Consider the following 53972-nt stretch of genomic DNA (forward strand, 5'->3'; position numbering starts at 1 on the left):
CTCCTCGCCTCCGCGAAGGAGCACTACGAGCGCTCGGGCGACCCCCACGAAGCGATGGTGGGCTCGCTGGCCCACTCCGGCCGGGTGATCTTCGCCGCCGGCGCCGTGATGGTCGCGGTGTTCCTCACCTTCGCGCTGTCGGGCCCGCTCCCACCCAAGGAGATGGGCATCGTGCTCGGCGTCGCGGTGCTGCTCGACGCGTTCCTCGTCCGCCTCGTGCTGCTGCCGGTGACGCTCCGGCTGACCGGCCGGGCAGCATGGTGGACTCCACGCTGGCTCACCCGCGTCCTGCCCACCATCACGTTCTCGCACGGCTGATCCCCGCCGGCGCGACCCACCCCACACCCCACCTGAAGGAGAACCACCATGTGTCGACCAGTGCGATGCAAGACCTGCGGCAAGACCACCTGGGCCGGCTGCGGCCAGCACGTCGGGCAGGTCAAGGCCGGCGTCCCGGCGAAGGACTGGTGCAACGGCCAGCACACCGCAGCCGAGAAGGCCGCCAGCGGGTCCGGCGGCGGCTTCCTCTCGCGGCTGTTCGGCCGCTGACCCCTCAGGGGTGGTAGACGGCGCGGTGCGGTCGCGGGCTCGCGAGCAGCACCGGGCACGTCGCCTCCCGGAGCACGGCGCGGGCGACCGGGCCGATGTGCGAGCCGATCGGCACGAGCGGGTCGTGGCGACCGATCACCAGCAGCTCGGCGTCGGCCGAGTACTTGACGAGGCACTCCGAGGCGCGCCCCTGCTCGACCTGCACGTCGGCGTCGATCGCCGCGGACAGGTCGCCGACCTGGTCGAGCGCGGCGTTGACCTCGGCCCTCGCGCTGTCGGACGAGCGCCGGACGTCGTCGGCGCTCAGCGCACCCTCGTAGGGCCGCGGCATGGACCACGAGTGCACGAGCCGCAGCTGCGCTCCCCGGGCGTGCGCCTCGGCCAGCGCCGCGCGCAGCACCTCCTCCGAACGGTCGGGGACGTCGACGCCGGCGACGACCACCCGCTCCGCACCGTCGGAGCGCCAGCCGCTCGGCACGGCGACCACGGGCACCCGCAGGTGCGCGGCGACGCCACCCGCCACGGTGCGGTTCACGACCCGCGACAGCCGGGTCAGCCGACGGTGCTCCAGCACCACCATCCGCGCGGTGCGGCCGAGCTCGACGAGCGCGCCCACCGGTGTGCCCCGCACCAGCTCGTGGGTGACGGGCACGGCGTCGCCGACGATGTCGTCGGCCGCCTTGACGGCCTCGGCGAGGCGCTCGGCGCCCCAGGCCTCGATGTCGGCCGCGGGGATCAGCACGTGGTCGGACGGGATCGGCGTGATGTCGACGGCGTGCACCAGGTGGAGCCCGCAGCCGGCGCGCACGGCCTCGTCGGCGGCGAACGCGAGCGCCGACCCGAACTCCTCCGGCCCGATCCCGACCACGATCCGGGGTCCGTGTGTGGTGCGTCGCTGCTCGGTCATGACGTCCTCCTGGCCTGGTCTTGTGCCTCCACTCTTCGCCTGCCGGGACGTCGTACGAAGGGTCCTTGGACCCCGCGGGGACGGCAAAGGGCCCGGCTCCTGCGCCGCCGGACGAGCGAGGTCGTGTCCGACGACACGTCGGCGCGACGACGGCCGGTGTCGCGCCGGGCCGGGCCGCGCCGAGGGTCTACGTTGGATCGGTGAACCCGGGCAAGAGCAGCTATGACGTCGTGGTCGTCGGCGGCGGCCACAACGGCCTCGTGAGCGCCGCGTACCTCGCCCGAGCCGGGCTCTCCGTGCTCGTGCTCGAGCGCCTGGGCCACACCGGCGGGGCGGCCGTGTCGGTCGAGCCGTTCGCCGGGCTGCCGGTGCGGCTGTCGCGCTACTCCTACCTGGTCAGCCTGATGCCGGAGCAGCTGATGGCCGACCTGGACCTCGACGTCCGCCTGGCCTCGCGCACCACGGCGTCGTACACGCCCTGGACGCGCGGCGAGCGCTCCGGCGGCCTGCTGGTCGAGCGCCCTGAGGGCGAGGCGACGCGCGCGTCGTTCCGCGACCTCACCGGTGGCGACGAGGAGTACGCCGCGTGGCAGGCGTTCTACGGCGAGGTCGGCCGGCTCGCGGAGGCCGTCGCGCCGACGCTGATGCGTCCCCTCCCGCTCGAGCGTGACGTCCGCGCCCTGGTCGACGAGCGCATCTGGGCCGACGTCGTCGAGGAGCCGCTCGGGCGGGCCATCACCCGGCGCTTCGCCGACGACACCGTGCGCGGGGTGGTCGCCACCGACGCGCTCATCGGGACCTTCGCCTCGATGGACGATCCCTCCCTCGCGCAGAACCGCTGCTTCCTCTACCACCTGATCGGCAACGGCACGGGCGAGTGGCGCGTGCCGATCGGCGGCATGGGGGCCGTCACCGACGCGCTGGCGAGGGCCGCGGTCGACGCGGGCGCGGAGCTCGTCACCGGCGCGGGGGTCAGCGCGATCACGCCGGGCCCCGACGGCGCCGAGGTCGTCTGGCACGACGGCCAGCAGCAGCGCGCCGTGACCGGGCGGCGCGTGCTGTCCGGGGTGGCCCCCTGGGTGCTGCGCATCCTGCTCGGCGAGGGTGAGGACCCCGACACCAAGCCGGTCGGCTCGCAGCTGAAGATCAACGTCCTGCTCGACCGGCTGCCGGCACTGAGGTCGGGTGCCGACCCGGCCGTCGCCTTCGCCGGCACCCTCCACCTCGCCGAGGACTACTCGACCATCGAGCAGGCCCACGCCGCCGCGGCGGGCGGGGCGGTCCCCGACCCGCTGCCCGGCGAGGTCTACTGCCACAGCCTGACCGACCCCTCGATCCTCGGCGACCGGGCGGGGTCCGCGCACACGCTGACCTACTTCGGCCTCCACACCCCGGCCGGGCTCTTCGACGCCGACCCCGGCGCCAAGGACGTCGCCGTCGGGCGGGCGCTGGCCTCGCTCGACGCCGTGCTGGCCGAGCCGCTCGCCGACTGCCTCGCCACCGACGCCGAGGGGCGGCCCTGCATCGAGGCCAAGGTGCCGCAGGACGTCGAGCAAGACCTCGCCATGCCGGGCGGCCACATCTTCCACGGAGACCTCGACTGGCCGTGGGCGCCCAACCGGTCGCGCCTCGAGACGCCGGCCCAGCAGTGGGGCGTGCAGACCGACCACGACGCGGTGCTGCTCTGCGGGTCCGGCGCCCGCCGCGGCGGGGCGGTCTCGGGGCTCGGCGGCCACAACGCCGCCCAGGCCGTGCTCGCCGACCTCTGAGCCGGCACCTCGATTTCGCCTGCCGATCACGAGGCGGTAGAGTTCTACTCGCTTCACCGCATGCGCCATTAGCTCAATTGGCAGAGCAGCTGACTCTTAATCAGCGGGTTCGGGGTTCGAGTCCCTGATGGCGTACCACTCGAGAAGGCCAGGCCCCACCGGGGACCTGGCCTTCTTCGTCGCAACGACGTACGAGCCGAGCGAGCGGGGGCGGGATGGACGAGGCGCAGTGGCGGCTGCTGTCGTCGATCGCGCGTCGCTTCTACCTCGAGGACGCCTCGAAGACCGAGCTCGCCGACGAGTTCTCGATCAGCCGGTTCCGCGTCGCGCGGCTCCTCCAGCAGGCCCGCGAGCAGGGCGTCGTGACGATCGAGATCCACGACCGCGACGAGCCGCGCGACGACCTGGCGGTCGAGCTCGCCCGACATCTCGGCCTGGCCGAGTGCGTGGTGGTCACGGCGGGTGACACCGGCGACGACAACCGGCGCCGGCTGGCCCGGGCCGCGGCGCCGAGGATCGCCCGGACCATCCGCGACGGCGACGTGCTCGGCCTCACGTGGGGCCGGACGCTGGTCGCCATCGGCGAGGAGCTCCCGCCCCTCCCGCCCTGCACGGTCATCCAGCTGACCGGCACCGTGGGCAACGACCTGCGCCAGTCCCCGGTGGAGGTCATCCGCCGCATCAGTGGTCGCTCGAGCGTCGAGGCAGTGGCCGTCTTCGCCCCGCTCTTCGCCGCCTCCGAAGGCGCCGCCGACACGTTCCGCAGCGACCCGTCCATCGAGGCCGCCCTGCGCCGCTACGAGCAGCTCGCGCTCGCGGTGGTGGCCGTGGGGTCATGGGACCCCCCGATCACCCAGCTCGGGCCGCTGCTGACGGACGAGGAGCGCGCCGACCTCGAGCGCGAGGGCGTCGTCGCCGAGATCGCCGGGATCTTCTTCCGCGCGGACGGGTCGGTCATCGAGACCGCCGCGAGCCGTCGTCGTATCTCGGTGACCCCCGACCAGCTGCGGCGCTCGCCCCGCGTGATGGCCGTCGCCGGGTCGGCGGAGAAGGCCGACGCGATCGCAGCGGTGAGCCGTTCGGGGATCCTGAGCTGCCTGGTCACCGACGACCGCGCGGCGGCCGCACTGCTGCGGCTCCCGCCGACCGCGCAGCCCGCCTCGCTCGAGCGCTGACCTCGGGCCTCTCGGCCGCCCCCTCCTCACCCCCCGCCCCACCCCCTGACCCGCGTGCCGGAGCCGCGGGCTATTGACGCGCCCGCACCACGGTGCTGTAATCCATGTCACTCAAACGTGCAGTTTCGCTCATATGAGCACATGGAGGTGCCGGACGTGTCGACTCCCACCCCGTCCAGGGGTCTGACCACGGAGACCGCGCGGGTGCTGGTGAACGGCCTCGAGGTCGAGGTCGCCGTCGACCAGCGGCTCGTCGGGTCCACGCTCGCGCCCGCCCTGGCCGAGGTCGCCGCACGACCGCGTGCGCACCGGCGGGCCGTCGTCTTCCTCGTGGGGCCGCCCGGCGTGGGGAAGTCGACCCTGGCCGCCGTCCTGGCCGAGGCCGGCGCACGGCTCCGGCCGGAGCCCCTCGCCGTCGACGTCGTCGGCATCGACGGCTTCCACCTCCCGCACGACCACCTCGTGTCCCACCGGGTCACCACGCCGGAGGGGACGATCCCGCTGAGCGCCATCAAGGGTGCGCCGGAGACCTTCGACGTCGACGGCCTCGCCCGTCACCTCGCCGCCTCCGCGGACGACGACGTGGTCTGGCCGACCTACGACCGCCGGGTGCACGACGTCGTCCCGGGCACGACCCCGCTCCGCGGGGAGCTGGTGATCGTCGAGGGCAACTGGCTGCTGCTCGACGAGCCCGGCTGGCGCGGCCTCTCGAGCCACGCCCAGTACGTCGTCCTCCTCACCGCCGACCCGCAGCTGCTGCGCGACCGGCTGGTGGAGCGCAAGGTCCGTGGCGGACTGACCCCTGCCGAGGCCCGGGACTTCTACGAGCGCAGCGACCGGCTCAACGTCGAGCGGGTCATGGCCTCCTCCGACTTCAGCAAGGTCGACCTGACGCTGGTGGTCCAGGCCGACGGAACCATCCAGCAAGGAGAGAAGTGATGAGTCAACCGATCGAAGGTGCCCTCCCGGCCGAGACCGGGACCAGCCTGCGCGCGCGCATCCAGGCGTTCGGCGGGTTCCTGACCGCGATGGTGATCCCCAACGTCGGGGCGTTCATCGCCTGGGGCCTGCTCACCGCGCTGTTCATCCCGACGGGCTGGCTGCCCAACGAGGACCTGGCCGCTCCCGTGACCCCGATGATCACCTACGTGCTGCCGCTGCTCCTCGCCTTCACGGGCGGCAAGCTGGTGCACGGCCATCGCGGCGGCGTCGCCGGCGCCGTGGGAACGATCGGCCTGATCGTCGGCGCCGACATCCCCATGTTCCTGGGCGCCATGATCATGGGGCCGCTCAGCGCCTGGCTCATCAAGCAGGTCGACCGGGTCCTCGAGCCGAAGATCCGCTCCGGCTTCGAGATGGTCGTCAACAACTTCACGCTCGGCTTCCTGGGTCTGGGGCTGATCGTCGCCTCCTATCGGGTCATCGGCCCGGTCATCAGCGCGCTCAACGACCAGCTCCTCCGCGCGATCAACGCGCTCGTCGAGACCGGTGCCCTTCCCCTGCTCTCGATCCTCAACGAGCCGGCCAAGGTGCTCTTCCTCAACAACGTCATCGACCAGGGCATCTACTACCCACTGGGCCTCCAGGTCGCCGCCGAGGAGGGCAAGTCGATCTTCTTCATGGTCGCGTCCAACCCCGGCCCGGGCCTCGGCCTCCTGCTGGCCTTCTGGCTGTTCGGCCACAACCGGGTGGTCCGCGACAGCGCACCCGGAGCCGTGATCATCCACTTCCTCGGCGGCATCCACGAGATCTACTTCCCCTACGTGCTGATGAAGCCGGTGACCATCCTCGCGATGATCGCGGGCGGCGCCTCCGGCATCGCGACGTTCATGCTCTTCGACGTGGGCCTCACCGCGGGACCGAGCCCGGGCTCGATCTTCGCCTACCTGGCGCTCACCCCGCCCGGCGACCACGTCGGCGTCATCGCGGGCGTCCTCGTCGCAGCCGCCGTGAGCTTCGTGATCACCGCCGCGCTCCTCAAGTTCGGCCGCGGCGCGGACGAGGACGAGTCGGACCTGGCCGAGCACGCCGCACGCTCGCGCGCCATGAAGGCCGAGGGCAGCGCGGTGCTGACCGGGGTCATGGGCGGTGTGGACGGCGCCGGCCGCACCGGGGCGGACGTACGCCGGATCGTCTTCGCCTGCGACGCCGGGATGGGCAGCAGCGCGATGGGTGCGAGCGCCTTCGGCAAGCGGCTGCGCAGCGCCGGTCGCGACGACGTACGCGTGACCCACGCCGCGATCGAGTCCGTCCCGGTCGACGCCGACCTCGTCGTCGTGCACCAGGACCTCGCCCACCGGGCGCGGGCCGCGCGACCGGACGTGGAGATCGTGACCATCCAGAGCTATCTGGGCGACCCCGCCCTCGACACCCTCAGCGAGCGCCTGACCGAGAGGACCACCACCGATGCCGAGCAGTGACACCAGCCGTCCGACACCGGGGCGCCTGATCCGCGCGGCCCGCATCCACGGGGCCCACAAGGTGGCCGTCAGCGAGATCGAGCTCCCCGAGATCGGACCTGACGAGCTCCTGCTCCGGGTCGTGAGCAGCAGCATGTGCCTGTCGACCTACAAGGCCATGTCCCTGGGCAGCGACCACAAGCGCGTCCCCGACACGATCTCCTCCGAACCCGTCATCACCGGCCACGAGTTCGCCGGTGTCCTCGAGGACGTCGGGGCCGATCTCGCCGACCGGTTCACCGTCGGCCAGAGCGTGGCGATCCTGCCGACCATGGGCCTGCCCAGCGGGTACTCCCCCGGCTACAGCTATCCCTTCTTCGGCGGCGACGCGACCTACTGCATCGTCCCGGCCGTCGCGGTCGAGAAAGGCTGCGTGCTGCCGTACGACGACGGCTACTACGCCAACGGCTCCCTGGCCGAGCCGATGTCGTGCATCATCGGCGCCTTCCGATCCAACTACCACACCGAGCCGCTGGTGTGGGAGCACCACATGGGCCTGAAGCCGGGAGGGCGCCTCGCCCTCCTCGGGAGCGGCGGGGCCATGGGCATCGGAGCACTCGACTACGCCCTCCACGGGCCGTTCACGCCCAGCCTGGTCGTGGCCGTCGACGTCGACGCGGAGCGGCTCGAGCGGCTGCGCACGCTCTTCCCCGCAGAGGAGGCCGCCCGGCGCGGCTGTCGTCTCGAGGTGGTGGACGCGAGCGGCACGGACCCGGTGGACGCGCTGCGAGCGATCTCCTCGGACGGCTTCGACGACGTCGTCGTGTTCGCTGCGATCAAGGAGCTGGTCGAGGCCGGCGACGCCGTCCTCGCCCACGACGGCTGCCTCAACTTCTTCGCCGGGCCCACCGACCGCGCCTTCTCCGCCTCGCTTAACCTCTACAACGTCCACTACGAGAGCACCCACCTCGTGGGGACGTCCGGCGGGTCCCGCACCGACATGGAGGAGAGCCTCGAACTGTCCGCGTCGGGCGCGATCAACCCGTCGCGCATGGTGACCCACGTGGGCGGGCTGGACGCCGTACCCGACGCGCTCTCGGACCTGCCCTCCTTCACCGGCGGGAAGATCCTCGTCTACCCGCACATCGACATGGACCTCACGGCCATCGCCGACTTCGAGGACCACGCGCAGCACGACCAGCGGTTCGTCCGGCTCGCCGAGATCTGCGCCGAGCAGGGCAACATCTGGAACCACGCCGCCGAGGAGTACGTGCTGGACGCGTTCGCGACGGAGGAGAGCGCATGACCGCACTCAGCGACCTGCTCACGCACGAGACCATCGCCCTCGACGAGACCGCCGAGGACTGGCAGGACGCCATCCGCGTGGCCGGACGCCTGCTCGAGTCGGCGGGCGTCACCGAGCCGGAGTACACCCAGTCGATGGTCGACAGCGTGCACGAGAACGGGCCCTACATCGTGCTGGCGCCCGGCTTCGCGTTCCCCCACGCACGTCCCTCGGAGGCCGTCCACCGCACCGGCATGTCGTGGGTGCGGCTCGCGTCGCCGGTCGAGTTCGGGAGCCGGGCCAACGACCCCGTCACCCTGGTGGTGGCGCTGGCCGCCACCGACACCTCGACCCACCAGCAGGCGATGGCCTCGCTCGCCACCGTCCTGACCGACACCTCGCTCCGCGCGTCGCTCGACGAGGCCACGTCGGCGGCCGAGGTGCACGCCATCCTCCGCGGTGACGCCCCCACCGACACCGTCACGCCGTCGGCCGAGGCGGAGCTGTCCCGGTCCGAGGGAGGCGGCCGTACGCGCGACCACATCCTGACCGTGTGCGGCAACGGCCTCGGCACCAGCCTGTTCCTCAAGAACACCCTCGAGCAGGTCCTCGACCGGTGGGGCTGGGGCGGCCTGATCACCGTCGAGGCGACCGACACCGTCTCGGCCCGGGGCAAGGCCAAGGACGCCGACCTGATCCTCACCTCGGGAGAGATCGCCCACGCGCTCGGGGACGTCGGCGTCCCCCTCGTCGTGATCGAGAACTTCACGAGCCAGCAGGAGATCGACGCCGCCCTCCGCGCGTCGTACGACATCTAGGCACCATCCCCGGCAGCAAGGAGAGATCGACATGGACTGGCTTCTGAGCGCGGCGCAATTCGTCGTCAACGAGGTCCTCAGCGTCCCGGCCTTCCTCATCGGCATCATCACCGCCGTGGGGCTCGCGGCGCTCCGTCGCCCGGTCGGGCAGGTCGTCGGCAGCGCCCTGAAGGCCACCCTCGGGTTCCTCCTGATCGGCGCCGGCGCCACCCTGGTCGTGGCCTCGCTCGCCCCACTGGGGGTGATGATCCAGGGTGCGACCGGAGCGCAGGGCGTCGTGCCGACCAACGAGGCGATCGCCGGCATCGCCCAGGCTGAGTACGGCGCGCAGGTGTCGTGGCTGATGATCCTCGGGTTCGCGGTGAGCCTCGTGCTCGCCCGGTTCACGCCGTTGCGCTACGTCTTCCTCACCGGTCACCACATGCTCTTCATGGCGACCCTGCTCACCATCGTCCTCGCCTCCGCCGACTACGCCCCCGCCGTCGTCGTCGGGCTCGGCGGGCTGGTGCTCGGGATCCTCATGGTCGCGCTGCCCGCCTTCGCCCACCCGTGGACGCGCCGGATCACCGGTGACGACAGCATCGCCATCGGCCACTTCGGCACCGCGGCCTACGTCGCCGCCGGCGCGGTCGGCAGCAAGGTCGGCCGCAACAGCCGCTCGACGGAGGACCTCCGCCTGCCCGAGTCCCTGCGGTTCCTGCGCGACTCGATGGTCGCGACCGCCCTGTCGATGGTGATCATGTACGTCGTGCTGGCGGTGGCCTTCCTGGCCCGCCGCGGCGAGGAGACCGCCTTCCAGGCCTTCGAGGGAGGGGCCACCGGCGTGGGCGACTACGTGATGCAGTCGGTGACCCAGGGCCTGCAGTTCGGTGTGGCGGTCGCGGTCATCCTCTTCGGCGTCCGGACCATCCTGGCCGAGCTCGTCCCGGCCTTCCAGGGCATCGCGGCCAAGGCCGTGCCGGGGGCCATCCCGGCCCTCGACGCGCCGATCGTGTTCCCCTACGCCCAGAACGCCGTGCTCCTGGGCTTCCTGTCGAGCTTCGCCGGCGGCCTGATCGGGCTGGCGGTGCTCTCGGTGTGGCTCAACCCCTGGCTGGGTCTGGCGCTGATCCTGCCCGGGTTGGTGCCGCACTTCTTCACCGGCGGCGCCGCCGGCGTCTACGGCAACGCATCGGGCGGACGGGTCGGCGCCGTGCTGGGCGGCTTCATCAACGGGCTGCTGATCACCTTCCTGCCGGCCCTCCTGCTGCAGGTGCTCGGCGACTTCGGGGACGCGAACACCACCTTCGGCGACACCGACTTCGGGTGGGTCGGCATCGCGACCGGCTACCCGGCGCTCCTCGGCTCACCGGGCATCGCCCTCATCGTCCTCGTCGGCGCGGGCATCCTCGGCGCCGCCGTCCTGTGGCAGAAGCGGGTGGTCGACGCCGGCTGGGACCCCGCTCCGCATCGCGAGCCCGTGGGCGGGTCCGCCGAGCCCGGGGAGACACGCCTGCCCGAGCACGCGCTGGCCACGAAGATCGCCCCGCCTCGGGGCGCGCCGGCGCCACCCCCGCCTCTCTGAGGTCCCGGGCGACGGACGAAGGGCCGGTCCTGGCGGACCGGCCCTTCGTCGTACTTCCTCCCGCAGGGTGCTGCTACGTGAACAGGCTGACTCCGCCGGGGCCGACGAGCAGCCCGACGATGATGAGCACGATGCCCCAGAGCATCTGACCCCTGATCAACGAGACAATGCCGGACACCACGAGGATGACGGCGAGGATCCACAGCAGAAATGCCATTGCATGCTCCCTTCGGTTGAACCCTCAACGTAGCCTTCACGGTTGCCGAGCGACACCGAGCCACACCCGGATGGGCGTGTCGTCGGCTCAGGCCGGGCCCTCCTCGCGCAGCCGCGGAGGCGTGAAGTTCTCCGGCTTGATGCCGGTCTTGTCCGCGTAGAACCCCCGCACGAGGTCCATGTCGGCCTGCACGTCACCCGTGGGTCGGAACGTGGGTCCCCAGCCGACCGTGCGCGACGGGGCGTCGATGAAGGCGAGGGTGATCGGCAGGCCGGTCTGCTGGGCGATCCGGTAGAAGCCCGACTTCCAGTGCGTCCCCCGCGAGCGGGTCCCCTCCGCAGCGAGGCCGATGAGCCACGGGGCGTCGCCCTCGGACTCGGCCAGCAGCTCCTTGATCGTGCCGCCGGGGTTCCTGCGGTCCAGCTCCACCGCTCCCGTGCGACGCAGCAGCCACCCCAGAGGGCCGACGAAGAGCTCCTTCTTGACCAGCAGCCGGATGGTGATGCCGTAGGTCCAGGCCAGCAGGATCGTCAGGACCCAGTCCCAGTTGGAGGTGTGCGGCGCACCGACCAGGACGCCGCGCTGCGGCACGTCGCCGACGGTCCGCCACCGGGCCGCACCGAGCAGGACGCGCGCGATCGTGGGCCGCACTCCCCTGCTGCGCGGCGCCGGCACGGGCGCGGCGGGGTCGGCCGCGGCGCTGCGGGTCTCCGCGCGCGCTCGACCGGCCCTGCGCTCGCGATCGAGGTCCCACAGGTAGTGGTCGAAGTCGACCTCCATGGTGTGGCGCGGCGAGGCGTAGAACTGCTTCTTGTCCCGGCGGTGCTCGGCCGCCATCTGGCGTCGTACGACGTCGTCCGCGGGCGGCACGTAGCGACCGGCGAGCGTGTCGGCCACCCACGCCGACTGCGCCTCGGCGATCGGCATCACCGCACCGATGGCCTGCACGAGGCCGATGAAGTAGAGGCCGGGGAGGTCGGGGTGGACGGTGCGCTTCCACAGGGGCAGCTCGTTGTCCTCCGCGGAGACGAGGCCGGGAGCGAGGAACGGGAACGTCACCCGGTAGCCGGTGGCCCACACGATCAGGTCCGCCGGTGCGGTCGTGCCGTCGACGAAGACGACCCGGTCGCCGTCGAGGCGCTCGATGCCGGGCCGCGCGGTCACGGCGCCCGCGGCGAGGCGCTCGCGTATCTGGTCGGACTGGACGGGGTGCGACTGCCCCGGCTTGTGGGTCGGCGCCGGCAGCCCGTACTTCGTCATGCTGCCGGCGTAGGTCGCGCCGATCCGCAGCCGAGCGGCGGTCACCCACCAGGGCATCCACCCCGGCAGGGCGACCTGGTCGCTCGGCTTGCCGAGGAGGAACTTGCGCAGCACCCACTCGCTGCGGCGCACGGACCACGTCGTCGTGCGCGCGCGGAACGAGGACTCGACCGCGATGTCCATCGCCGAGTTGCCGGCACCCACCACCACGACGTCGCGACCGTCGAGCTGCTCGCCCGAGCGGTAGTCGTGGGAGTGCATCTGCTCGCCGTCGAAGGTGCCGGGGTACGCCGGCTCGGGCCAGCGCGGGTCCCAGTGGTGGCCGTTGGCCACGAGGACCGCGTCGTAGGTGCGGGTCTCGGTGCCGTGCGGCCCGGTCATCCGCACGTCCCAGCGGCCATCGGCCGACCGCGACACGTCCTCGACCGTCGTGTCGAAGGTGATGGCGTCGCGGAACCCGAAGTGGTCGACGTACTGCTCGAAGTAGGCGTGCACCTGGTCGTGCCGCGCGTAGGGCGGGTAGTCGGCGGGCATCGGGAAGTCGGAGAACGCCATCCGCGGGCACGAGGTGTTGATCTCGAGCGTGTCGTAGCAGGCCGACTGCCCGTTGGAGTTGTCGAGGACCCAGGTCCCGCCGATGTCGCTGCCCATCTCGAAGCAGTCGAACCCGATCCCGGCCATGTGGAGCTGCTTGGCCGCGGCGATGCCCGAGGAGCCGGCGCCGATCACGCAGGCGCGTGGCAACGACTCGTCGACGGGCACCGGGGAGGTCACCGCCGGAGCACGGTGGGACTGCTTGACGAGGTAGGCCATGGGCGAAGCCTAGGACCGGCCTCCGCGGCAGGATCAGAGGTAGAGACCGGTGGAGCCGCCCTCGAGCCGCTCGGCGGCGACGGCGTGCACGTCACGCTCGCGCATGACGACGTAGACCTCGCCGTGGACCTCGACCTCGGCCTTGTCCTCGGGATCGAAGAGCACCCGGTCGCCGACCTCCACCGCGCGGGCGTGGGGGCCGACCGCGATGACCCGCGACCAGGCCAGGCGGCGCGCGCCCATGGCCGCGGTCGCGGGGATGACGATGCCGCCGGTGGAGCGCCGCTCCCCGGCCTCCTTGTCGACCTCGACGAGCAGGCGGTCGTGCAGCATCTTGATGGGAGCGGCCTTCGGGTCACCGCCCCCGCTCGCCATGCTGCCGGCGGACGCGCTCAGCTCGCGACCCTGCGGACGATGGCGAAGAGCACGACCACCCCGACGACGGCGCCGGCCGCCTTGAGGATGTTGTCGGTGCGCGGGGCACCCGTGTCGAGCTCGACGAAGTGGGACTTCACGGTCGTCACCTGCCGACCGATGATCGTCTTGGGGTGGGCGCGGTAGGCGAGCTGGTCGATCGTCGAGGCGAGCCGCTGGCGGGTCTCCTCGATGTCGCGCTCGAGCGCGCTCATGTCCTGGGTCACCCGGGAAGGCTATCAATGCGCCGTGGGTCGAACCCCCAGGGCAGCTCGAGCCTGTGGGCGGCCATCAGCTCGTCGTCGGTGAGGACGTCGAAGGTGGGCCGGTCGGCGACCACGACCCCCTCGCTCAGCACGACGCTGCGTGGGCAGAGCTCGAGCGCGTAGGGCAGGTCGTGGGTGACCATCAGCACGGTCACGTCGAGGCTGCGCAGGATGTCGGCGAGCTCGCGGCGCGACGCCGGGTCGAGGTTGGACGACGGCTCGTCGAGCACCAGGATCTCGGGCTCCATCGCCAGCACGGTGGCGACCGCCACCCGGCGCCGCTGGCCGTAGGAGAGGTGGTGCGGCGGCCGGTCGACGAAGTCGGCCATCCCGACCCGGTCGAGCGCGTCCATCACGCGCCGCTCCAGGACCGCACCCTTGAGGCCGAGGTTGGCAGGGCCGAAGGCGACGTCCTGGCGGACCGTGCCGAGGAAGAGCTGGTCGTCGGGGTCCTGGAAGACGATCCCGACGCGGCGGCGGATCTCCTTGAGGTGCTCCTTGACGACGGGGAGCCCGCTCACCGAGACCGACCCACGGCCCGCGGCCAGGATGCCGTTGAGGTGGAGCACGAGGGTCGTCTTGCCGGCGCCGTTGGGGCCGAGCAGCGCGACCCGCTCGCCGCGGTGCACGTGGAGGTCGACCCCGAAGAGGGCCTGGTGGCCGTCGGGGTAGGCGAACGCGAGTCCCTGGACGTCCAGGACGGGGGTCGTCACGATCCGTCCGCCTGCGGGAGCCTGCCGTCGTAGCCCCGCGCGAGCATCGCGAGGTGCACGCGCTCGCCGCGCTCGTAGGACCGGATGAAGAGGGCACCGAGGGAGCGTGCGAGCACCGGCCAGTGCCGCGGGGAGCGGGGGTCGCACCCGCGCGAGCGCAGCGCCGTCATCATCCGGCCGAGCTCGGCGGTGACCACGTCGAGGTAGCGGACCATGAAGCCCATGATCTGCACGACCAGGTCGGGCGCCCGCAGCCGCTGGAGCCCGCGGAGCAGGTCCTGCGGCTCGGTGGTGGCGGCCAGGGTGAGCGAGGCGAGGACGCCGATGGTGCCCTTGACCAGCAGCGCGACGCCGGCGACGAGACCGGGCTCGGAGACGCTGACGCCCAGCACCTCGGTCCGCGGCCCATGGGCGATGAAGGGCATCAGCACCGCGAAGACGACGAACGGCAGCTCGACGACCATGCGCGGCAGCAGGTAGCGCAGCGGCACCCGCGAGAGCGCGACGACGCCCAGCAGGACGGCCGCCTCGAGGGCGAACACGGCGTAGGCCTGGCGGGGGGTCGCGACGACCACGAGCATGAAGCCGAGCAGGGCGAGGACCTTGAGGTGCGCAGGCGCGCGGTGCACCGGGCTGTGCCCGTGGAAATGCAGCCGGTGCCCGTGCCCGGCGCCCATCAGGCCTCCGACTGGTGGGCGTGGCGGTCGGCGTCGTGCCCGTCGCCATGGTCGACGTCGTGCGGCTCGCGGCGTCGTACGAGCCAGAACAGGCCGGTGCTGAGCAGCAGCATCACGACCACGCCGATCACGCCGGCCAGGCCGCCGCTGATCCGGGCGTCGTCGACGCCCGAGGTCTGGTAGTCGGCCAGCGGGCTGTCGGCCGTGGCCGAGTCCTCGGCGGAGTCGATGAAGCCGGTCTGCTCGGCGACGTACTCGAGGCCGTCGGGGTGAGAGCTGGCGTAGTAGCTGGCGACACCGGCGACGAGCAGGGTCACGACGAGCGCGACGGCGAAGAACCGGCGGGTGCTCATCGGACGAGTCCCGGCCGGAGCTCGAGATCGCGCTCCTCGAGGAGCGGACGGGCGCCGTGGACGAGGTCGGGGCGCGTCGCGACGACGCTCCCGACGACCAGGCCGGTGACGACCGCCTCGCCGACGCCGATCACGACGTGCCAGCCCAGCATCGCGGTCAAGACGGCACCGAGGTCGACCGAGACGTTGCCGCCGACCGAGAACAGCGCGGTGAAGACCAGGGCGGCCACTGGGACGCTGACGAAGCCGCCGACCGCGGCAGCGGGCGCGACCATGGAGACCCGCTTGGGCAGCACCCGGCGCAGGAGGACGAAGACCGCCCAGCCCACGACGACGGTCACGATGCCGATGAGGGTGATGTTGGTGCCGAGCGCCGTGATGCCCCCATCGGCCATCAGCAGGGCCTGCACGACGAGCACCACCGACAGGCAGAGCACGGCGGTCCACGGCCCCACCAGGACGGCGGCCAGCGCGCCGCCCATCAGGTGTCCGCTGGTGCCCGCGCCCACGGGGAAGTTCATCATCTGGGCGGCGAACACGAAGGTCGCGACCAGCCCGGCCCTCGGCGCCGTACGGTCGTCGAGCTCGCGACGTGCCCCGCGCAGGGACAGGGCGACCGCGGCCACGGCCACCGCCCCGGTCGCCAGCGACGTGGGGGCGTCGAGGAAGCCGTCGGGCACGTGCACGTGGTCGCTCCTGCTCGCGGGGTGGGTGGGACTGGTTGGATGTCTGGTGGCCGGCACGGATCCCCCGATGCCGGGCCGGCACACCTCGACCTTATTGCACATCTGTTGCAACAACCAGCCGGACCGCCGTGTCCGGACCGACCGCGCACAGGAGACCGCATGTCCGACCGCCTCGCCGCCGGCGACACCGCCCCCGACTTCACCCTGACCACCGACACCGGGGAGCAGGTCTCGCTGGCCGACCTCCGCGGCAGGAAGGTGATCCTCTACTTCTACCCCGCGGCGATGACCCCCGGCTGCACCAAGCAGGCCTGCGACTTCTCCGAGTCGCTCGACTCGCTGCGCGGCGCGGGCTACGAGGTGCTCGGCGTCTCGAAGGACAAGCCGGCCAAGCTCGCGAAGTTCCGCGAGCGCGACGCCCTCACCCTCACGCTGCTGTCCGACGAGGACCTGGCCGTGCACCGGGCCTACGGCGCCTACGGCACCAAGAAGCTCTACGGCAAGGAGGTCGAGGGCGTGATCCGCTCGACCTTCGTGATCGACGAGGAGGGCGCCGTCGAGCTCGCCCAGTACAACGTCAAGGCCACCGGCCACGTCGCCAAGCTGCGCAAGGACCTGGGCCTCGCCTGAGCCGTACGCCGCGCTGTCGGTGGCCGCTCATAGTGTCCCGGCATGGGGACGCCGCGTAAGTACACCGAAGAGGTCCTGACACTGGCCGTGCGGGAGTCAACGTCCGTCGCGGGAGTACTGCGTCATCTGGGTCTACGACCGACGGGTGGCGCCCACGCGCACATCAGCCGGACCATCAAGGCGTTCGGTATCGACACCTCGCACTTCCGTCTGTACAACCCGAACTCGCACTCGAGTCGACGCCTGCGTCCCGAGGAGGTCCTGGTCGTACTACCCACCGGATCTCCGCGGGCCAGACCGCCGCTGCTCACCCGGGCCCTGATCGAGTCGGGCGTGCGCTACGCGTGCGCGACGTGCGGTTGCGACGGCAACTGGCAGGGGTTGCCTCTGACGTTGGAGGTCGATCACGTGGACGGCGACTACCGCAACAACCGGATCGACAACCTGCGGTTCCTCTGCCCCAACTGTCATCGCCAGACCGACAACTTCGCAGGTCGCAGCAGGGGCAAGTTCTCGGGCCATGCCACCGCCATCCGATCGGTCAACGCCACTTCGTAGACTTCCGGAACTCACTTGCCGAAGTGGTGGAACGGCAGACACGCGGCGCTTAGGACGCCGTGCCTCAGGGCGTGCGGGTTCGAATCCCGCCTTCGGCACCGAGCTTGAAGTCCGCTCGCTGCACCTACGCGTGCACGTCGACCCAGGCACCGTCGCGAGTCCCGCCCCATGTGACCCCCGTCACCACTAGGGTCCGCGCATGGACTCCGCGCTGACCACCGTCGGACTGCCGCTCGCGCTGGCCATCATCATGTTCGGCCTCGGCCTGGACCTGACGGTCGGCGACTTCAGGCGGGTCGCCCGGGCACCGAGGGCCGTGACCGTCGCGCTCGCGTGCCAGATCCTGCTGCTGCCGGCGATCTGCTTCGGCCTGGTGGTGCTCTTCGACCTCCCGGCCCTGCTCGGCATCGGCATGCTGCTGCTCGCGGCCTCGCCGGGCGGCACGACCGCCAACCTGTTCAGCCACCTCTTCCGCGGCGACGTCGCCCTCAACATCACCCTCACGGCGATCAACACCGTCATCGCCGTGGTGACGCTGCCGCTCATCACCGGCCTCGCGATCGCCTACTACGACCGCCAGGACGACGTGTCGATGCCGCTGGTCGAGATCGTCAAGGTGTTCGCGCTGATCCTGCTGCCCGTCGGCATCGGGATGCTCGTCAACAGGCGCTCGCCGGGGTTCGCCCGTCGGATGGACAAGCCCGTGCGGATCGGGTCGGCGGTCATCCTCGCGATCCTCGTGCTCGGCATCCTCCTCGACCAGCGCGAGAACGTCGGCGACTACCTCGCCGACGTCGGCCTGATCGCCGCGCTCTTCTGCGCCATCAGCCTGGTCGTCGGCTACTACGTGCCCAAGGCGATGGGGGTCACCGGGCCGCAGGCCATCGCGTCGTCGATGGAGGTCGGGGTGCACAACGCGACGCTCGCGATCTTCGTCGCGGTCGAGGTGCTCGACGAGGTCGAGATCTCGGTGCCGGCGGCGGTCTACTCGCTGATCATGTTCCTCTTCGCCGCCCTGTGGGGCATGTGGGTCAGCAGGCAGGTCGGGGCCCGCGAGGAGGCGTCAGTCGCCTGACCCCTCACCGAGGAGGTCCGCGGCGACGTAGGGCGCGAGCTCGCGCAGCGCCCGGCCCCGGTGCGAGATGAGGTCCTTCTCCCCCGGGCCGAGCTCGGCCGAGGTGAGGTCCTCGGCGTCGTGCTCGACCGCCACGAAGACGACGTCGTAGCCGAACCCGCCGCTGCCGCGGACCTCGCGGATGATGCGGCCGTCCATGCGGCCCTCGACGACCCGCTCCCGGCCGTCGGGCATCACCCACGCCACGGCGCACGTGAAGTGCGCGCCGCGACGCTCGTCCGGTACGTCGTGGAGCTGGTCGAGCAGCAGCTCGTTGTTGCGGGCGTCGCGTCCGCCCTCGACGGCCTTGGAGCTGCCCGACCACCGGGCGGACAGCACGCCGGGCATCCCGTTGAGCGCGTCGACGCAGAGGCCGCTGTCGTCCGCGACGGAGGGCAGCCCGGTGGCCGCGACCCCGGCCCGCGCCTTGAGCAGCGCGTTGCCCTCGAACGTCGGCTGGTCCTCGACCGGCTCCACGTAGCCGTCGACGTCGTCGATGCCGAGCACCTCGATGCCGGGCACGTGCTCGGCGAGGATGCGCTGCATCTCGACGATCTTCTTGGCGTTGCCGGAGGCGAGGAAGATCTTCATCCGGCGAGCGCCTCCTGCTGCAGGCGCGTCAGGTCGGCGCACCCCTTCTCCGCCAGGGCCAGCAGGGCGTCGAGCTCGGCGCGGTCGAAGGCGGCGCCCTCGGCCGTGCCCTGCACCTCGACGAACTTGCCCTCCCCCGTCATCACGACGTTCATGTCGGTCTCGGCGCGCACGTCCTCGACGTAGGGCAGGTCCAGGCGCGGCAGGCCGTCGACGATGCCGACGCTGACCGCGGCGACCGAGCCGGTCAGAGGCTCGCCGGCCAGGGCGCCGCTGGACCGCAGGTGCGCGACCGCGTCGGCGAGGGCGACGTAGGCCCCGGTGATCGCAGCGGTGCGCGTGCCGCCGTCGGCCTGGAGCACGTCGCAGTCGAGGACGATGGTGTTCTCCCCGAGCGCCTGGTAGTCGATGACGGCTCGCAACGAGCGGCCGATCAGGCGCGAGATCTCGTGGGTGCGGCCGCCGATGCGGCCCTTGACCGACTCGCGGTCGGAGCGGGTGTTGGTCGCCGCGGGGAGCATGGCGTACTCGGCGGTGACCCAGCCGAGGCCGGAGCCCTTGCGCCAGCGCGGCACGCCCTCGGAGGCGGAGGCGGCGCACAGCACGCGGGTGCCGCCGAACTCGACCAGGACCGAGCCCGCGGCGTGGTCGAGCCAGTTGCGGGTGATGGTGATGGGGCGCAGCTCGTCGTCGGCGCGGCCGTCGGCGCGGGGGGCAGAAGTCATGGGCACGACCCTAGACGTGGCAGAGCCGGGTCCGGTCACCCCCGTGTGTCACCGGACCCGGCTGCGAGCCCCTACCCCTGCGGGGCCGTCCAGTCGTGCGCGGCCCCACGCCGCGCAGCTCCCTCCACGCGGTTGGTACATCCCACCTTCGGGCCGGCCACCGGCCGTTGGCATCGGCCCTGAGGACATCTCGGTGCGACCAAAGTAGGAAATGTGCTCGCTAGCCTGAGCGCCGTGGACCCTCGACCCGACACCCAGCCCGAGCTGACGTGGGTGTCGCACGCCTGGCGCTACGCGCTCTGCATCGTGTTCTCCGCCGCGGTCTGGCAGACCGTCGCCGCGGCCGAGTGGCGCGACCACCGGGTGCTCCTCACCGCCGAGGTGCTGCTGGGCCTCGCCGCCTTCGTCCTGGTGTACTTCCGCCGGCGCGCGCCGGTGCGCGTGGCCCTGGTCATCGCGGCGATGAGCGCCTTCTCCGGCATCGCCGCCGGCCCCGCGACCCTCGCGGCGGTCTCCGTGGCCACCCGGCGCCGCTGGCGCGAGGTGGTGCTGGTCGGCAGCGCCAACTTCGCCGCGGCCGAGACGTGGACGACGCTCGCGCCGATCGAGGACGACGACTTCCTCGTCACCACGCTGGTCAACCTCGTCGTCAACGCCGGGATGATGGGCTGGGGCCTCTACATCGGCTCGCGGCGCGAGCTGCTCTGGAACCTCCGCAACCGCGCCGAGCGGGCCGAGCTCGAGCAGGAGCTGCGACTCACCCAGGCTCGCTCGACCGAGCGGGCGCGCATCGCCGGCGAGATGCACGACGTGGTGGCGCACCGCATCACCCAGGTCTCGATGCAGGCGGGCGCGCTGGCGTTCCGCGACGACCTCGACGCCGATCGCCTCCGCGAGGGGCTCGGACAGATCCAGCAGCAGGCCAACGACGCGCTCCACGAGCTCCGTGACGTGCTCGGCGTGCTGCGCGAGGACGACGCGGGCCCGCCCACCGCGCGGCCGCAGCCGACCTACGACGACATCACCGCCCTCGTCGACGAGGCGAGGTCGCTCGGCCTCGACATCGACTGGGCCGACCACGTCGACGGCGAAGTCCCGGTGCCCCCGGCGACGGGGCGCACGGTCTACCGGATCGTCCAGGAGGGCATCACCAACGTCCGCAAGCACGCCCCCGGCGTCGGTGTCGCGATCCGCTCGTCCGGTGACGAGCGAGGCGGCATCACCGTGGTCATCAGCAACCCGCTGGGCGACCGGCCGAGCGCCGCACCCGGCGCGGGGCTGGGCCTGGTCGGGCTGCGCGAGCGCACCGAGCTGCGTGGCGGGCGGCTGCACCAGCGCACGGAGGGGTCGCGGTTCGTGCTGGAGGCTTGGCTACCGTGGACCGCGTGATCCGCGTGCTGCTCGTCGACGACGACCCGCTGGTCCGCTCGGCGCTGACGCTGATGCTCGGCGGGCAGTCCGACATCGAGGTGGTCGGCGAGGCACCCGACGGCGCGGCCGGACTGGCGCAGGTCACCGAGCACGAGCCCGACGTCGTGCTGATGGACATCCGGATGCCCGTGATGGACGGCCTGGAGGCCACCCGTCTCCTGTGCTCGCGGCCGTCGCCCCCGGCGGTCGTCGTGCTCACCACGTTCGACGCCGACGACCACGTGCTGCGGGCGGTCGAGGCGGGCGCCGACGGGTTCCTCCTGAAGGACACCCCGCCCGGTGACATCGTCGAGGCGATCCGGACGGTCGCGGCCGGCGACGCGATGCTGTCGCCGTCGGCGACGCGCAGCCTGGTGTCGCGGCTGCGCAGCACGGCTCCGAGCGACCGCACCTCGACCGCCGCCGAGCGGCTGTCCGTGCTGACCGAGCGCGAGCTCGAGGTCGCCGTGTGCGTGGGGCGCGGGCTCAGCAACTCCGAGGTCGCCTCCGAGCTCTACCTGTCGATCCCCACCGTGAAGTCACACGTGTCGCGCCTGCTGACCAAGCTCGACGCCACCAACCGCGTGCAGGTGGCGATGGTCGTGCACGACGCCGGCCTCGTGTGAGGCGCTTCCCGCGCCCCGCCTAGACGTCGTACGTCGCCCCGGCGCGGGCCAGCTCGACCGGACCCGACCACTCGGCGCGGGCCTCGGCCTCGGCGTCGCCCGGGTCGTGCCACGGCGGGACGTGCGTCAGCACCAGCCGCCCGACGCCGGCACGCCCCGCCGTGCGCCCGCAGTCGGCGCCGGTCATGTGCAGGTCGGGCGGGTTGTCGTCGCCGGTGCGGAAGGACGCCTCCGCGAGCAGCAGGTGCGCGCCCGCGGCGACCTCGTCGAGCTGCGGGCACGGCCCCGTGTCACCGGAGTAGACGAGCGTGCGACCGCCGGCGGTGACCCTCAGGGCGTAGGCGGTGACGGGGTGGACCACCTGCCGTGCCTCCACGCGGAAGGGACCGACCTCCACCCCCGGCCCGCCGGCGCCGGGGTGGTCGTGGAAGGCGAACTCCTCCGTCATGCCCGGGTCGAGAGGCAGGTCGTAGGCCCGCGCCATCCGCTCGGCCGTGCCGGCCGGGCCCCAGACGGGGATCTGCGGCTGCGGGCCGGTGGGGTGGTACTTGCGCATCACGTAGTAGCCGCAGAGGTCGAGGCAGTGGTCGGCGTGGAGGTGGCTGATGAACACCGCGTCGATGCCGAGGGGGTCGGCGTGGCGGTGCAGCTGCCCGAGCGCCCCGTTGCCGAGGTCGAGCAGGACGCGCCAGGTGCGGCCGTCGTGCTCCTCCTCGAGGAGGTAGCAGCTCGCCGCGGACTCCGGGCCGGGGTAGGACCCCGAGCAGCCCACGATGGTGAGCCTCATCGGCGCCCCCCGGCGAACTGCGTCGCGCCGAGCAGCTCCGAGCCGAGGAAGCGGCGGCCGGTCGTGGCGAAGTCGTCGGGACTGCCGGTGGTGGAGAAGGTGTAGCGCGCCTCGCCGTCGGGACGCATCAGGCCGGTGCGGGCGAGCATCTTGTAGACGTCCTTGGCGCACTCCTCCGCCGAGCTGACCAGGGTGACCTGGTCGCCCATGACGTAGGAGATCACGCCGGTCAGCAGCGGGTAGTGGGTGCAGCCGAGGATCAGGGTGTCGACGCCGGCCTCGGCCAGCGGGTCGAGGTAGTCGTGAGCGGCGGCCAGCAGCTCGTCGCCCCCGGTGACGCCCTGCTCGACGAAGTCGACGAAGCGCGGGCACGCCCGGATGTGCAGGTCGAGGTGGGGTGCGGCGGCGAAGGCGTCGTCGTAGGCCATCGAGCTGGCGGTGGCGCGGGTGCAGATCACGCCGACCCGCTGGTTGCGCGTGGCGGCCGCCGCCCGTCGCGCCGCGGGCAGGATCACCTCGACGACGGGGACGTCGTAGCGCTCGCGGGCGTCGCGCAGCATGGCGGCGCTCGCGGAGTTGCAGGCGATGACCAGCGCCTTGACGCCCTGCTCGTAGAGGTGGTCGAGGCACTCCAGTGCGTACTCGCGGACCTCGCCGATGGGCTTCTGGCCGTAGGGCTGGCGGGCCGTGTCGCCGAGGTAGACGACCGACTCGTGCGGGAGCTGGTCGATGACGGACCGCGCCACGGTCAGCCCGCCGAAGCCTGAGTCGAAGATGCCGATGGGGGCGTCGGCGGTCTCTCGCGGCGTGGGCGTCGGCACAGGAGGAAGGCTAGGCGGTCGGGCCGTCACCGGTCACGCGGTCGCGTGCGTCGGCCCCGTCACACGGCGCTCGCCGGGTTAGGGTCGCCGGGTGACCATGCGTTCCGTCATCGCCTCCCTGCTCGCCTGCTCGGCCATCGGGCTGTGCCCCGCGTCCGCCCCGGCCCAGGTGCCGTCCGGCGACCCGTCGCCCCGCACCCAGCGCGTCTCCGCCGACAACGCCATCGACTCGGTCGTCGCGATCTCCGTCGACGGGCTCAACACCGACGCCCTCGGCAAGCTCGGCCGCGAGCGCACGCCCCGCATCCACGACCTGATGGAGTCGGGCGCCTCGACGCTCAACGCCCGCACCGAGCACGAGCTCACCATCACCCTGCCCAACCACACGGGCATGGTCACCGGTCGACGCGTGGCGGCCGCCACGGGTGGCCACGGCGTGACCTGGAACGACGACCGCCGCCGGCCGGCCACCGTGCAGGCCGCGGCCGGCGAGCGCGTCGAGTCGGTCTTCACCCAGGTCAGCGCGGCCGGCGGGTCGACCGCTCTCTTCGCGAGCAAGACGAAGTTCTCCCTCTGGAAGCGCAGCTGGCCGCTGAGCATCGACACCACCCGCATCCAGCTCGACAACACGCGGCTGACCCGGTCGGTGCGGCGCGACCTGCGCGACCACGAGCGCGCCTTCCGGTTCGTCCACCTCTCGCTGCCCGACGCCGTGGGCCACGACCACGGCTTCATGTCACCGCGCTACCTGAAGGCCGTGGAGCAGGTCGACCGGCTGGTCGGGGTCATCGTCGACGCGGTGCGGTCCGACTCCGAGCTCGTCGGACGGACCGCGATCATCCTGACCAGCGACCACGGCGGGCTCGGCGACGGCCACTCCGACCCCCGGCGCCTGGCCAACTACCGCGTCGCCTTCATGGTGGCCGGTCCGGGCGTGGTGCCCGGCACGGACCTCTACGAGCTCAACCCCGACGACCTCCGCGACCCCGGCAAGCAGCGCACGACCTACGGACAGTCTCCCCAGCCGGTCCGCAACGGCGACCTGGCCAACCTGACGCTCGACCTGCTCGACCTCGGAGCCGTCCCGGGAAGTGAGCACAACTTCGGGCTCGATCTCGACGTCTCACCCCCGCCTGCCTGACCCAGTCGCCCGGACACCGGGCTGAGGAGACCCATGTCCGTGTTGAAGAAGCTGTCCGCAGCGACGGCACTCGCCGTCGCCGCCTCGACCGTCGTGCTCGCCCCGGCATCGGGCCGGGAGCCCGCAGCCACCGACCCCGCAGCCACCGAGCGCGCCGCCGCCGTCATCGGCTGGCCGCCGGCCCCGCCGACCCAGCTGGTCATCGACACGGCGGGTGCTGCGATCGGGCGCGAGGACTACGTGCCCGGCACGGTCACCCTCGACGGCGTCACCCACGTCACCGAGGTGCGCGGACGCGGCAACTCGACCTGGGGCTGGGCCAAGAAGCCCTACAAGCTCAAGCTGGAGGAGGACGCCGCGCTCGTCGGGTCGCGCGACTACGACGAGTGGGTGCTCCTCGCGGGCTTCGCCGACCGCAGCTCGCTGCGCACGGCCGCCGCCTTCGCGATCGCCGCGCAGACCCGCCTCAAGTGGACCCCGCGCTTCCGCTTCGTCGAGGTGGTGCTCAACGGCCAGTCCCAGGGCCTCTACATGCTCACCGAGCAGGTCGAGGAGGGCAAGGGACGCGTCGACCTCCCCGACGACGGCTACCTCCTCGAGATCAACCAGCGCTACCTGCGCGACGACGAGCCCGGCTTCCGCACTCGCCGCAGGACGCCCGTGGCGTTCAAGGACCCCGACGAGGTCACGAAGCAGCAGCGGCGCGAGGTCCGCCGCGCGGTGTCGCGGTTCGAGAGGGCCCTCTACGGACCCGACTTCGCCGACCCGGAGACCGGCTACGCCGCCTACATCAACGTCCGCAAGCTCATCGACTGGTACCTCGTCGAGGAGCTCTTCGCCAACCAGGACTCCAACTTCCAGTCCAGCGTCAACTTCAGCTGGGTGCCCGGCAAGCGCTTCGTCTTCGGCCCCGTGTGGGACTTCGACCTCAGCGCCGGCACGCGGTGGAAGGGCTCCTCGCGGACCGACACCTGGCACACGCGCGTCGGCCGGCACTGGATCGCCCGGATGCTGGAGGACCCGGCCTTCTCCGCCCGGGTCAAGAGCCGGTGGGCCCGCCTGCGGCCGGTCGTGCGTGAGGTCATCTCCCAGATCCCCGGTGCCGCGGCCACGACCGCGCCGGCAGCGGAGTCCGACTGGACGCAGTGGCACGCGGCCGGCGACCTGGAGTGGACCCACCACGGCGGCAGCCGCCAGGCCGAGGTGGACTTCCTCGTCGAGTGGCTGACCAAGCGGGTCGCGTGGCTGAGCAGCAACGAGGTGCGCCTCGGCGGCATCCGCCAGCGCACCGCGGAGCGCGCGCGCACGGTGTGGGTGCCGGTGCAGCTGCAGTCGGCGCCGGGCTCCGGCGTGGACGTCTCCTGGAGCGTGCAGGCCGGCACCGCCACGGCCGGCGAGGACTTCGTCGCCGCGCAGGGACAGGTGACCTTCGCGCCCGGGCAGAAGGAACGCTACATCCCGGTTCAGGTCCTCGACGACAGCGTCACCGAGGGCCGCGAGACGGTGCTGGTGACCGTCACCGGAGCCACGGGCGACGTCGTGGTCGGGTCGCCGTCGGCCGCTGTCGTGGCGATCGACGCCAACACCCGCTGATCCTCCCCGGCGGCCCGGCGGTCAGCGTCGTCTGACCGCCGCGGCCTCCCATGGCAGGGGCCACGGGTTGAAGCGGCACCTGCCGGTGCCCTTGGACTGCTGCATCATCACCGGCGCCCGGCCGCGTCCGCGGCACGACGTGTGAGCGCGGCCCAGCCAGTGGCCGGTCTCGTGGTTGACGACCAGGTGGCGGTAGCCGCGCAACGACCGACCGGCCGCGTTCCAGGCAGGAGAGGCGTGGCGCCAGCGCAGCTGGTTGATCACGACGTGTCGCCCGACCCGGCACGACCACCGCACCGAGCAGCCGGGCGAGAAGGACGGCAGCGTCCCGGGAGCCGCGAGCACCAGCGTGAAGTCGCCGCCCCGCCGCACCCGGCGGAGCTGCACGCCACCGGCCCGCCAGCCACGCGGGTGGTCGAAGGTCTCCTGCGCCTGCCGCCGGAACACCTTCATCGGCGCGCTCACCCGGCCGCGGGTGGTGACGGAGTAGGTGACGCGGCGGCTCACCGGGACGGCGTACGTCGCCACGGCGGGCGTCGTCGGGGCTGCGGCGGCCCGCCGGTGCTCACGGGCGTCCTCGACCGTCGCGTGGACCGGCGTGGTGACGATCGCCAGCAGCGCCAGGACGAGCGGCGCCACCGCGGCGAGGACGCGCACGGGGCGGGGCGCTCGGTCCATCGCCCCAGCCTAGGCCCGGATCAGGCCCAGAGCTGACCGTCGAGCCGGTCCTCCGCCTCGTCGACGGTGCCCTCGTAGGCGCCGGTCGAGAGGTACTTCCAGCCGCCGTCGCACACGACGAAGGCGATGTCGGCGCGCTCCCCCGCCTTGACGGCCTTGGCGGCCTGCCCCAGCGCGGCGTGCAGGATCGCGCCGGTGGAGATGCCGGCGAAGATTCCCTCGAGCTCGAGCAGCTCGCGCACGCGGCGTACGGCGTCGCGCGGTCCGACGCTGAAGCGGGAGTCGATCAGCGAGGCGTCGTAGAGCTCGGGGACGAAGCCCTCGTCGAGGTTGCGCAGGCCGTAGACGAGCTCGCCGTAGCGCGGCTCGGCGGCCACGATCCGTACGTCGGGCTTGGCGCCGCGGAAGTAGCGGGAGACGCCCATGAGCGTGCCGGTCGTGCCGAGACCGGCGACGAAGTGGGTGATCCCGGGGAGGTCGGCGAGGAGCTCGGGGCCGGTGCCCTCCTCGTGCGCGAGGGCGTTGGCCTCGTTGCCGTACTGGTAGAGCATCACCCAGTCGGGGTGCTCCCCCGCGACCTGCTTGGCGACCCGGACGGCCTCGTTGGACCCGCCGGCCGCGGGTGAGGAGACGATCTCCGCTCCCCACATCCGCAGCAGCTGGCGCCGCTCCTCGGAGGTGTTCTCCGGCATGACGCAGACGATGCGGTAGCCCTTGAGCTTGGCCGCCATGGCGAGCGAGATGCCGGTGTTGCCGCTGGTGGGCTCGAGGATCGTGCAGCCGGGACGGAGGGTGCCGTCCTTCTCCGCCTGCTCGATCATCTTCAGGGCCGGGCGGTCCTTGATGGAGCCGGTCGGGTTGCGGTCCTCCAGCTTGGCCCAGAGGCGTACGTCGGGGCTGGGCGAGAGCCGCGGCAGGCCCACGACCGGGGTGTTGCCGACCGACTCCAGCAGGCTGTCGAAACGCATCGCGGGCGGATCAGCCTCCGGCGACGGCGGGCAGCACCACGACCTGGTCGCCGTCGGACAGCTCGGCGTCGAGGCCGCCGATGAAGCGGACGTCCTCGTCGTTGATGTAGACGTTGACGAAGCGCCGCAGGTCGATCGAGCCGGACTTGTCCTCGACGAGGCGGTCCTTGATCCCGGGGTGGTTGCCCTCGAGGTCGTCGATCAGGGCGGACAGCGTGCCGCCCGCTCCCTCGACGGCCTTGGCGCCGTCGGTGTAGGTGCGCAGGATGGTGGGGATCCGGACCTCGATGGCCATCAGGGGGTGCTCGCTTCCTCGGTCTGCTGGGGGTTCGTCAGGGGGACGATGGTGACCTGTTCCTCGGTCACGACACCGTCGATGATTCTGTAGGACCTGAACTCCACCGGGCCCCCACTATTCCCGTGCGCGCGTGTGCTCACGAGCACGTAGTGGGCGTTGGGCTCGCTCGCGAGCCCGATGTCGGTGCGGCTCGGGTAGGCCTCCGTGGCGGTGTGGGAGTGGTAGACGACCACCGGCTCCTCGTCGCGGGCGTCCATGTCCTTGTAGAGCTGCAGCAGCTCGGTGGAGTCGAACTCGTAGAACGTGGGGCTGCCGGCGGCGTTGACCATCGGGATGAAGCGCACGGGACGGTCGCTGCCCTCGGGTCCCGCGACGACGCCACACGCCTCGTCGGGATGGTCGCGCTTGGCGTGCGCCACGATGGCGTCGAAGATCTCCTGGGCGATGGTCAGCACGCCGTCAAGGGTAGGCAGACCCTCGATGCGACCCCGACGCGTCTCACGACATAGTCTTGACGTCGAGAGAGTTCACGAGGGGGAGCTTCATGTCGTTGCCGCAGGCGCAGGCGCCACTGACCCGCCGCGGCATCCCCCTCGAGCGTGACCTGCGCGTCCTCGCGCTCGGCTCGTTCGCCAACCGCTTCGGCGCCGGGGCGGTCATGACGACCAGCGCCCTCTACTTCACCCGGCAGGTGGGCTTCACCGCGGCCGAGGTCGCGCTCGCGCTGGCGGTCGCCGCCGTCGTCGGCATCCTCGTCCAGGTGCCGGCCGGGCAGCTCGGCGACAGCCACGGGCCACGCCGCGTCCTGACGGTCTTCATGGCGGGCGCCGCCCTGGTGAGCGCGCTGCCGGTCCTGGCGCGTACGCCGTGGCAGCTCGCGCTGCTGCTGGCCCTGCTCACCCTCTTCGAGCGCTCGGCCGGCTCCGTTCAGCAGGGTGTCATCGCCCAGCTCGCCACCGGTGGGCGCGGCGTGCAGTTCAAGGCCTACCTGCGAGCCGTGACCAACACCGCGATCGGCCTGGGCTCGGTCTTCGGCGGTGCCGCGCTCGTGGTGGACGAGTCATGGGCCTACGTCTCGGTGTTCGTGCTCAACGCGGTCTTCACCGGCTTCGCCGCCTGGAACACCACCCGGCTGCCGGACCTCCCGGCCTACGTCCGGCTGGAGGGCGAGCCGCGGCTCGCCGTGCTGCGCGACTGGCCCTACGTCGTCGTGGTCGCGCTGACGGGACTCTTCTCCCTCCACTTCTTCGTCATGGAGCTCGGCCTGGCGCTCTACATCTCCGAGCGCACGGCGGCTCCGCCGGTGATGGTCGCCATCCTGCTGATCCTCAACACCGCCTGCGTCGCGCTCTTCCAGGTGCGGCTCTCACGCCGGGCGGAGTCGGTCGAGGCCGGCGCGAGGGCGCTCGTCCGCGGCGCCGTGTGGATCGCCGCCGGCTTCACCATCGTGGCCCTCGCCGACCGCGGTGACGCCACGTTCGCGATCGTCGTGCTCGTCGTCGGGTCGCTGGTGCACGTCGTCGGCGAGATGATCGGCTCCGGAGGCCAGTGGGGCCTGCAGATGGGCCTGGCGCCCCACGAGCGGCAGGGCCAGTACCAGGGCTTCGCCGGGCTCGGCTTCAGCGTGATCGCCGTCATCGGCCCGCCGGTCGTGACGCTGCTCTGCGTCGAGATGGGCGAGACCGGCTGGCTGGTGCTGGCCGGGCTGATGCTGGGCCTGGCCCTCGTCTCGGTCCCCGCCTCCCGCTGGGCGCTCGCCTCGCGCGAGCGCTACGGCGTGCTCACGCACTCCGGCTGACGAGGGCCGGCCGGCTCAGACCCAGATCGCCGCGGGGATCCCGTCGGAGAAGACCTCCGGCACCTCGGGGTAGGACTCGGAGACCCCGAGCGCGTGGCGTACGGCGGTCCAGGCGACGGCGCACGCGTCGAGCAGGTCGTCCTCGCCGAAGCCGGCCCCGCGGAACCACGCCGGGGCCACGATCCCGTGGGCGGCGAGCGCCTCGCGGCGGGCGCGGACGCCGTCGGCGTCCTTCTTGCGCGCGAGCAGGGGCGCGCCGGCCATCCGGGCGAAGCTCACCTCGGGGTGCACCTCGATCACCCGTGCCCCGGGCCGTCCCCGGACCCACGCGTCGACCTGCAGCACCTTCTCGCGCAACGCGTAGGCCTGGGCGCTGACGCTGGTGCGTCCCTCGGTCGCCGCGAGGTTGGCCGCCCGGGCCTCCTCGTAGGTCGCGGCCTCGACCGCGGCCCGCACGGGGGTGGAGAAGACCGACGACGACTTGCCGACGAGCGCCCGCCGGGCCTCGGCGTCGGCCAGCCGCCCGCCCGTGTCGGGCAGCCCGATCGGGATGTCGACGGCGACGACGGGGACGTCGTGGTGCTCGCGGACGAGCTCAACGAGGCCGGTGATGTCGGGCGCGACGAAGACCGAGGTCCGGCGCTGCGGGTCGATGACCACCCCGACCCACCCGGCCGGACAGGCGTCGACGCCGAGCACGGGCGCCGGCGGTGCGAGGACGGGCGGTGGCTCGTCGTCGAGCGAACCGGCCGGGGCGACGAACCGGGCCGCGGTCTCGCCGCTCGTCGCGGCGTCGATCCGCGCGGTCATGATCTCGCTCATCGGCGGCAGGGCCGACAGCGGCCACCACCGCACGTCGCTCGACTCGTCGTCGGCCACGTGGGCCTCGCCGTCGAGCCACGTGCAGGCGAAGGTCAGGTCGAGGTAGGTCGCCCGGTCGCCGTTGTCGTGCACGATCTCGCCGTGGACGCCGGTCGCAGCCAGCCGGTCCACCCGGACCCGGACACCGGTCTCCTCCAGCGCCTCGCGGGCCGCGGCGATCGCGGGCTCCTCCCCCGGGTCGGGGATCCCGGTGACCGGCGTCCAGTGACCGTTGTCGGCGCGCCGCACGAGCAGCACCTGGTCCCCGCGACGTACGACGGCGGTGACGCCGGGCAGCCACAGCGGGTCGTGGCCGATCTTGTCCCGGATCGCCACGACGAAGTCGGGGACCGGGGTCATCCGGCGGTCAGCGCCTCGACCACGGTCTCCTGCAGGTAGCCGACCCACTCGTAGATGTCGTGCGCCTGGGCGCGCGGGTCGTCGTCGGGGAGCGAGTGCCAGTAGTGCTCGTCGCCGGCCTCGACGCCGAGCCGGGTGGCGAGCGCGAGCCGGATGTCGGTGAAGGCGCGCATCCAGGTCTCGGCCTCGGCGTGGGTCAGCTCGACGTCGATGACGAGGCCGTCCTCGGTCAGCTCGGGCGGGAGGCCGGCCTCCTCCAGGGTGTCGATGATCGCGCCGGCGGCCGCGGCCTTGCCGTCGCGCAGCCCGCCCTCGGTGAAGCGGCGGAAGTCGGCGGCCGACTCCTCGTCGTCGGGGTAGGCGGTCGGGAAGAGCCGCGCGAGCACCGGGTCGTCGGGGATCGTCGTCGCGCCCGAGAACTCGGTCATCATCGCCTCGAACGCGTCGGCGGTCGGTGCCGCGGGCTCGGCGCGCTCGTTGCGCAGGAGCTCGACCATCTGCGAGGCGAGGGAGCGCAGGAGGTCCGCCTCGAAGCCGGTGAAGGTGGCGATGACGTGGCCGGACCTGCGGTGTCGCTCGAAGCCGCTCACCTCAGGACGCCTTCTCCATCGTCGCCCAGAGCCCGTACTCGTGCATGGCCTGCACGTCGCGCTCCATCTCCTCGCGCGTGCCCGTCGAGACCACCGACCTGCCCTCGGTGTGCACCTCCAGCATGAGCTTCTCGGCCTTGGCCTTGTCGTAGCCGAAGTACTTCTGGAACACGTAGGAGACGTAGGACATCAGGTTGACCGGGTCGTCCCACACGAGCGTCACCCACGGCTTGGCCAGGAAGGTGATCTCGTCGGGGGTCAGGGTCGGCTCGACCTCTACGGGACTGGCGGCTGACACGAGGTCCATCGTGGCACAGTGTCGGTCGTGACGAGCCCACCCCGTACGTCCACGGCGCTCCTGACCGACCACTACGAGCTGACCATGGTCCAGGCGGCGCGACAGTCCGGCACGGCGGACCGGAGAGCGGTCTTCGAGCTCTTCCCGCGGCGGCTCCCGCCGGGACGGCGGTACGGCGTCGTGGCCGGGGTCGGGAGGGCGCTGGACGCGATCGAGGACTTCTGCTTCGACGCCGCCGCCGTGGCCGCGCTCGAGGGCGTCGTCGACCCCGACATGCTCGACTGGCTGGCCTCCTACCGCTTCTCCGGCGACGTCTGGGGCTACGCCGAGGGCGAGGCGTACTTCCCCTACTCGCCGCTCCTGGTGGTCGAGGGGACGTTCGCCGAGGCGGTCCTCCTCGAGACCGTCCTGCTCTCGATCTACAACCACGACTCCGCGATCGCGTCGGCCGCGTCGCGGATGACGCTGGCGGCCGGCGACCGGCCGTGCATCGAGATGGGGTCGCGCCGCACCCACGAGCAGGCGGCGGTCGCGGCCGCCAGGGCGGCGTACGTCGCCGGCTTCGACGCCTCCAGCAACCTGGCCGCGCGCGCCCTCTACGGAGTGCCGTCCACCGGCACCGCCGCCCACTCCTTCACCCTGCTCCACGACGCCGAGGCCGACGCGTTCCGCGCCCAGGTGCAGACCCTCGGGGTCGGCACGACACTGCTGGTCGACACCTACGACGTCGCCGAGGCCGTCCGCCTCGCCGTCGAGGTGGCCGGCACGGGCCTCGGGGCGGTCCGCCTGGACTCCGGCGACCTCGGCGAGGTCGCGCGTGACGTGCGCGCCCAGCTCGACGAGCTCGGCGCGAGCGCGACCAGGATCGTCGTCACCAGCGACCTCGACGAGCACGCCATCGCCGCCCTCGCGGCCGCGCCGGTCGACGCCTACGGGGTGGGGACCCAGCTGGTCACCGGCTCGGGCCACCCGACGTGCGGCTTCGTCTACAAGCTCGTGGCACGTGAGGACGCGGACGGCGAGCTGGTGTCGGTGGCGAAGAAGTCGACGGACAAGATCTCGATCGGCGGACGGAAGTACGCCCTGCGCCGGCGGGGTCCCAGCGGCGTGGCCGAGGCGGAGGTCGTCGGGATCGGCGCGGTGCCCGAGGACGACGGCGACGACCGCCCCCTCCTCGTGCCGCTCGTGCGCGACGGGGAGGTCGTCGGCCGCGCCACCCTCGAGGAGGCCCGCGCTCGCCACCGCGCCTCGGTGGCCGAGCTGCCCCGCTCGGTGACCATGATGTCGGCCGGTGAGCCGGTGATCCCGACGGTCCACCTCGGCCCGTGACCGGCTGAGGGACCTTTTCCCGGTGCGACCGGGGCCCGTCGGCTGCCATCATGCCGAGATGGGTCTCGTCGCGCGCGACGCCGAGCTCGCGATGATCGCCGAGGTGCTCGACCGCGAGCCGACCTCGGTGCGGGCCCTGGTGCTCGAGGGTGAACCGGGCGTCGGCAAGACCAGCCTGTGGGAGCACGGACTGGCCCGGTGCCGCGACCGCGGGGTGCGCGTCCTGGCCGCCCGGGCCAGTGCGTCCGAGACCGGGCTGCCGTTCGCCGGGCTGATCGACCTGCTCGACGAGGTCGCCGTCGACGAGCTGGCGTCGGTCCCCCCGCCCCAGCTGCACGCGCTGGAGGTGGCGCTCTACCGGGCCGAGCCCGGTGAGCACCCGCCCACCGACCAGGTGGTCTCGCTCGCGCTGCTCTCGGCCCTGCGCTCCCTCGCCCGCGAGCAGCACCTCCTGGTCGCGGTCGACGACGTGCAGTGGCTGGACCGCTCCTCGCAGGCCGCGCTGGCCTACGCCGGACGCCGGCTCCAGGACGGCGTGACCCTCCTCCTCGCCCGCCGCCCCGGCCCCCTCAGCCCCGTGGAGCGGGCCTTCGGCGACGAGCGCGTCGACCGGCTCGTCGTGCGCGCGACGACGCTCGGCGGCACGCGGCAGATCCTCGCGTCCCGCCTCGGCCTCCGGCTCCCCCACCACCTGCTCCGTCGCGTCTACGACACCACCCTGGGCAACCCGCTCTTCGCGCTGGAGGTCGGCCGGCTGCTCGCCGGCCGCGACCCGGCGACGATCGGCGACGAGCTGCCCGTGCCCGACGCCGTCGAGGACCTCCTCGGCCTCCGGGTCGCCGACCTCGACCCGACCACGCGGCGGCTGCTCCTCGCACTGGCCCTCGCTGCCGACCTGCGCGCCCCGCAGGCGCGGGAGCTGGCCGGGTCCGACACGCTGGAGCACGCGTCCGCCACCGGCGTCGTCGACCTCGACGGGGACCGCGTCCGGCCGGCGCACCCGTTGCTCGCCGAGGCGGCGCGGCGGGCGGCGTCGGCGGAGGACGTACGACGTCTCCACACCGACCTGGCCGCCGTGGTCTCCGACGACCAGCGCCGGGTGCTGCACCTGGCCCTGGCGGCGACGGAACCCGACCGGGCACTCGCCGGACGCCTCGACGGCGCCGTCGCGCGAGCCACCGCCCGGGGCGCCATCCGGCTCGCCGCCGACCTCGCCGGCCACGCCCTCCGCCTCACACCGCCCGGCGACGAGGACGCGGGACGCGTGATGCTCCTGGCCAAGCTGCTGCAGATGGCCGGCGAGAAGCAGCGCCTCACCGAGCTCTTGGCACCGAGGGCGGCGAGCCTGCCCGACCGCGCCGACCGGGTGCGCGCCCACGTGCTCCTCACCGGCGGTGTGGTGCACGGCAACGACGACATCCTCGCCCTCCTGCAGCGCGCGCTCGACGAGGCCGGCGACGACCACGCCCTGCGGCTGCGGGTGCTGTGCCACCTGGCGGAGAACGAGGCGGTCATCGAGGTCCGCAACGTCGCCGTCGCCGACGCCCGGGCGGCTGAGGCCGTCGCGGCCTCGGCGAGCGGCTCCGGCGGTGACCAGCGGCTGGCGCTCTACACGCGGGTGTGGACCTCGGCACTGCGTGGGCGGCCCGTCGACGACCTGCTCGAGCGCTACGAGGCGCTCGCGTGCGGCTCGACCTACCTCGCCCGGACCCCGGCGCGGGTGGCCGGGCAGCAGCACGTGTGGCGGGGCGAGCCCGGCCCTGCCCGGGAGCGGTTCGAGGCGTTCCGCGCGCTGGCCGCCGACCGCGGCGAGCCCAGTCCCTACGCGCTGGCCCGGCTGCACCTGTGCGAGCTGGAGCTGCGCCTGGGCCGGTGGGACGACGCCGCGGAGCTGCTCGACGAGTGGGCCGCCTCGATCGACAGCAGCCTGCTCCACTGGCCGATGTACGAGCGGTGCCGCAGCCTGCTCGCCGCCGGACGGGGCGACGCGACCGCGGCACGCGAGTGGGGCCAGCGGGCCGTCGCCCAGGCCGAGGAGACGGGTGTCCGGTGGGACTGGCTGGAGGCCACCCGGGCCCTGGGCGTGGCGGCCCTGCTCGACCACCGCGCCGAGGAGGCGGTCGAGCACCTGCGCGCGGTCTGGGCGCACACCCGCGACCAGGGGGTGCTCGACCCGGGTGCGTTCCCCGCCGCCCCCGACCTCGTCGAGGCGCTCGTCGACGTCGGCCACCTCGACGAGGCGGGCGAGGTCGTCGACGCCGTGCGCGAGGCCGCCGACCTGCAGGACCACGCGTGGGCCCGGCTCACCGCGGGCCGCGGCGCCGCGACGGTCTCCCTCGCCGCCGGGTGGGCCGACTCCGAGGCGCGGACGCTGGCAGCCGTCGCCGCGGCGTACGACGAGCGCGGTCTCGCGGCCGAGGCGGCCCGGACCTGGCTGGCCCTCGGCCGCGCCCAGCGCCGGGCTCGCAAGTGGGGCGGGGCCCGCGACTCGCTCGACCGCGCCGTGCGGCTGTTCGACGAGCAGGGTGCGCCCGGCTGGGCGGCCGCCGCGCGCGCCGACCTCGAGCGGGTCGGCGCCCGCCGCCCCAGCTCCCCCGGACGGCTCACCACGACCGAGCGCCGGGTGGCCGACCTCGCTGCGCAGGGACTGGCCAACAAGGAGATCGCCCGGGCCCTGGTGGTCACCGTCAGCACGGTGGAGTTCCACCTGCGCAACGCCTACACCAAGCTGGGCATCCGCTCCCGGATGGAGCTCGCGCCACGCCTCGTCGAGCTCGACGACGCGCTCGGCTGATCGTCGACGGTCCGTCCCCGGGGAGCGGGCCGGGGCTGTCAACTGGGGTTGTCCCGGGGTCATTTCCTCGGGTCATCCGCAGTTTCGGACACCCTCCCGCGGCGCGCACCGTGGAGCCATGGCCGAGTACCTCGTCGAGCTCTACGTCGCCCTGGGCGACCACGCCGTCGCGCGGCACCACGTCGCGCTGGCGGAACGGGCCGTCGCCGACCTGACCCGGGAGGGTCGACCGGTGCGCTACGTGCAGTCGCTCTTCGTCCCCGAGGACGAGACGTGCTTCTTGCTCTACGAGGCCGACTCGGTCGCCCTGGTCACCGAGGCGGTGGGGCGGGCCGGACTCCGGCTCGAGCACGTCTCGGCGGCCACCACGTCCGTCGCCGGCGCACAGGAGACGCCGGACGGCACCACGAAAGGAACCAGCATGACCAGCACCACCACCAGCACCACAACCAGCACCACCACGAGCACCCCGGACCTCACCGAGCTGCGTGCCAAGCAGCAGCAGGTCTGGAGCAGCGGGGACTACAACAAGATCGCCGCCCTGACGGTGCCCGTGTCGGAGCACCTCGTCGACCACGTCGGCGTCAGTCCGACCGACCGGGTGCTCGACGTCGCGACCGGCACGGGCCACGTCGCCCTGGCCGCCGCGCGCCGGTCGGCCGCGTCCGTCGGCATCGACTACGTGCCCGCCCTCCTCGAGATCGCCCGGCGCCGCGCGGAGGCGGAGGACCTCGTCGTCGAGCTGGACGAGGCCGCCGCCGAGGACCTCCCCTTCGAGGACGCCTCGTTCGACGTCGTGATGTCGGCGATCGGCGTCATGTTCGCCGCCGACCACGACGCCGCCGCGCGCGAGCTGGTCCGGGTGACCCGCCCGGGCGGCCGGATCGGGCTGGCGAGCTGGACGCCCGAGGGCTTCGTCGGCGGCATCCTCCGGACGGTGGGCGCACACGTCTCGCCCCCGCCGGGCGCCCAGCCCGCCACCCGCTGGGGCACCGAGGAGGTCGTCGCCGGGCTGCTCGGCGACGGCGTCACCGACGTCCGGTCGGTGACCGCCACGGTCACCCAGCGCTTCGCCGACGGTGCCGGGTTCGCCGACCTGTTCCTCACCTACTACGGACCCACCTTCGCGGCGGCCGGCCGGCTGGACGACCAGGGGCGCGCCGCGCTCCGGGCCGACCTGGTCGCGCTCGCCGAGTCGCACGACCGCGGCGTGGGCGAGGGCCTGGTCTGCGACTGGGAGTACCGCATCGTCACCGCGACCCGCCGCTGACGCCGGCGCCGGGGGTCCCCGGGACAGCCCTCCCGCCGCGAGGCGGGAGGGCTGCTCACGCGCGCGCCGCCCGCTAGCCTCGGTCCATGGCCCGCGCCCTCATCGTCGTCGACGTCCAGAACGACTTCTGCGAGGGCGGGTCGCTGCCCGTCGCCGGCGGCGCCCGGGTGGCGGCCGACATCAACGACCTGCTGCACCGCTGGCACGCGCGCGGGGACGACGCACCCGCCTACGACGTCGTCGTCGCCACCAAGGACCACCACGTCGACCCCGGTTCGCACTGGTCGGTGAAGCCCGACTTCGTCGAGTCATGGCCGGTGCACTGCAAGGTCGGCACCGAGGGGGCGGCCTTCCACCCCAACCTCGACCCGCAGCCCTTCGACGAGGTGTTCTTCAAGGGCGAGCACGAGGCGGCCTACAGCGGCTTCGAGGGGCGTACGTCGTCGGGCGAGCCGCTGGCCGACTGGCTGCGGGCCCGGGAGGTGGCGGAGGTCGACGTGTGCGGCATCGCCACCGACCACTGCGTGCGCGCGACCGCCCTCGACAGCGCGGGCGCCGGCTTCACGACCCGGGTGCTGACCGCCCTGTGCGCCGGGGTCGCGGAGGAGTCGACGGCCGCCGCGATCACCGAGCTGGCCGGCGCCGGCGTCGAGATCGCCTGAGGTCGCGGGTCAGCACCACTTCTCGGTGACCGTGCGCAGCACCTTGACCGTGCGCGCCGTGCCCTGGCCGAGCGCCGCGAGCTCCTTGGACGCGAGGAGCCGGGAGGTGTGGATGTTGCCGTCGAGCAGCACGTAGGCCGCCCGGCCGTCGACGACGACCACCTCGCCGTCGTGCTCGAGGGCGTGCGCCGCCTCGACGGCCGCGGCGGGAGGCGCGGCGGCGTACAGCGTCACGTAGTGCTGCCCTGCCGGGTCGTGCTCGGCGTGCAGCTCCTCGGCGCGCGCCGTGAGCGCGGCGAGGTCCTTCGTCGTGAACACGACCGTCGGGACGTCGAAGCCCGCCGCGGCGGCGTAGGCCACCTCCAGCGCCTGCTGGACCTGCGCCGCCGACCGCGCCGGGTGGGTCAGGCGGACGTTGCCGGTGTTGATGTAGGTCTCGACGTCCGTCCCCCCGGCGGACTCGGTGGCCGCCTTGATGGCGTCCTTGGGGAACTTGCGCGTCGCGCCGAGGTTGATGGCGCGCAGGAAGGCGACGTAGGTGGGCACGGCTCGATCATGCCCGTCGAGCCCGGGGCGCGGCAGGTCTAGGGTTGTTCCCATGAACACTCGTGCACGTGCCATCGGGACCAGCCTCGCCGCTCTCACCCTGCTCGCGGCGGGGTGCGCGAAGGACGACACCTCCACCACCACCGAGTCAGGCGTCACGCTCGTCGAGGGCGGCACGCTGACCATCTGCACCCACCTGCCCTACGAGCCCTTCGAGTTCACCGAGGGCGGCGAGGTCGTCGGCTTCGACGTCGACGTGCTCAAGATCGCCGCCGACGCCGAGGGCTGGGACACCAAGGTCGTCGACATCGGCTGGGAGACCATCGTCTCCGGCGAGGCGCTCAACACCGGGCAGTGCGACGTCGCCGCGGGCGCGATGTCGATCACGCCCGAGCGCGAGGCCGTCATGGACTTCTCCGAGCAGTACTTCGAGGCCAAGCAGGCGCTGCTGATGAAGGCCGGCGCCGGCTACACGACGCTCGACGACCTGGCCGGCAAGACCATCGCCGTGCAGGACGCGACCACCGGCGCCGACTTCACCCGCGAGAACGCCCCGGAGGACGCGAAGATCGTCTCCTTCGAGGACTCCGCCCTGATGCAGCAGGCCGTCAAGACCGGCAAGGCCGACGCCGGTGTCAACGACAACGGCCTGCTCAACTACTTCGCCAGCCAGAACCCCGACGTCGAGGTCGGCGCGGAGTTCGAGACCGGCGACGTCTACGGCTTCTCGGTGAAGAAGGACGGCAACGACGAGCTCCTCAGCATCGTCAACGACGCCATCGCCAGCGACGACTACGACGCGGCATACGAGAAGTGGTTCGGCACCGCTCCGGAGTGACCTCCCCGGAATGAGCTCTGCGGAGCGACCAGGCCCACCGTCCGTGCCCTGACAGGAGTGATCCATGGCGAGTCCCCGCCAGCGTGCCGCGCGGCTGCGCTACGTCCAGTACGCCGTCCTCGTGCTCGTCCTGGTCGGGATCTTCCTGGTCGCTGACTGGGACCAGCTCCAGCGGGCGTTCTGGGACTGGGAGGTCGTGAAGGCGCAGTTCCCGGACGTCATCACGATCGCGCTGAAGAACACGCTCATCTACACCGCGTGCGGGTTCACGTTCGGCCTGGTGCTCGGGCTCGTCCTGGCCCTGATGCGCCTGTCCACCGTGGGCCCCTACCGGTGGATCGCCACCGGCATCATCGAGCTCTTCCGTGGCCTGCCGGCCCTGGTGGTGTTCATCGCGCTCAGCGTCGGCTTCAGCCTCGCCTTCCCCGACCGTCAGATCCCCTTCGGCAACCTCGGCATCGTCACCCTGGCGCTGGGGCTCGTCGGCGGCGCCTACATGGCCGAGACGATCCGTGCCGGCATCCAGGCGGTGCCGAAGGGGCAGATGGAGGCCGCCAGGTCGCTGGGCATGTCCCACAGCCGGGCCATGATCAGCGTGGTCGTCCCGCAGGCGTTCCGGATCATCCTGCCGCCGCTCACCAACGAGCTGATCCTGCTCACCAAGGACTCCTCGCTCGTCTACATCCTCGGCCTCGCGCTGGAGGACTACGAGCTCACCAAGTTCGGCCGCGAAGGCATGAACACCGCCGCCAACCTGACCCCGATCATCGTCATCGGCCTGTGCTACCTGCTGATCACGGTGCCGCTGTCGATCGTCGTACGCCGCATGGAGAGCCGAGCGGAGAGGGCCCGCTGATGACCACCCCGACCCACGCGCACGACCGCACGACCGCGGCGATCGACGTTCAGGACCTCCACAAGAGCTTCGGTGACAACGAGGTGCTCAAGGGCATCGACTTCCACGTCGGGCACGGCCAGGTGGTCTGCGTGATCGGGCCGTCCGGCTCCGGCAAGTCGACCCTGCTGCGCTGCGTCAACCTCCTGGAGACGCCGACCAGGGGCAAGATCTTCGTGGAGGGCGCCGAGATCACCGACCCCGACGCCGACGTCGACAAGCTGCGCGCACGGATCGGGATGGTCTTCCAGCAGTTCAACCTCTTCCCGCACATGACGGTGCTGCGCAACCTCACCATCGCGCAGGAGAAGGTCAAGGGCCGCAAGAAGGACGAGGCGGTCGAGGTGGCCCGCGCCACCCTGGCGAAGGTCGGGCTGGCGGAGAAGGAGTCGGCCTACCCCGCCCACCTGTCCGGCGGGCAGTCGCAGCGCGTCGCGATCGCCCGCGCGTTGTCGATGAGTCCCGACATGATGCTCTTCGACGAGCCCACCTCGGCGCTCGACCCCGAGCTGGTCGGCGACGTCCTCGCGGTCATGAAGGACCTGGCCTCCGAGGGCATGACCATGATGGTGGTGACCCACGAGATGGGCTTCGCCCGCGAGGTGGGCGACAAGCTCGTCTTCATGGACGACGGCGTGATCATGGAGGAGGGCGACCCGCGCGAGGTGCTCGCCGCACCCCGCCACGAGCGGACGCAGTCGTTCCTGTCGAAGGTGCTCTAGGACCGCCGTCGTCGGTCGACGTCCCGGTCGCGGAGGCGGTGGGTCAGGCCCGCTTGCACTGGCTGGGCGGGGTGACGGCCGGGTCGAAGACGTGCTTGGGCGGCGTGATGCTGGTGTCGTCCGGGGATTCCTTCATCGTCATCGCCCACCACCCGGCCTTGCGGGTCTCGATGGCGGCGAGCTCCTCCTCGGGGAGCGCGTTCCACATGTTGAGGACGTCGACGCCGACCTCGACCAGGTGTCCGTGCGGGGTGACGACCGCCCGGGCCTCGATGCCGTCGAGGGCTGCGGGCACGGAGGGGAAGAGGCCGCGCGGCATGCCGGTCAGCACCGCGGCGGCGGGGACGCCGACGGCGACGCCGTCGCCGGCGAGCTTGACCGCCCGTGCGGCGGTGACGGGCCACGTCGGGTCGAGGTCGGTCGGCAGCGCCCAGCTGCGCGGCTCGTCGTCGGTGATGTCGGCCCAGCAGTCCGCGGCGCTGGGGCCCCAGACCTCGCTGTTGAAGTAGGTGCGACCGGCGACGACCAGGTAGTCGACCTGCTGGACGGCACCCCCGATCGCGGAGTTCATCGACAGCTCGCTGTAGCCGGTCGACGGGCTGTAGCGGCCGTCGAGGTCGAAGATGCGCTTGCCGCCGTTGTCCGGGTTCTTCGTGAGCAGCTGGCCGTGCCACTCGACGATGCCCATCGCGTCGACCTGGCCGCTGATGGACTCGAGCTTCTCGCCCTCCAGCATGAAGTCGTCCGCCTTGGTGGCGGCGGCCTCGCCGGATCCGCCGCAGGCGTTGAGGGTGAGCACCAGACCGGCGCAGAGGGCGGCGGCCCACGGTGCACTTCGACGACGTGCCACTGGGTGTTCCCCGATCAGGTCCTAGACGAGCTCCGTGCTCGATCTCGCTCGGAGCCTAGGTCCGGCTCCCGGGGCTGTCAGGGAAATCACGAGATCTTGACCGACGGGCGCCAGCCCGCCCTCAGCCGGCCATCCAGCCGCGCGCGGCACCCACCACCGCGTCGGTGAGGTCGTCGACGAGCGCCGACCCGAGCCGCCAGTGCTGCCAGAACAGCGGCACCTCGGGACGGCGCCCCGGCACCAGCTCGACGAGGTCGCCGCGCTCGAGCTGGTCGACCACGTCGGACTCGGGCAGCAGCCCCCACCCCATCCCGACGCGGATCGCCCGGTCGAACTCCCGCACCGACGGCACGTAGGTCACCGGCGGTGCGAGGTGGCGGCGGGTCACCCGGCGGATGAAGTCGTGCTGGAGCGAGTCGCTGCGGTCGAAGGCCACGATCGGCGCCTCCCCCAGCGCACCGGACCCGACGCCGTCGGGGAAGTGGATCGCGTGGAAGTCGCGCGTGGCGACCGCGGCGTAGCGGAGTCGACCCAGCCGCACCACCCGGCACCCCGGCACGGGCCTGGGCTCCCCGGTGATCGCGGCCACCACCTCGCCGCGGCGCAGCCGTTCCGCGGTGCGGGTGTGGTCCTCCCGCACCACCTCGAAGACCACGCGGTGCCGCGACTGCACCTCGGCGAGCGCGTCGACGAACCAGCCGTAGAGCGCGTCGGCGTTGACCGCGATCGGGAGCGAGGCGTACGACGTCCCGTCGCCGTCGGCCTCCTCGACGAGCTCAGCGACGGCTTCCCGCTCCAGGAGCTCGGTCTGCGTGGCCAGGCGCACCAGCACCAGGCCGGCCTCGGTGGGCTCCAGCGGCTTGACCCGGTGCAGCAGGACACGGCCGATCCGGGTCTCGAGCGCCTTGATGCGCTGGCTCACTGCGGAGGGGGTGACGTGCAGCTCCCGGGCAGCCGCTTCGAAGGTGCCGAGGCGCACCGCAACCGCCAGTGTGCGCAGGGCCACAGGGTCGAGCTGGGTGATGTCTTTCATAATGAGAGATCCTAATGATTCCTCAGAATCCTTCGCTGGATTGAACCTCGGACGCGCCCTAGCGTTGTCCTCATGTTCCAGGTTGCTCTCACCGGTCTGCTGACCGGACTCGCCCTCATCGTCGCCGTCGGCGCCCAGAACGCCTTCCTCCTGCGTCAGGGGATCCGTGGCGAGCACGTGCTGCCGATCGTGCTGACCTGCCTGGTCTCGGACGTCGTGGCGATCACGGCCGGCGTCGCCGGCCTGGGGATCGTGCTGGAGCGCTGGCCCGCGGTCCTGCCCGTGGCCCAGGTGCTGGGCGGGCTCTACCTCATCGCCTTCGGCGTCCACGCCGCGATGCGGGCATGGCGCCCGGCAGCGCTGGTGACGGGCGAGGCGACGGCCCTCACGCCCGGCCGGGCCGTGCTCCTGACGCTGGCGCTGACCTGGCTCAACCCGCACTTCTACCTCGACGCCGTGCTGATGCTGGGCACGGTCGCCAACAGCTTCGGGACCGACCGCTGGTGGTTCCTCGGCGGCACCCTCGTCGCCAGCCTCCTGTGGTTCTTCGGCCTGGGCTACGGCGCGCGCCTCCTGCGCGGCCTCTTCGCCCGCCCCAAGGCCTGGCGCGTGCTCGACTCAGCGATCGCCGTGGTGATGGGCACCCTCGGCGTGGGCCTCCTCGTCCACTGAGCCGACGCCTGCGCACCCCGCAGAGCGGGGTGCTACTCGTCGCGGTAGGCCAGGCCCTTCTCGGCGAGCGCCTCGCGCAGCCGGGTGATCGCGATCGGCCCGACGCCGTGGATCGCCGCCAGCTCGGCGGCGGTCCGGCCCGCCACCTGCTCCAGCGTCGTCACCCCGACCTCGCGCAGGGCGCGGGTGGCCGGCGCGCCGATGTTCCTCGGCAGCGGGGTGCCGGACTCCCGAGGGGCCCGCTGCCGCGGCGCCGGGAGGCCGGCGTCGACGACGGCCTCGCCCCGCGGCGACAGCAGGTAGCCGATGGCGAGGGACTCGGTGAGACCGAGCTCCTTGAGCTTGCGCACGTCCTTCTTGAAGTCCGCGGTCTCGCGGCCCACCCGGGCGGCGAGGTCCGGCGCCCGGACCGTGGGGTGGAGGTCGATCAGGTCGAGCGTCTCCCGCGTCCACGCGCCGTGGGACGACGCCGCGTCGAGGCGGTCGAGCCGGGCGTTGATCGCCGCGATCTCCTCTGCGTCCGGCACGGCCGCCCGCAGCGCCTCGCGCGGGTCGGGACCGGCGTACGTCAGCCCGATCCGCCAGGCGGGATCGTCCGAGCGTGCCGCCAGCGCCTCCTTGAGCGCCGCCAGCGACGGCGCGCCGGCCCGGCGGGCGTCCTCGGCGCGCAGGCTCGACACGCTGACCTGCTCGACGCTCGTCACCTCGACGACGCCGACGGACGTACGCATCCGGGTGCCGACCACCACCCGCGGGCGCGCCCACCGACGGAACGCGAGGTCGACGGTGCCGGCCTTGATCGCGGCCAGCTCGGCCGGGCGGATCATCATGCGTGCCACCTTCTCAGATCTGCGGGGCGGTGCGTGAGGAGGAATTCGGCCGCTCGGAACACCCCTCACTCACCGCTCACCGGCGCGCCGTACGGCGACACGCGCGCGGGCGGTGAGTGGGGAGGAAACCGGAGACCCGGAATCCCCCTCACGCACCGCCCGCGCGAGAGGAGAAGACGTCAGAGGTTGCCGCGGGCGTCCTGCTCGCGCTCGATGGCCTCGAAGAGCGCCTTGAAGTTGCCCTTGCCGAAACCGAGCGAGCCGTGGCGCTCGATGAGCTCGAAGAACACCGTCGGCCGGTCACCGAGGGGCTTGGTGAAGATCTGCAGCAGGTAGCCGTCCTCGTCGCGGTCGACGAGGATGCCGCGCTTCTGCAGCTCCTCGATCGGGACGCGCACCTCGCCGATGCGGGCGCGGAGCTCGGGGTCGGAGTAGTAGGAGTCCGGGGTGTTGAGGAACTCCACGCCGTTGGCGCGCAGCGCGTCGACGGTGGCGAGGATGTCGCCGGTCGCCAGTGCGAGGTGCTGTGCACCGGGGCCGTTGTAGAACTCGAGGTACTCGTCGATCTGCGACTTCTTCTTCGCGATCGCCGGCTCGTTGAGGGGGAACTTCACCCGGTGGTTGCCGTTGGCGACGACCTTCGACATGAGCGCGGAGTAGTCGGTGGCGATGTCGTCACCGATGAACTCGGCCATGTTCACGAAGCCCATCACCTTGTTGTAGAAGGTGACCCACTCGTCCATCTTGCCGAGCTCGACGTTGCCGACGATGTGGTCGAGGGCCTGGAACAGGCGCTTGGGCTGGTCGGCCTTCTTCTGCCAGCGCGGCTCGACGGCCGCGTAGCCGGGGAGGTAGGGGCCGGCGTAGGTCTCGCCGTCGACGGTGCGCTGCACCAGGGTGTGGCGGGTCTCGCCGTAGGTCGCGATGGCCGCGATGCGCACCTTGCCGTGCTCGTCGGCGACGGTCTCCGGCTCGACGAGGACCGTCGCGCCGGCCTTGCGGGCCTGGGCGATGCACTGGTCGACGTCGGGCACCTCGAGGGCGATGTCGACGACGCCGTCGCCGTGCTTGGCGTGGTGGGCGATGAGGTCGCTGTCAGGGGCGACGGCGCCGCTCAGGACGAACTTGATGGAGCCCGACTTGAGCACGTAGGACTTGTGGTCGCGGTTGCCGTTCTCCGGCCCGGAGTAGGCGATGAGGTCCATGCCCCACGCCGACGCGTAGTAGTGGGCGGCCTGCGTGGCGTTGCCGACCACGAAGCAGATCGCGTCCCACCCGGTCACCGGGAACGGGTCGGCGTCGGCGTCGTACTCCACGAGGCCGACGAGCTGGCGCAGCTGCTCGAGGGAGAGGTCGGCCTTCATCTCGTCCACGGTCAGGGCGCCACCGGTCGAGGCGATGTCAGTCGTCATGAGCCGAACACTGCCCAGTCTCGGCAAGATGTGCAACAGTACGTCGAAACGTTGGGCAATCTGCACAGTCGAGGAGCGCGGATGGACGAGATCGACGGCAAGATGATCGATCTGTTCGCCAAGGAGCCGCGCCTGGGGGTGCTGGAGGCGAGCCGCCGGCTCGGCATCGCCCGCGGCACCGTGCAGGCGCGCCTGGACAGGCTCGTCGCGGCCGGCGTGATCACCGGGTGGGGACCCGACCTCTCGCCGGAGGCCATCGGCTTCCCCGTCACCGCCTTCCTCACCCTCGAGATCCGCCAGGGCTCGGCGGACCGGGGCGGCCACGACGCCGTCGCCCGCCACCTCGCCGACATCCCCGAGGTGCTCGAGGCCTACACGATCACCGGCGCCGGTGACATGTGGGCCCGCGTCGTCGCCCGCTCCAACGCCGACCTGCAGCGGGTGATCGACCTGGTCCTCACCGAGCCCGGCATCGACCGCTCGACGACCGTCATCGCGCTCGCGACCCAGATCCCCTACCGCGTCGTGCCGCTGGCCCGCGCTGCGACGGGTGGGCCCGAGCGGGTTTGACTGATTGTGGCGATGCCTCCGGGGAGGGGGCCGACCTAGCGTCCAGATGGCCGTGCGAGCGGCACGGTCACCCTCATCCCCCGGGGCGAGAACGTCCGAGCCGGCAAGGACGGTCTCTACCGCGTCGCGGTGGACGTCGCGACGTGGCGGGCCGGGGCCGACGTCACCTACCGCGTGGAGGTCACCTGCCGCTGAGGATCGATCCGTGCGGGCGGGGGCTCAGTCCCCCGCCCGCATGATCAAGCAGGTGGACGTCGCGTGAGCCACCAGCCTGCCGGACTCGTCGCGCAGCTGCGCCTGGGCCAGCGCCGTACGTCGTCCCCGCTGGATGACCGTGCCCTCGCAGGTGAGCAGTCCCGAGTCCACCGTGACCGGGCGCAGGAACTTCACCGTCAGGTCAACAGACGTGTAGAGCTCCCCGACCGCGAGCGTCGTGTGCACCGCGCAGGCAGCAGCGGTGTCGAGGAGGGTCGAGATCACCCCGCCGTGCACGCCACCGAGCGGGTTGTAGTGGAACTCCGCGGCCGGCATCTCGACCACTACCCGCCCCGGCTCGGGACGCAGGTCGGTGAAGCCGAGGGTGTCCATGATCGGCGGGTGCGGCAGATCGCCGTCGCGCATCGCCTGGAGCTGCTGGAGCCCGTCGAGCTCGAGCAGGCGCGTGAGGTCGGCCTGGCCCGGTGTGGTCCACGTGAAGGTGCGGCTGTCGGTCGCGTGCTGCCGCGCCGACTCCTGGGTCTGAGTCATGGACTCAGCGTGGCACCCTTGCCTGAGTCTGTCAACGAGACCTAGGGTGGAGGCATGAGCAGCACCCCCTCCCCCGGCCCGGCCGCGCTCGCCTGGTCGACCGCCAACTGCACGGTCGGACGGGCCATGGAGGTGCTCGGCGAGCGCTGGACGATCGTGGTGCTGCGCGAGGTCTTCAACGGCGTACGCCGCTTCGACGACATGCGCCGGCACTCCGGGATCCCCCGCCAGGTCCTCACCGACCGGCTGGCGCTGCTGGTCGACGCTGGCATCCTGCGCCGCGAGCCCTACCGCGAGCCGGGTCAGCGCGAGCGCCACGAGTACCGGCCGACGGACAAGGGGTTCGACCTCTACCCCGTGCTCGTCGCGGTGCGGGCCTGGGGTGATCGCTACCTCGCCGATCCCGAAGGCTCGCCCGTCGAGTTCGAGCACGTGGGGTGCGGGGCCGAGGTCGGTCTGGTGCTGCGCTGCGCGGAGGGCCACGAGGTGACCGGGCGCCGCGACGTCGCCACCCGTCCCGGCCCGGGGATCAAGCCGTTCACCTGACCCCTCAGCGCAGCCGCTCGGCAACCGCGGCCGCCGCGGCGATCACCTGCGGCGCCACGACGTCCTCGTCGATGGCGCCGTCGAGCGTCACGATGCCCACGCTGGCGCGGAGCCCCTCGATCCCGCGGACAGGAGCGGCGAGCCCGCGGGCGCCGGTCTGGAGCTCGCCGCTCGTGACGGCGTACGCCGCCTCGTCCACGTCGACCAGCCCGATGGCCTTGCCTGCCGCGCCCTGCGTCAGCGGGTGGCGGGCACCGACCCGGTAGGACACGTGGAAGTCGGTCCACGACGGCTCGACGACCGCCAGCGCGAGCGCCTCCTCGCCGTCGGCCACCGTCAGGTGCGCGGTCGACCCGAGCGACTCCGCGAGCCCCCGCAGCACCGGCATCGCGAGGTCGCGCAGCAGGGGCTGCACGCCGCTGGCCAGGTGGAGCACGCCCAGCCCGACGAAGAGCCGGGAGCGCGCGTCGCGGCGGACCAGGCCGTGCTGCTCGAGGGTGCTGATCAGCCGGTAGACGACCGTGCGGTTGACCTCGAGCCGGTGCGAGAGCTCGGTGATCGTCAGGCCCTCGGGGCTCTCGGCCAGGACGCGGAGCACCCGCAGGCCGCGGTCGAGCGTCTGGGAGGTCTCAGAGGGCACGGACCCACTATGGCAGCGGGACGCTCAGGAGGTCTTGCGCACGGCCCACTCGCGGATCCGGTTGATCCGCTCGTGGAGCTGCTCGGCGTTGGCCACCGCGGCCGGCGGCCCGCCGCACTCCTTGCGGAGCGCGTTGTGGGTGATGCCGTGCGCCTGCCCGGTGCGGTGGTGCCAAGCGGCCACGAGGCCGTTGAGCTCGCGGCGCAGCACGCCGAGCTGCTGGTGGGTGCTGAGCTCGGCGACGGACTCGACGACGCGGTCGCCGCCGCCGTCGGCGCGCTGCTTGCGGGCGCGCTCGCTCTGGCGCGAGTGCAGGAGCTCGCGCACCTGGTCGGGCTCGAGCAGCCCGGGGATGCCGAGGAAGTCCATCTCCTCCTCCGAGCCGGCGTGCACCTCCCCGGAGTGACCGAACTGCGCGCCCTCGTAGAGGACGTGGTCGAACGACGCGGTGGAGCCCAGCGCCTCCCACGTCATCTCGAGCTCGTCGGACGTGCCCTCCTCGGCGTTGGCCTGCGCGAGCAGGTCGTCCTCCGCGGCGAAGATGTCGTCGTCGTCGGTGACCCGGCGGCCCAGCACGTGGTCGCGCTGGGCCTCCATGTCGGAGGCGAACTCCAGCAGGTGGGGCACCGACGGCAGGAACACCGAGGCGGTCTCGCCGCGCGACCGGGCGCGCACGAAGCGGCCCACGGCCTGGGCGAAGAACAGGGGCGTCGACGTCGTGGTCGCCCACACGCCGACGGCCAGGCGCGGCACGTCGACACCCTCGGAGACCATGCGCACCGCGACCAGCCATCGCTTGTCGGACTCGGTGAAGGTCGCGATCTTCTTGGACGCGCCCTTCTCGTCCGACAGCACGACCGTCGGCGACTCGCCGGTGATCTTCTTCAGCAGCCCGGCGTAGGCGCGCGCGGTCTCCTGGTCACTGGCGATGACCATCCCACCGGCGTCCGGGACGTGGCGGCGTACCTCCGACAGGCGGGTGTCGGCCGCCGCGAGCACCGCCGGCATCCACGACCCGCGCGGGTCGAGGGCCGTACGCAGCGCGTGGGCGTGCATGTCCTTGGTCAGCGGCTCGCCGAGGCGCGCGGTGATCTCGTCGCCCGCGCGGGTGCGCCACTGCATCTCGCCGGAGTAGGCCATGAAGAGCACCGGGCGCACGACGTGGTCGGCGAGGGCGTGGGCGTAGCCGTAGGTGAAGTCGGCGACGGAGGTGGGGATGCCGTCGTCGCCGGGTGCGTAGGAGACGAACGGGATCGGGTTGATGTCGGAGCGGAAGGGGGTGCCGGTGAGCGACAGGCGGCGCGCGGCAGGGTCGAACGCCTCGCGCACCCCCTCGCCCCACGACAGCGCGTCACCGGCGTGGTGGATCTCGTCGAGGATCACGAGCGTCTTGAAGCGCTCGGTGCGGATGCGCATGGCCAGCGGGTTGACCGCGACGCCGGCATAGGTCACCGCGATGCCGACGTAGTCGTCGGAGGTCCTGCCCTTGCCGGCGGAGTAGGCCGGGTCGATCGGGATCCCGGCGCGCGCGGCCGCCTCCGCCCACTGGGTCTTGAGGTGCTCGGTGGGCGCGACGACGGTGATGCGGTCGACGATGCGGCGGCTGAGCAGGTCGGCGGCCACGGTCAGGGCGAACGTCGTCTTGCCTGCGCCGGGCGTCGCGACCGCGAGGAAGTCGCGCGGCTGGGCCGCCTGGTACTTGTCCATCGCCGCCTGCTGCCAGGCGCGGAGCGAGGGCGCGGTGCCCCAGGCGGCCCTGTCGGGCCACGCGGGGGGCAGCGGCGCGTCGGGCCGCCCCGTCACGCCTCGGGACCCGAGCCGTCCGAACCGGACCCGCCGCCGGGGTTGTCGCCCGACTTCATCGAGTCCCAGATCTCCTTGCACTCCGGGCAGACCGGATACTTCTCCGGGGCCCGCGACGGCACCCAGACCTTGCCGCACAGCGCGATGACGGGGGTGCCCATGACCATCGCCTCGGTGAGCTTGTCCTTCGGCACGTAGTGCGAGAACCGCTCGTGGTCACCCTCGTCCGTCGGGACGGTCTGACGCTCTTCGATCGTCTGGGTGCCCGGGGAGAATCCGATGGTGCTCATGATGGGCAAGCCTAACGCGCGGCGTCCCAGAGGAAGACGTTGGCGACGCCGCGGCGGGTGCCGCGCAGCAGGTCGTGGGCGTCGCTGGAGTAGGCGACGCGCGTGACGTCGTCGCTCAGCGAGACACCGTCCTGCTCGCCGCCGGGGCGGGCCGTGAAGGGCGACGTACGTGTCCCCGTGAGCGTGTCGACCACGCGCAGGGGCCGCCGGGCGGTGGCCACGGCGTAGTGGCCCCCGTCCGCGGTGATGGCGGCGCCCTGGTTGCCCCGGGACGGTCCGCGCGACGTGCCGAGCACCGTGTCGTGGACTCCGCCGACGGGGTCGCCGCCGTGGCCGCTGCCACCGGCGAGCCCGGACCCGAGCACCGACACCAGCCGACCGTCGTCCGACACCTCCACCCGGAACGTCGTGCCGAGCTCCACGCCGAGGCGGCCGAGGTCGCGCACGGCGCCGGTGGTGGTGTCGAGCAGCACGCTGCCGTCCGGGCCGACCATCACGGCATGGCGGCCGTCGCCCGACATCCCCGCGAACGTCTGGGTCCCGACGTCCGGGACGACCGTCCGCGTGGCCCCGGTGGCGACGGTCCACTCGATCAGCCGGGGAGCCGGGGAGTCGAGCTCGTTGCCCCGGTCCTGGTAGAGGACGCGGAGGCCGTCCTCGGTCAGCGCCGCACCGACGTCCCGCGGCGCGACCTGGGTCAGGGACCCGTCCGCGCGGTCGAGGAGGAACAGCCCGGCCGTCAGCTGGAGCAGGACCCGCCGGCCGTCGCGGCTGATCCCCCGGACCTGCGCCCAGGCCTCCGGGTGGAGGAGCGCCACGCGTCGGGTCGCGGTGTCCCAGACGTAGAGCCGGCTGACGTCCGGCTGGGGGGTGCCGGCCACGAGGTTAGTGGCCGAGGAGGAGAACAGCACGGTGCTGCCGTCACCCGAGACGACCGCGCCACCGCTCCCGCCGTTGGCGGGACGCCCGTCCATCCCCCGGGTCACGAGGACCGTGCCCGGCGCGGCCCGCTGGGTCACCGCCTTGACCACCAGGGTCGTACGACGGACCTCGCCGCGCTGCTTGCGCACCCCGCGCTCGTCGAGGGTGACCCGCCACGTCCCGAGGCGGGGCGCGGTGCCGGTGAGCCGGCCCTTGCGCAGCCTGAGCCAGCGTGGCAGGCCCTCCGCCTCGCGGACGCGCCAGTTCTGACGCTGGTAGTCGTAGCGCTCCGAGCGCAGGACCGTGTCGACGACACGGTTGGCGTCCGGGGCGGCGTGGCGCACGGTCAGGGCCCGCGCCCCCTGCGGCGGGTCGGCCGCCCCCACCGGCGGGACCGCCGCCAGGCCGCACACCACTGCGGCTGCCGCGGCGGCCGCTCCTGCCCTCCCGATGGTCGGCACGATGGTCCTCACGGTGGTCGTCACGTCAGTGGAGACGCACGCGGAGCCCGACTGGTTGCCCGGGGGCCGATCAGTTCATGTCGGGGTCGACGGGGCGGTTGACGTGCCAGGCGAGCATGCCGGGCTGGCGCCGCATCACGTCGCGCCACAGCCCGCTCGGGTCGTCGCGGAAGGCGTCGGCGGCCTCGCTGGTGACGACGTACCAGCTGCCCTCCTCGACCTCCCCCTCGAGCTGCCCGGCGCCCCAGCCGGCGTAGCCCGCGAAGACGCGCATGGCGCTGAGCGTGCCGTCGACGAGCTCGGTCGGGGTGTCGAGGTCGACCATGCCCAGCAGCCCGGCGACCGGGCGCCACCCCACGGGTGGGTCCTTCGGGTCGCGCAGCGCGCCCACGGCGAGGGCGCCGTCGGTCCCGACGGGCCCGCCGCGGAACAGCACCTCGGGCTCGGCGACCACGTCGCGCCACGCCTCGAGGACGTCGGCGACCGCGATCTGCGAGGGGCGGTTGAGGACCACGCCCAGCGCGCCCTCCTCCGTGACGTCGAGCAGCAGCACGACCGTGTCGGCGAAGTTGGGGTCCTGCAGTACCGGAGTCGCGACCAGCAACATCCCCGATGCGAGCTGCATGCATCCACTATGACCGACCTCCGGTCACCGCACACCACCCCCGTGACGCCGGCCCGGGGACCTACTTCGCGAAGGTGACGTCGCCGTTGACGGCCGGGACCAGCTCGACCCACACGTGCCCGGCGGGCACGGTGAGGTCGCCGCCCTTGGTGGAGAGCTTGATCGCGCCGTTGAGCCCGTCCTTGCTCCACGTTCCCTTCACGACGCGCCCGCCGTGGAACAGCAGCGCTGCGCCCTTGCCCTCGAACTTGGTCTCGGGCACGGGGTAGCCCGCCGGGTCGCGGTAGCCCGCGTCGCCGACGCGCACCCGCAGCACGAGCACGGAGTCGGCCGGGAACTGGTCGCCCTCGGCGGCGTAGGAGTCGGTGTTGACGTAGCCGCCCCGCTGGAACTGCCAGCTGGTGGAGTGCGCGCCGAAGTTCGCGGTGAGCGTGCTGGCCTTCGCGCCCTTCGGCAGGTCGGACTTCTCGCCCCACGGCAGGTAGGCGGGCGGCTCCTCCCCGGCCTCGAGGCGCTTGGCGATGTCGCCGAGGCGGGCGAAGAGGTTGTAGGGGGCCGAGCGCGAGGTCTCGCGGTAGACGCCCGCGTCGCCCTCGGTGATCCAGGGGATCCCCGCTCCGTTGATCCGCTGGATCGTGACGGGGGCCGCGCCGCTCGTCACGACCGTCGCCCCGTCGGGCACGATGCCGATGTCGCTGGCACGCATCGACCGCACCGGGCCGATGCTGGCGGGGACCTTCGAGTAGTAGAACGCCGCCAGGCGCGTGTAGCCGCCCTCGACGAGCTCCTCCACGACCAGGTCGGCCGAGCCCAGGCCCACCTGCGGGGCGCTGGAGGAGGTGTTGTCGACCTTGGTCACGACGACGGGGTGCTTGGGCGCGTCACCCTTGCGCTCGAGGCCGGTCAGCGGCCAGTAGGTCGGCTCCGGCGGCTCCTCGGTGGTCTCGGAGGCGCTGGGCTCGGCCGGCGCCGAGGCACTGGGCGCCGGGTCGTCGTCGCCACCGCTGCAGCCGGCGAGGAGCAGCGAGGCCGCCGCGAGGACGGCGACGACTGCGCGGGACGAGGGGTGGCGACGGTGACGCACGGGGGAACTCCGATCGAGCGGGGGTGTCGAGCTGTCGTGCCGGCGGGCCGGGCCGTGGCCCGGTGCCGGCAGTCTCTGGAAAGTCTGGGGGCGCGCCTCCCCCGATCGGGGAAGGCGCGCCACAGGGTAGATCAGCAGGAAGCGCCCACCAATCCTGCCCTGTCACCCGTCGTCCGGGCGCCGTTCAGGCGCGGCGCAGGGTCCCGCCGAACCACGAGGACGTCCACGAGGCGGCGACGTGGACGCGTGAGCCCGGGCGTGGCGAGTGCACCATCAGCGCCTGCCCGCGCGACCAGCGCAGGAAGATCGCGGCGTGGTAGACCCCGCCGCTGCCGTAGAAGAACATCAGGTCGCCGGGACGCATGTCCTTCTTCGCGATGCGGCGCGCGGCACCAGCCTGGGCGCTCGAGGTGCGCGGCACGGGGATGCCCGCGCGACTGTAGGCGTAGCGGATCAGGCCGGAGCAGTCGAAGCTCGCCGGGCCCGCCGCGCCGTAGGCGTAGGCGTCGCCGCGCTGGCGCAGGGCGATGTCGCGTGCCTTGAGCACCCGGTTGGCCACCTGACGCTTGGCGCTCACGGGAGCCGCCTTCTGCGTCGACGTGGTCGTGGTGGAGGTGGTGCCGCCGGGGGCGGCGGTGGCGGGCACGGCGCTCATCGTCGATGCGGTGATGCCGAGCCCGGCGAGGGCGAGCGCGAAGGCTCGCACGGTGCGAGGGGTCG

The 53972-nt window shown here is 72.5% G+C and carries 60 protein-coding genes and 2 tRNA genes (2 of these 62 only partly in view); 29 read left to right on the forward strand and 33 right to left on the reverse strand.

Annotated elements, in window-relative coordinates; genetic code table 11:
* Together NCI01_RS12550 and NCI01_RS12555 are read left to right on the forward strand one after the other, a co-directional pair.
* Positions 1 to 318, forward strand: the 3' portion of a protein-coding gene (locus NCI01_RS12550; protein ID WP_254181826.1) for an MMPL family transporter. The gene continues 1869 nt to the left of window position 1, outside the view; 318 of the gene's 2187 nt are visible here — the last part of the coding sequence; its start codon lies off the left edge, out of view; its stop codon occupies positions 316 to 318.
* A 48-nt stretch (positions 319 to 366) separates the two neighbouring features.
* Entirely contained in the window at positions 367 to 549 is a 183-nt protein-coding gene (locus tag NCI01_RS12555; protein WP_254181827.1) for a DUF8730 family Cys-rich protein, read from the forward strand.
* A 4-nt stretch (positions 550 to 553) separates the two neighbouring features.
* Here the strand turns inward: NCI01_RS12555 and NCI01_RS12560 are convergent, their stop codons facing one another.
* Positions 554 to 1456, reverse strand: a complete 903-nt coding sequence (locus NCI01_RS12560) for a universal stress protein (RefSeq protein ID WP_254181828.1) — start codon at positions 1454 to 1456, stop codon at positions 554 to 556.
* 200 nt (positions 1457 to 1656) lie between these two features.
* Between NCI01_RS12560 and NCI01_RS12565 the strand changes: the two genes are divergently transcribed.
* From NCI01_RS12565 to ulaA, 8 genes are all read left to right on the forward strand, one after another.
* Entirely contained in the window at positions 1657 to 3225 is a 1569-nt protein-coding gene (locus NCI01_RS12565) for a phytoene desaturase family protein (RefSeq protein WP_254181829.1), read from the forward strand.
* 62 nt (positions 3226 to 3287) lie between these two features.
* A tRNA-Lys gene (locus tag NCI01_RS12570) sits at positions 3288 to 3363 on the forward strand.
* Between the two features lie 77 nt (positions 3364 to 3440).
* Positions 3441 to 4400, forward strand: a complete 960-nt coding sequence (locus NCI01_RS12575; protein WP_254181830.1) for a sugar-binding transcriptional regulator — start codon at positions 3441 to 3443, stop codon at positions 4398 to 4400.
* A 156-nt stretch (positions 4401 to 4556) separates the two neighbouring features.
* Complete coding sequence (locus tag NCI01_RS12580) at positions 4557 to 5339, forward strand: nucleoside/nucleotide kinase family protein (RefSeq protein WP_254181831.1); 783 nt, start codon at positions 4557 to 4559, stop codon at positions 5337 to 5339.
* Positions 5339 to 6820 carry a PTS mannitol transporter subunit IIBC gene (locus tag NCI01_RS12585; RefSeq protein WP_254181832.1) on the forward strand — a complete coding sequence of 494 codons (1482 nt, stop codon included), beginning with the start codon at positions 5339 to 5341 and terminating at the stop codon, positions 6818 to 6820. The genes NCI01_RS12580 and NCI01_RS12585 overlap by 1 nt, the downstream gene beginning before the upstream one ends.
* Positions 6807 to 8105 (forward strand): alcohol dehydrogenase catalytic domain-containing protein, encoded by a 1299-nt coding sequence (locus tag NCI01_RS12590; protein WP_254181833.1) that lies wholly within the window; start codon positions 6807 to 6809, stop codon positions 8103 to 8105. Before NCI01_RS12585 ends, NCI01_RS12590 begins: the two co-directional genes overlap by 14 nt.
* Positions 8102 to 8902 (forward strand): PTS sugar transporter subunit IIAB, encoded by an 801-nt coding sequence (locus NCI01_RS12595; protein WP_254181834.1) that lies wholly within the window; start codon positions 8102 to 8104, stop codon positions 8900 to 8902. Before NCI01_RS12590 ends, NCI01_RS12595 begins: the two co-directional genes overlap by 4 nt.
* Positions 8903 to 8933: 31 nt before the next feature.
* A complete protein-coding gene (ulaA, locus tag NCI01_RS12600; RefSeq protein WP_308213217.1) occupies positions 8934 to 10466 on the forward strand; it encodes a PTS ascorbate transporter subunit IIC in 1533 nt (510 codons plus the stop codon).
* A gap of 73 nt (positions 10467 to 10539) precedes the next feature.
* On the opposite strand, the gene NCI01_RS12605 is transcribed toward ulaA, so the two are convergent.
* The 8 genes from NCI01_RS12605 to NCI01_RS12640 all read right to left on the reverse strand — a co-directional run bounded on the left by NCI01_RS12605 (position 10540) and on the right by NCI01_RS12640 (position 15865).
* Positions 10540 to 10683 (reverse strand): GPGG-motif small membrane protein, encoded by a 144-nt coding sequence (locus NCI01_RS12605; RefSeq protein WP_186340748.1) that lies wholly within the window; start codon positions 10681 to 10683, stop codon positions 10540 to 10542.
* A gap of 87 nt (positions 10684 to 10770) precedes the next feature.
* A complete protein-coding gene (locus NCI01_RS12610) occupies positions 10771 to 12756 on the reverse strand; it encodes an NAD(P)-binding domain-containing protein (RefSeq protein ID WP_254181835.1) in 1986 nt (661 codons plus the stop codon).
* 33 nt (positions 12757 to 12789) lie between these two features.
* Positions 12790 to 13131 (reverse strand): GroES family chaperonin, encoded by a 342-nt coding sequence (locus NCI01_RS12615; protein WP_254181836.1) that lies wholly within the window; start codon positions 13129 to 13131, stop codon positions 12790 to 12792.
* Between the two features lie 17 nt (positions 13132 to 13148).
* A complete protein-coding gene (locus NCI01_RS12620; protein WP_254181837.1) occupies positions 13149 to 13397 on the reverse strand; it encodes a DUF3618 domain-containing protein in 249 nt (82 codons plus the stop codon).
* Entirely contained in the window at positions 13394 to 14149 is a 756-nt protein-coding gene (locus NCI01_RS12625) for an energy-coupling factor ABC transporter ATP-binding protein (RefSeq protein WP_254181838.1), read from the reverse strand. The genes NCI01_RS12620 and NCI01_RS12625 overlap by 4 nt, the downstream gene beginning before the upstream one ends.
* Positions 14146 to 14826, reverse strand: coding sequence for a cobalt ECF transporter T component CbiQ (gene cbiQ, locus NCI01_RS12630; RefSeq protein ID WP_254181839.1), 681 nt, complete (start codon positions 14824 to 14826; stop codon positions 14146 to 14148). Before cbiQ ends, NCI01_RS12625 begins: the two co-directional genes overlap by 4 nt.
* Complete coding sequence (locus NCI01_RS12635) at positions 14826 to 15179, reverse strand: PDGLE domain-containing protein (RefSeq protein WP_254181840.1); 354 nt, start codon at positions 15177 to 15179, stop codon at positions 14826 to 14828. The genes cbiQ and NCI01_RS12635 overlap by 1 nt, the downstream gene beginning before the upstream one ends.
* Entirely contained in the window at positions 15176 to 15865 is a 690-nt protein-coding gene (locus NCI01_RS12640; RefSeq protein ID WP_254181841.1) for an energy-coupling factor ABC transporter permease, read from the reverse strand. Before NCI01_RS12640 ends, NCI01_RS12635 begins: the two co-directional genes overlap by 4 nt.
* A gap of 159 nt (positions 15866 to 16024) precedes the next feature.
* On the opposite strand from NCI01_RS12640, the gene bcp reads away from it, so the two are divergent.
* From bcp to NCI01_RS12660, 4 genes are all read left to right on the forward strand, one after another.
* Positions 16025 to 16495, forward strand: a complete 471-nt coding sequence (gene bcp / locus NCI01_RS12645; RefSeq protein WP_254181842.1) for a thioredoxin-dependent thiol peroxidase — start codon at positions 16025 to 16027, stop codon at positions 16493 to 16495.
* Between the two features lie 42 nt (positions 16496 to 16537).
* Positions 16538 to 17053, forward strand: a complete 516-nt coding sequence (locus tag NCI01_RS12650; protein ID WP_254181843.1) for an HNH endonuclease signature motif containing protein — start codon at positions 16538 to 16540, stop codon at positions 17051 to 17053.
* A 17-nt stretch (positions 17054 to 17070) separates the two neighbouring features.
* A tRNA-Leu gene (locus NCI01_RS12655) sits at positions 17071 to 17151 on the forward strand.
* A gap of 101 nt (positions 17152 to 17252) precedes the next feature.
* Entirely contained in the window at positions 17253 to 18128 is an 876-nt protein-coding gene (locus NCI01_RS12660) for a bile acid:sodium symporter family protein (RefSeq protein WP_254181844.1), read from the forward strand.
* Here NCI01_RS12660 and rdgB read toward each other — a convergent pair.
* Both rdgB and rph read right to left on the reverse strand, forming a co-directional pair.
* Positions 18117 to 18758 (reverse strand): RdgB/HAM1 family non-canonical purine NTP pyrophosphatase, encoded by a 642-nt coding sequence (rdgB, locus tag NCI01_RS12665; protein WP_254181845.1) that lies wholly within the window; start codon positions 18756 to 18758, stop codon positions 18117 to 18119. The two genes, NCI01_RS12660 and rdgB, sit on opposite strands and share 12 nt — an antisense overlap.
* Positions 18755 to 19483, reverse strand: coding sequence for a ribonuclease PH (gene rph / locus NCI01_RS12670; RefSeq protein ID WP_254181846.1), 729 nt, complete (start codon positions 19481 to 19483; stop codon positions 18755 to 18757). The genes rdgB and rph overlap by 4 nt, the downstream gene beginning before the upstream one ends.
* Positions 19484 to 19717: 234 nt before the next feature.
* On the opposite strand from rph, the gene NCI01_RS12675 reads away from it, so the two are divergent.
* Both NCI01_RS12675 and NCI01_RS12680 read left to right on the forward strand, forming a co-directional pair.
* Positions 19718 to 20872 (forward strand): ATP-binding protein, encoded by a 1155-nt coding sequence (locus NCI01_RS12675; protein WP_254181847.1) that lies wholly within the window; start codon positions 19718 to 19720, stop codon positions 20870 to 20872.
* The gene (locus NCI01_RS12680) at positions 20860 to 21519 is read left to right on the forward strand and encodes a response regulator (protein ID WP_308213218.1); all 660 of its coding nucleotides are present in this window, start codon (positions 20860 to 20862) and stop codon (positions 21517 to 21519) included. Before NCI01_RS12675 ends, NCI01_RS12680 begins: the two co-directional genes overlap by 13 nt.
* A gap of 19 nt (positions 21520 to 21538) precedes the next feature.
* On the opposite strand, the gene NCI01_RS12685 is transcribed toward NCI01_RS12680, so the two are convergent.
* Both NCI01_RS12685 and murI read right to left on the reverse strand, forming a co-directional pair.
* Complete coding sequence (locus tag NCI01_RS12685; protein ID WP_254181848.1) at positions 21539 to 22306, reverse strand: MBL fold metallo-hydrolase; 768 nt, start codon at positions 22304 to 22306, stop codon at positions 21539 to 21541.
* Positions 22303 to 23127, reverse strand: a complete 825-nt coding sequence (murI, locus tag NCI01_RS12690) for a glutamate racemase (protein WP_254181849.1) — start codon at positions 23125 to 23127, stop codon at positions 22303 to 22305. The genes NCI01_RS12685 and murI overlap by 4 nt, the downstream gene beginning before the upstream one ends.
* A 97-nt stretch (positions 23128 to 23224) precedes the next feature.
* Between murI and NCI01_RS12695 the strand changes: the two genes are divergently transcribed.
* Both NCI01_RS12695 and NCI01_RS12700 read left to right on the forward strand, forming a co-directional pair.
* Positions 23225 to 24268 (forward strand): alkaline phosphatase family protein, encoded by a 1044-nt coding sequence (locus NCI01_RS12695; RefSeq protein WP_254182100.1) that lies wholly within the window; start codon positions 23225 to 23227, stop codon positions 24266 to 24268.
* A 33-nt stretch (positions 24269 to 24301) separates the two neighbouring features.
* The gene (locus NCI01_RS12700; RefSeq protein WP_254181850.1) at positions 24302 to 25861 is read left to right on the forward strand and encodes a CotH kinase family protein; all 1560 of its coding nucleotides are present in this window, start codon (positions 24302 to 24304) and stop codon (positions 25859 to 25861) included.
* Positions 25862 to 25882: 21 nt separating this feature from the next.
* On the opposite strand, the gene NCI01_RS12705 is transcribed toward NCI01_RS12700, so the two are convergent.
* The 4 genes from NCI01_RS12705 to NCI01_RS12720 are packed head-to-tail and all read right to left on the reverse strand — an operon-like array spanning position 25883 to position 28260.
* On the reverse strand, positions 25883 to 26539 hold the full coding sequence (locus NCI01_RS12705; protein ID WP_254181851.1) for a DUF3152 domain-containing protein: 657 nt from the start codon (positions 26537 to 26539) through the stop codon (positions 25883 to 25885).
* A gap of 20 nt (positions 26540 to 26559) precedes the next feature.
* Positions 26560 to 27507 carry a PLP-dependent cysteine synthase family protein gene (locus NCI01_RS12710; RefSeq protein ID WP_254181852.1) on the reverse strand — a complete coding sequence of 316 codons (948 nt, stop codon included), beginning with the start codon at positions 27505 to 27507 and terminating at the stop codon, positions 26560 to 26562.
* A 10-nt stretch (positions 27508 to 27517) separates the two neighbouring features.
* Positions 27518 to 27802, reverse strand: coding sequence for a MoaD/ThiS family protein (locus NCI01_RS12715; protein WP_254181853.1), 285 nt, complete (start codon positions 27800 to 27802; stop codon positions 27518 to 27520).
* A complete protein-coding gene (locus NCI01_RS12720; protein ID WP_254181854.1) occupies positions 27802 to 28260 on the reverse strand; it encodes a M67 family metallopeptidase in 459 nt (152 codons plus the stop codon). Before NCI01_RS12720 ends, NCI01_RS12715 begins: the two co-directional genes overlap by 1 nt.
* 89 nt (positions 28261 to 28349) lie before the next feature.
* Between NCI01_RS12720 and NCI01_RS12725 the strand changes: the two genes are divergently transcribed.
* Complete coding sequence (locus NCI01_RS12725) at positions 28350 to 29603, forward strand: MFS transporter (protein WP_254181855.1); 1254 nt, start codon at positions 28350 to 28352, stop codon at positions 29601 to 29603.
* A gap of 15 nt (positions 29604 to 29618) precedes the next feature.
* Here NCI01_RS12725 and NCI01_RS12730 read toward each other — a convergent pair whose 3' ends face one another.
* From NCI01_RS12730 to clpS, 3 genes are read right to left on the reverse strand one after another with little or no spacing between them, the layout of a single operon-like run.
* The gene (locus NCI01_RS12730; RefSeq protein WP_254181856.1) at positions 29619 to 30824 is read right to left on the reverse strand and encodes a DUF429 domain-containing protein; all 1206 of its coding nucleotides are present in this window, start codon (positions 30822 to 30824) and stop codon (positions 29619 to 29621) included.
* Positions 30821 to 31414: a DUF2017 domain-containing protein gene (locus NCI01_RS12735; protein WP_254181857.1), complete on the reverse strand. Its 594-nt coding sequence runs from the start codon at positions 31412 to 31414 to the stop codon at positions 30821 to 30823. Before NCI01_RS12735 ends, NCI01_RS12730 begins: the two co-directional genes overlap by 4 nt.
* A 1-nt stretch (position 31415) precedes the next feature.
* Positions 31416 to 31721: an ATP-dependent Clp protease adapter ClpS gene (gene clpS / locus NCI01_RS12740; RefSeq protein WP_254181858.1), complete on the reverse strand. Its 306-nt coding sequence runs from the start codon at positions 31719 to 31721 to the stop codon at positions 31416 to 31418.
* Between the two features lie 18 nt (positions 31722 to 31739).
* Between clpS and NCI01_RS12745 the strand changes: the two genes are divergently transcribed.
* The 4 genes from NCI01_RS12745 (at position 31740) to NCI01_RS12760 (ending at position 37767) form a co-directional block, all read left to right on the forward strand.
* A complete protein-coding gene (locus tag NCI01_RS12745) occupies positions 31740 to 33041 on the forward strand; it encodes a nicotinate phosphoribosyltransferase (RefSeq protein ID WP_308213219.1) in 1302 nt (433 codons plus the stop codon).
* Positions 33042 to 33099: 58 nt separating this feature from the next.
* Entirely contained in the window at positions 33100 to 35835 is a 2736-nt protein-coding gene (locus tag NCI01_RS12750; protein WP_254181859.1) for a helix-turn-helix transcriptional regulator, read from the forward strand.
* Between the two features lie 118 nt (positions 35836 to 35953).
* Positions 35954 to 37105: a methyltransferase domain-containing protein gene (locus tag NCI01_RS12755; RefSeq protein WP_254181860.1), complete on the forward strand. Its 1152-nt coding sequence runs from the start codon at positions 35954 to 35956 to the stop codon at positions 37103 to 37105.
* A gap of 86 nt (positions 37106 to 37191) precedes the next feature.
* Entirely contained in the window at positions 37192 to 37767 is a 576-nt protein-coding gene (locus NCI01_RS12760) for an isochorismatase family protein (protein ID WP_254181861.1), read from the forward strand.
* Between the two features lie 9 nt (positions 37768 to 37776).
* Here NCI01_RS12760 and NCI01_RS12765 read toward each other — a convergent pair whose 3' ends face one another.
* Positions 37777 to 38313: a DUF1697 domain-containing protein gene (locus NCI01_RS12765; RefSeq protein ID WP_254181862.1), complete on the reverse strand. Its 537-nt coding sequence runs from the start codon at positions 38311 to 38313 to the stop codon at positions 37777 to 37779.
* 52 nt (positions 38314 to 38365) lie between these two features.
* Between NCI01_RS12765 and NCI01_RS12770 the strand changes: the two genes are divergently transcribed.
* From NCI01_RS12770 to NCI01_RS12780, 3 genes are all read left to right on the forward strand, one after another.
* Positions 38366 to 39151 carry a transporter substrate-binding domain-containing protein gene (locus tag NCI01_RS12770; protein WP_254181863.1) on the forward strand — a complete coding sequence of 262 codons (786 nt, stop codon included), beginning with the start codon at positions 38366 to 38368 and terminating at the stop codon, positions 39149 to 39151.
* A gap of 64 nt (positions 39152 to 39215) precedes the next feature.
* Positions 39216 to 40007, forward strand: a complete 792-nt coding sequence (locus tag NCI01_RS12775) for an amino acid ABC transporter permease (protein WP_254181864.1) — start codon at positions 39216 to 39218, stop codon at positions 40005 to 40007.
* Positions 40007 to 40768, forward strand: a complete 762-nt coding sequence (locus NCI01_RS12780; protein WP_254181865.1) for an amino acid ABC transporter ATP-binding protein — start codon at positions 40007 to 40009, stop codon at positions 40766 to 40768. Before NCI01_RS12775 ends, NCI01_RS12780 begins: the two co-directional genes overlap by 1 nt.
* Before the next feature lie 43 nt (positions 40769 to 40811).
* Here the strand turns inward: NCI01_RS12780 and NCI01_RS12785 are convergent, their stop codons facing one another.
* Positions 40812 to 41618 carry a hypothetical protein gene (locus NCI01_RS12785; RefSeq protein WP_254181866.1) on the reverse strand — a complete coding sequence of 269 codons (807 nt, stop codon included), beginning with the start codon at positions 41616 to 41618 and terminating at the stop codon, positions 40812 to 40814.
* Positions 41619 to 41739: 121 nt separating this feature from the next.
* The gene (locus NCI01_RS12790) at positions 41740 to 42651 is read right to left on the reverse strand and encodes a LysR family transcriptional regulator ArgP (RefSeq protein ID WP_254181867.1); all 912 of its coding nucleotides are present in this window, start codon (positions 42649 to 42651) and stop codon (positions 41740 to 41742) included.
* A 72-nt stretch (positions 42652 to 42723) separates the two neighbouring features.
* On the opposite strand from NCI01_RS12790, the gene NCI01_RS12795 reads away from it, so the two are divergent.
* Positions 42724 to 43323 (forward strand): LysE/ArgO family amino acid transporter, encoded by a 600-nt coding sequence (locus tag NCI01_RS12795; protein ID WP_254181868.1) that lies wholly within the window; start codon positions 42724 to 42726, stop codon positions 43321 to 43323.
* A gap of 32 nt (positions 43324 to 43355) precedes the next feature.
* Here NCI01_RS12795 and NCI01_RS12800 read toward each other — a convergent pair whose 3' ends face one another.
* Positions 43356 to 44153, reverse strand: a complete 798-nt coding sequence (locus NCI01_RS12800; protein WP_254181869.1) for a helix-hairpin-helix domain-containing protein — start codon at positions 44151 to 44153, stop codon at positions 43356 to 43358.
* A 179-nt stretch (positions 44154 to 44332) separates the two neighbouring features.
* Positions 44333 to 45565 carry a 4-hydroxyphenylpyruvate dioxygenase gene (hppD, locus tag NCI01_RS12805; protein WP_254181870.1) on the reverse strand — a complete coding sequence of 411 codons (1233 nt, stop codon included), beginning with the start codon at positions 45563 to 45565 and terminating at the stop codon, positions 44333 to 44335.
* 81 nt (positions 45566 to 45646) lie between these two features.
* Here hppD and NCI01_RS12810 point away from each other — a divergent pair, with 81 nt between their 5' ends.
* Positions 45647 to 46135 (forward strand): Lrp/AsnC family transcriptional regulator, encoded by a 489-nt coding sequence (locus NCI01_RS12810; RefSeq protein WP_254181871.1) that lies wholly within the window; start codon positions 45647 to 45649, stop codon positions 46133 to 46135.
* 219 nt (positions 46136 to 46354) lie between these two features.
* Here NCI01_RS12810 and NCI01_RS12815 read toward each other — a convergent pair whose 3' ends face one another.
* Positions 46355 to 46882, reverse strand: coding sequence for a PaaI family thioesterase (locus tag NCI01_RS12815; protein ID WP_254181872.1), 528 nt, complete (start codon positions 46880 to 46882; stop codon positions 46355 to 46357).
* Between the two features lie 54 nt (positions 46883 to 46936).
* Here NCI01_RS12815 and NCI01_RS12820 point away from each other — a divergent pair, with 54 nt between their 5' ends.
* Entirely contained in the window at positions 46937 to 47428 is a 492-nt protein-coding gene (locus NCI01_RS12820) for a winged helix-turn-helix transcriptional regulator (protein WP_254181873.1), read from the forward strand.
* Between the two features lie 4 nt (positions 47429 to 47432).
* Here NCI01_RS12820 and NCI01_RS12825 read toward each other — a convergent pair whose 3' ends face one another.
* The 7 genes from NCI01_RS12825 to NCI01_RS12855 form a co-directional block, all read right to left on the reverse strand.
* Positions 47433 to 48068 (reverse strand): IclR family transcriptional regulator, encoded by a 636-nt coding sequence (locus NCI01_RS12825; protein ID WP_254181874.1) that lies wholly within the window; start codon positions 48066 to 48068, stop codon positions 47433 to 47435.
* 24 nt (positions 48069 to 48092) lie between these two features.
* Positions 48093 to 49871 (reverse strand): DEAD/DEAH box helicase, encoded by a 1779-nt coding sequence (locus tag NCI01_RS12830; protein WP_308213220.1) that lies wholly within the window; start codon positions 49869 to 49871, stop codon positions 48093 to 48095.
* Positions 49868 to 50161 carry a DUF3039 domain-containing protein gene (locus NCI01_RS12835; protein WP_254181875.1) on the reverse strand — a complete coding sequence of 98 codons (294 nt, stop codon included), beginning with the start codon at positions 50159 to 50161 and terminating at the stop codon, positions 49868 to 49870. Before NCI01_RS12835 ends, NCI01_RS12830 begins: the two co-directional genes overlap by 4 nt.
* An 11-nt stretch (positions 50162 to 50172) precedes the next feature.
* The gene (locus tag NCI01_RS12840; RefSeq protein WP_254181876.1) at positions 50173 to 51555 is read right to left on the reverse strand and encodes a WD40 repeat domain-containing protein; all 1383 of its coding nucleotides are present in this window, start codon (positions 51553 to 51555) and stop codon (positions 50173 to 50175) included.
* 58 nt (positions 51556 to 51613) lie between these two features.
* Positions 51614 to 52168 (reverse strand): YqgE/AlgH family protein, encoded by a 555-nt coding sequence (locus NCI01_RS12845; protein WP_254181877.1) that lies wholly within the window; start codon positions 52166 to 52168, stop codon positions 51614 to 51616.
* A gap of 61 nt (positions 52169 to 52229) precedes the next feature.
* Positions 52230 to 53252 (reverse strand): DUF3048 domain-containing protein, encoded by a 1023-nt coding sequence (locus tag NCI01_RS12850; protein ID WP_254181878.1) that lies wholly within the window; start codon positions 53250 to 53252, stop codon positions 52230 to 52232.
* Positions 53253 to 53436: 184 nt separating this feature from the next.
* A protein-coding gene (locus tag NCI01_RS12855) for a C40 family peptidase (RefSeq protein WP_254181879.1) crosses the window boundary here: on the reverse strand, positions 53437 to 53972 show its 3' portion. The gene runs 7 nt beyond the window's last position; only the last 536 of its 543 coding nucleotides appear in the window; the start codon falls outside the window, past its right edge; it ends in the stop codon at positions 53437 to 53439.

Origin of the sequence: Nocardioides pinisoli, from assembly GCF_024199985.1 — a bacterium.
GTDB lineage: Bacteria > Actinomycetota > Actinomycetes > Propionibacteriales > Nocardioidaceae > Nocardioides > Nocardioides pinisoli.

Excerpts from the sequence above, each read along its gene's own strand:
- NCI01_RS12605 (WP_186340748.1), bottom strand. The coding sequence starts at position 10,683 with ATGGCATTTCTGCTGTGGATCCTCGCCGTCATCCTCGTGGTGTCCGGC.
- NCI01_RS12700 (WP_254181850.1), top strand. The coding sequence starts at position 24,302 with ATGTCCGTGTTGAAGAAGCTGTCCGCAGCGACGGCACTCGCCGTCGCC.
- rdgB (WP_254181845.1), bottom strand. The coding sequence starts at position 18,758 with ATGAAGATCTTCCTCGCCTCCGGCAACGCCAAGAAGATCGTCGAGATG.
- NCI01_RS12650 (WP_254181843.1), top strand. The coding sequence starts at position 16,538 with ATGGGGACGCCGCGTAAGTACACCGAAGAGGTCCTGACACTGGCCGTG.
- NCI01_RS12760 (WP_254181861.1), top strand. The coding sequence starts at position 37,192 with ATGGCCCGCGCCCTCATCGTCGTCGACGTCCAGAACGACTTCTGCGAG.
- NCI01_RS12715 (WP_254181853.1), bottom strand. The coding sequence starts at position 27,802 with ATGGCCATCGAGGTCCGGATCCCCACCATCCTGCGCACCTACACCGAC.
- NCI01_RS12710 (WP_254181852.1), bottom strand. The coding sequence starts at position 27,507 with ATGCGTTTCGACAGCCTGCTGGAGTCGGTCGGCAACACCCCGGTCGTG.
- bcp (WP_254181842.1), top strand. The coding sequence starts at position 16,025 with ATGTCCGACCGCCTCGCCGCCGGCGACACCGCCCCCGACTTCACCCTG.
- NCI01_RS12610 (WP_254181835.1), bottom strand. The coding sequence starts at position 12,756 with ATGGCCTACCTCGTCAAGCAGTCCCACCGTGCTCCGGCGGTGACCTCC.
- NCI01_RS12770 (WP_254181863.1), top strand. The coding sequence starts at position 38,366 with ATGAACACTCGTGCACGTGCCATCGGGACCAGCCTCGCCGCTCTCACC.
- NCI01_RS12790 (WP_254181867.1), bottom strand. The coding sequence starts at position 42,651 with ATGAAAGACATCACCCAGCTCGACCCTGTGGCCCTGCGCACACTGGCG.
- NCI01_RS12820 (WP_254181873.1), top strand. The coding sequence starts at position 46,937 with ATGAGCAGCACCCCCTCCCCCGGCCCGGCCGCGCTCGCCTGGTCGACC.
- NCI01_RS12775 (WP_254181864.1), top strand. The coding sequence starts at position 39,216 with ATGGCGAGTCCCCGCCAGCGTGCCGCGCGGCTGCGCTACGTCCAGTAC.
- NCI01_RS12725 (WP_254181855.1), top strand. The coding sequence starts at position 28,350 with ATGTCGTTGCCGCAGGCGCAGGCGCCACTGACCCGCCGCGGCATCCCC.
- ulaA (WP_308213217.1), top strand. The coding sequence starts at position 8,934 with ATGGACTGGCTTCTGAGCGCGGCGCAATTCGTCGTCAACGAGGTCCTC.
- NCI01_RS12755 (WP_254181860.1), top strand. The coding sequence starts at position 35,954 with ATGGCCGAGTACCTCGTCGAGCTCTACGTCGCCCTGGGCGACCACGCC.
- NCI01_RS12595 (WP_254181834.1), top strand. The coding sequence starts at position 8,102 with ATGACCGCACTCAGCGACCTGCTCACGCACGAGACCATCGCCCTCGAC.
- NCI01_RS12835 (WP_254181875.1), bottom strand. The coding sequence starts at position 50,161 with ATGAGCACCATCGGATTCTCCCCGGGCACCCAGACGATCGAAGAGCGT.
- cbiQ (WP_254181839.1), bottom strand. The coding sequence starts at position 14,826 with ATGGGCGCCGGGCACGGGCACCGGCTGCATTTCCACGGGCACAGCCCG.
- NCI01_RS12845 (WP_254181877.1), bottom strand. The coding sequence starts at position 52,168 with ATGCAGCTCGCATCGGGGATGTTGCTGGTCGCGACTCCGGTACTGCAG.
- NCI01_RS12560 (WP_254181828.1), bottom strand. The coding sequence starts at position 1,456 with ATGACCGAGCAGCGACGCACCACACACGGACCCCGGATCGTGGTCGGG.
- NCI01_RS12695 (WP_254182100.1), top strand. The coding sequence starts at position 23,225 with ATGCGTTCCGTCATCGCCTCCCTGCTCGCCTGCTCGGCCATCGGGCTG.
- NCI01_RS12810 (WP_254181871.1), top strand. The coding sequence starts at position 45,647 with ATGGACGAGATCGACGGCAAGATGATCGATCTGTTCGCCAAGGAGCCG.
- NCI01_RS12660 (WP_254181844.1), top strand. The coding sequence starts at position 17,253 with ATGGACTCCGCGCTGACCACCGTCGGACTGCCGCTCGCGCTGGCCATC.
- NCI01_RS12585 (WP_254181832.1), top strand. The coding sequence starts at position 5,339 with ATGAGTCAACCGATCGAAGGTGCCCTCCCGGCCGAGACCGGGACCAGC.
- NCI01_RS12615 (WP_254181836.1), bottom strand. The coding sequence starts at position 13,131 with ATGGCGAGCGGGGGCGGTGACCCGAAGGCCGCTCCCATCAAGATGCTG.
- NCI01_RS12795 (WP_254181868.1), top strand. The coding sequence starts at position 42,724 with ATGTTCCAGGTTGCTCTCACCGGTCTGCTGACCGGACTCGCCCTCATC.
- clpS (WP_254181858.1), bottom strand. The coding sequence starts at position 31,721 with ATGGACCTCGTGTCAGCCGCCAGTCCCGTAGAGGTCGAGCCGACCCTG.
- NCI01_RS12590 (WP_254181833.1), top strand. The coding sequence starts at position 6,807 with ATGCCGAGCAGTGACACCAGCCGTCCGACACCGGGGCGCCTGATCCGC.
- NCI01_RS12635 (WP_254181840.1), bottom strand. The coding sequence starts at position 15,179 with ATGAGCACCCGCCGGTTCTTCGCCGTCGCGCTCGTCGTGACCCTGCTC.
- NCI01_RS12800 (WP_254181869.1), bottom strand. The coding sequence starts at position 44,153 with ATGATGATCCGCCCGGCCGAGCTGGCCGCGATCAAGGCCGGCACCGTC.
- NCI01_RS12685 (WP_254181848.1), bottom strand. The coding sequence starts at position 22,306 with ATGAGGCTCACCATCGTGGGCTGCTCGGGGTCCTACCCCGGCCCGGAG.
- NCI01_RS12730 (WP_254181856.1), bottom strand. The coding sequence starts at position 30,824 with ATGACCCCGGTCCCCGACTTCGTCGTGGCGATCCGGGACAAGATCGGC.
- NCI01_RS12575 (WP_254181830.1), top strand. The coding sequence starts at position 3,441 with ATGGACGAGGCGCAGTGGCGGCTGCTGTCGTCGATCGCGCGTCGCTTC.
- hppD (WP_254181870.1), bottom strand. The coding sequence starts at position 45,565 with ATGACGACTGACATCGCCTCGACCGGTGGCGCCCTGACCGTGGACGAG.
- rph (WP_254181846.1), bottom strand. The coding sequence starts at position 19,483 with ATGACTTCTGCCCCCCGCGCCGACGGCCGCGCCGACGACGAGCTGCGC.
- NCI01_RS12750 (WP_254181859.1), top strand. The coding sequence starts at position 33,100 with ATGGGTCTCGTCGCGCGCGACGCCGAGCTCGCGATGATCGCCGAGGTG.
- NCI01_RS12815 (WP_254181872.1), bottom strand. The coding sequence starts at position 46,882 with ATGACTCAGACCCAGGAGTCGGCGCGGCAGCACGCGACCGACAGCCGC.
- NCI01_RS12555 (WP_254181827.1), top strand. The coding sequence starts at position 367 with ATGTGTCGACCAGTGCGATGCAAGACCTGCGGCAAGACCACCTGGGCC.
- NCI01_RS12780 (WP_254181865.1), top strand. The coding sequence starts at position 40,007 with ATGACCACCCCGACCCACGCGCACGACCGCACGACCGCGGCGATCGAC.
- NCI01_RS12705 (WP_254181851.1), bottom strand. The coding sequence starts at position 26,539 with ATGGACCGAGCGCCCCGCCCCGTGCGCGTCCTCGCCGCGGTGGCGCCG.